Annotated in this window: 52 protein-coding genes (2 of these 52 only partly in view); 19 read left to right on the forward strand and 33 right to left on the reverse strand. The window is 71.0% G+C overall.

The genetic code is table 11. From position 1 onward, the window contains the following. Positions 1-581 carry the start of a hypothetical protein gene (locus AB0G15_RS07770; RefSeq protein WP_362836439.1) on the reverse strand. 955 nt of this gene lie to the left of the window's left edge, so only the first 581 of its 1,536 coding nucleotides appear in the window; the start codon lies at positions 579-581; the stop codon falls past the left edge of the window. Between the two features lie 158 nt (positions 582-739). Beyond that, complete coding sequence (locus AB0G15_RS07775) at positions 740-1,831, reverse strand: site-2 protease family protein (RefSeq protein WP_362836732.1); 1,092 nt, start codon at positions 1,829-1,831, stop codon at positions 740-742. A gap of 168 nt (positions 1,832-1,999) precedes the next feature. Between AB0G15_RS07775 and AB0G15_RS07780 the strand changes: the two genes are divergently transcribed. From AB0G15_RS07780 to AB0G15_RS07790, 3 genes are all read left to right on the forward strand, one after another. Beyond that, positions 2,000-2,878 (forward strand): RecB family exonuclease, encoded by an 879-nt coding sequence (locus tag AB0G15_RS07780; RefSeq protein ID WP_362836441.1) that lies wholly within the window; start codon positions 2,000-2,002, stop codon positions 2,876-2,878. Positions 2,879-3,167: 289 nt separating this feature from the next. Continuing rightward, positions 3,168-4,415, forward strand: a complete 1,248-nt coding sequence (locus tag AB0G15_RS07785) for a sensor histidine kinase (RefSeq protein WP_362836443.1) — start codon at positions 3,168-3,170, stop codon at positions 4,413-4,415. Next, complete coding sequence (locus AB0G15_RS07790) at positions 4,415-5,098, forward strand: response regulator transcription factor (protein WP_350967820.1); 684 nt, start codon at positions 4,415-4,417, stop codon at positions 5,096-5,098. Before AB0G15_RS07785 ends, AB0G15_RS07790 begins: the two co-directional genes overlap by 1 nt. Before the next feature lie 82 nt (positions 5,099-5,180). Here the strand turns inward: AB0G15_RS07790 and AB0G15_RS07795 are convergent, their stop codons facing one another. The 8 genes from AB0G15_RS07795 to metH form a co-directional block, all read right to left on the reverse strand. Further along, complete coding sequence (locus AB0G15_RS07795; protein ID WP_362836445.1) at positions 5,181-6,248, reverse strand: dipeptide ABC transporter ATP-binding protein; 1,068 nt, start codon at positions 6,246-6,248, stop codon at positions 5,181-5,183. Between the two features lie 46 nt (positions 6,249-6,294). Next, positions 6,295-7,338, reverse strand: a complete 1,044-nt coding sequence (locus tag AB0G15_RS07800) for an ABC transporter ATP-binding protein (RefSeq protein ID WP_362686050.1) — start codon at positions 7,336-7,338, stop codon at positions 6,295-6,297. Then, positions 7,335-8,348, reverse strand: coding sequence for an ABC transporter permease (locus AB0G15_RS07805; protein ID WP_362686047.1), 1,014 nt, complete (start codon positions 8,346-8,348; stop codon positions 7,335-7,337). The genes AB0G15_RS07800 and AB0G15_RS07805 overlap by 4 nt, the downstream gene beginning before the upstream one ends. Positions 8,349-8,430: 82 nt before the next feature. Continuing rightward, positions 8,431-10,209, reverse strand: a complete 1,779-nt coding sequence (locus AB0G15_RS07810; protein ID WP_362836447.1) for an ABC transporter substrate-binding protein — start codon at positions 10,207-10,209, stop codon at positions 8,431-8,433. A 58-nt stretch (positions 10,210-10,267) separates the two neighbouring features. Next, entirely contained in the window at positions 10,268-11,278 is a 1,011-nt protein-coding gene (locus tag AB0G15_RS07815; RefSeq protein WP_362836449.1) for an ABC transporter permease, read from the reverse strand. A 265-nt stretch (positions 11,279-11,543) separates the two neighbouring features. Continuing rightward, on the reverse strand, positions 11,544-12,110 hold the full coding sequence (locus AB0G15_RS07820; protein WP_362836451.1) for a cellulose synthase: 567 nt from the start codon (positions 12,108-12,110) through the stop codon (positions 11,544-11,546). A 120-nt stretch (positions 12,111-12,230) separates the two neighbouring features. After that, a complete protein-coding gene (locus AB0G15_RS07825) occupies positions 12,231-12,902 on the reverse strand; it encodes an HAD family phosphatase (protein WP_362836453.1) in 672 nt (223 codons plus the stop codon). A 32-nt stretch (positions 12,903-12,934) separates the two neighbouring features. Then, positions 12,935-16,399, reverse strand: coding sequence for a methionine synthase (metH, locus tag AB0G15_RS07830; RefSeq protein WP_362836455.1), 3,465 nt, complete (start codon positions 16,397-16,399; stop codon positions 12,935-12,937). 491 nt (positions 16,400-16,890) lie between these two features. On the opposite strand from metH, the gene AB0G15_RS07835 reads away from it, so the two are divergent. Together AB0G15_RS07835 and AB0G15_RS07840 are read left to right on the forward strand one after the other, a co-directional pair. Further along, entirely contained in the window at positions 16,891-17,745 is an 855-nt protein-coding gene (locus AB0G15_RS07835) for a PAC2 family protein (protein ID WP_350967829.1), read from the forward strand. 256 nt (positions 17,746-18,001) lie between these two features. After that, positions 18,002-18,634 (forward strand): hypothetical protein, encoded by a 633-nt coding sequence (locus AB0G15_RS07840; protein WP_362836457.1) that lies wholly within the window; start codon positions 18,002-18,004, stop codon positions 18,632-18,634. Positions 18,635-18,646: 12 nt separating this feature from the next. On the opposite strand, the gene AB0G15_RS07845 is transcribed toward AB0G15_RS07840, so the two are convergent. The 5 genes from AB0G15_RS07845 to AB0G15_RS07865 all read right to left on the reverse strand — a co-directional run bounded on the left by AB0G15_RS07845 (position 18,647) and on the right by AB0G15_RS07865 (position 25,161). After that, entirely contained in the window at positions 18,647-19,432 is a 786-nt protein-coding gene (locus AB0G15_RS07845; protein WP_362836459.1) for a sirohydrochlorin chelatase, read from the reverse strand. Then, positions 19,429-20,598, reverse strand: a complete 1,170-nt coding sequence (locus tag AB0G15_RS07850; RefSeq protein ID WP_362836461.1) for a uroporphyrinogen-III synthase — start codon at positions 20,596-20,598, stop codon at positions 19,429-19,431. The genes AB0G15_RS07845 and AB0G15_RS07850 overlap by 4 nt, the downstream gene beginning before the upstream one ends. An 85-nt stretch (positions 20,599-20,683) precedes the next feature. Next, a complete protein-coding gene (nirD, locus tag AB0G15_RS07855) occupies positions 20,684-21,055 on the reverse strand; it encodes a nitrite reductase small subunit NirD (RefSeq protein ID WP_362836463.1) in 372 nt (123 codons plus the stop codon). A 100-nt stretch (positions 21,056-21,155) separates the two neighbouring features. Continuing rightward, positions 21,156-23,603, reverse strand: a complete 2,448-nt coding sequence (gene nirB, locus AB0G15_RS07860) for a nitrite reductase large subunit NirB (protein WP_362836465.1) — start codon at positions 23,601-23,603, stop codon at positions 21,156-21,158. Positions 23,604-23,838: 235 nt separating this feature from the next. After that, entirely contained in the window at positions 23,839-25,161 is a 1,323-nt protein-coding gene (locus AB0G15_RS07865) for an MFS transporter (protein WP_362836467.1), read from the reverse strand. A gap of 651 nt (positions 25,162-25,812) precedes the next feature. Between AB0G15_RS07865 and def the strand changes: the two genes are divergently transcribed. Both def and AB0G15_RS07875 read left to right on the forward strand, forming a co-directional pair. Continuing rightward, positions 25,813-26,289 (forward strand): peptide deformylase, encoded by a 477-nt coding sequence (gene def / locus AB0G15_RS07870; RefSeq protein WP_362836469.1) that lies wholly within the window; start codon positions 25,813-25,815, stop codon positions 26,287-26,289. Between the two features lie 215 nt (positions 26,290-26,504). After that, on the forward strand, positions 26,505-26,708 hold the full coding sequence (locus AB0G15_RS07875) for a cold-shock protein (RefSeq protein WP_344903117.1): 204 nt from the start codon (positions 26,505-26,507) through the stop codon (positions 26,706-26,708). Positions 26,709-26,901: 193 nt separating this feature from the next. Here AB0G15_RS07875 and mshC read toward each other — a convergent pair whose 3' ends face one another. The 5 genes from mshC to AB0G15_RS07900 form a co-directional block, all read right to left on the reverse strand. Then, positions 26,902-28,125, reverse strand: coding sequence for a cysteine--1-D-myo-inosityl 2-amino-2-deoxy-alpha-D-glucopyranoside ligase (mshC, locus tag AB0G15_RS07880; RefSeq protein ID WP_362836471.1), 1,224 nt, complete (start codon positions 28,123-28,125; stop codon positions 26,902-26,904). A gap of 91 nt (positions 28,126-28,216) precedes the next feature. Further along, positions 28,217-28,945 carry an NRDE family protein gene (locus AB0G15_RS07885; protein ID WP_362836473.1) on the reverse strand — a complete coding sequence of 243 codons (729 nt, stop codon included), beginning with the start codon at positions 28,943-28,945 and terminating at the stop codon, positions 28,217-28,219. A 160-nt stretch (positions 28,946-29,105) separates the two neighbouring features. Next, positions 29,106-29,867 carry an SCO1664 family protein gene (locus AB0G15_RS07890; protein WP_362836475.1) on the reverse strand — a complete coding sequence of 254 codons (762 nt, stop codon included), beginning with the start codon at positions 29,865-29,867 and terminating at the stop codon, positions 29,106-29,108. Continuing rightward, on the reverse strand, positions 29,864-30,439 hold the full coding sequence (locus tag AB0G15_RS07895) for a DUF3090 domain-containing protein (protein ID WP_362836477.1): 576 nt from the start codon (positions 30,437-30,439) through the stop codon (positions 29,864-29,866). Before AB0G15_RS07895 ends, AB0G15_RS07890 begins: the two co-directional genes overlap by 4 nt. Before the next feature lie 9 nt (positions 30,440-30,448). Next, on the reverse strand, positions 30,449-31,150 hold the full coding sequence (locus tag AB0G15_RS07900; protein ID WP_362836479.1) for a histidine phosphatase family protein: 702 nt from the start codon (positions 31,148-31,150) through the stop codon (positions 30,449-30,451). 65 nt (positions 31,151-31,215) lie between these two features. Between AB0G15_RS07900 and AB0G15_RS07905 the strand changes: the two genes are divergently transcribed. Then, a complete protein-coding gene (locus tag AB0G15_RS07905; protein WP_362685995.1) occupies positions 31,216-32,160 on the forward strand; it encodes an aldo/keto reductase in 945 nt (314 codons plus the stop codon). A 250-nt stretch (positions 32,161-32,410) separates the two neighbouring features. Then, positions 32,411-33,430 (forward strand): hypothetical protein, encoded by a 1,020-nt coding sequence (locus AB0G15_RS07910; protein WP_362836481.1) that lies wholly within the window; start codon positions 32,411-32,413, stop codon positions 33,428-33,430. 150 nt (positions 33,431-33,580) lie between these two features. Here AB0G15_RS07910 and fabI read toward each other — a convergent pair whose 3' ends face one another. Further along, positions 33,581-34,345, reverse strand: coding sequence for an enoyl-ACP reductase FabI (fabI, locus tag AB0G15_RS07915; protein WP_362685989.1), 765 nt, complete (start codon positions 34,343-34,345; stop codon positions 33,581-33,583). Between the two features lies 1 nt (position 34,346). Beyond that, the gene (locus AB0G15_RS07920; protein WP_362685986.1) at positions 34,347-35,051 is read right to left on the reverse strand and encodes a beta-ketoacyl-ACP reductase; all 705 of its coding nucleotides are present in this window, start codon (positions 35,049-35,051) and stop codon (positions 34,347-34,349) included. A 76-nt stretch (positions 35,052-35,127) separates the two neighbouring features. On the opposite strand from AB0G15_RS07920, the gene AB0G15_RS07925 reads away from it, so the two are divergent. Together AB0G15_RS07925 and AB0G15_RS07930 are read left to right on the forward strand one after the other, a co-directional pair. Next, positions 35,128-36,627: a TldD/PmbA family protein gene (locus tag AB0G15_RS07925; RefSeq protein WP_362836483.1), complete on the forward strand. Its 1,500-nt coding sequence runs from the start codon at positions 35,128-35,130 to the stop codon at positions 36,625-36,627. A 62-nt stretch (positions 36,628-36,689) separates the two neighbouring features. Next, positions 36,690-38,057 (forward strand): metallopeptidase TldD-related protein, encoded by a 1,368-nt coding sequence (locus AB0G15_RS07930; protein WP_362836485.1) that lies wholly within the window; start codon positions 36,690-36,692, stop codon positions 38,055-38,057. Between the two features lie 293 nt (positions 38,058-38,350). Here the strand turns inward: AB0G15_RS07930 and AB0G15_RS07935 are convergent, their stop codons facing one another. Continuing rightward, positions 38,351-38,989 (reverse strand): HD domain-containing protein, encoded by a 639-nt coding sequence (locus AB0G15_RS07935; RefSeq protein ID WP_362836487.1) that lies wholly within the window; start codon positions 38,987-38,989, stop codon positions 38,351-38,353. A 207-nt stretch (positions 38,990-39,196) separates the two neighbouring features. On the opposite strand from AB0G15_RS07935, the gene AB0G15_RS07940 reads away from it, so the two are divergent. Next, positions 39,197-39,328 carry a hypothetical protein gene (locus tag AB0G15_RS07940; RefSeq protein WP_362836489.1) on the forward strand — a complete coding sequence of 44 codons (132 nt, stop codon included), beginning with the start codon at positions 39,197-39,199 and terminating at the stop codon, positions 39,326-39,328. Positions 39,329-39,375: 47 nt separating this feature from the next. Here the strand turns inward: AB0G15_RS07940 and AB0G15_RS07945 are convergent, their stop codons facing one another. Both AB0G15_RS07945 and AB0G15_RS07950 read right to left on the reverse strand, forming a co-directional pair. Next, positions 39,376-40,539 carry a linear amide C-N hydrolase gene (locus tag AB0G15_RS07945; RefSeq protein ID WP_362836491.1) on the reverse strand — a complete coding sequence of 388 codons (1,164 nt, stop codon included), beginning with the start codon at positions 40,537-40,539 and terminating at the stop codon, positions 39,376-39,378. 38 nt (positions 40,540-40,577) lie between these two features. Next, positions 40,578-40,790 (reverse strand): dodecin, encoded by a 213-nt coding sequence (locus AB0G15_RS07950; protein WP_362836493.1) that lies wholly within the window; start codon positions 40,788-40,790, stop codon positions 40,578-40,580. Positions 40,791-40,901: 111 nt separating this feature from the next. Here AB0G15_RS07950 and AB0G15_RS07955 point away from each other — a divergent pair, with 111 nt between their 5' ends. Further along, positions 40,902-41,177, forward strand: coding sequence for a DUF3099 domain-containing protein (locus AB0G15_RS07955; protein WP_362836495.1), 276 nt, complete (start codon positions 40,902-40,904; stop codon positions 41,175-41,177). Between the two features lie 196 nt (positions 41,178-41,373). Here the strand turns inward: AB0G15_RS07955 and AB0G15_RS07960 are convergent, their stop codons facing one another. From AB0G15_RS07960 to moaA, 3 genes are read right to left on the reverse strand one after another with little or no spacing between them, the layout of a single operon-like run. After that, on the reverse strand, positions 41,374-41,631 hold the full coding sequence (locus tag AB0G15_RS07960) for a DUF6457 domain-containing protein (RefSeq protein WP_362836497.1): 258 nt from the start codon (positions 41,629-41,631) through the stop codon (positions 41,374-41,376). Beyond that, positions 41,628-42,362, reverse strand: a complete 735-nt coding sequence (locus AB0G15_RS07965; RefSeq protein WP_362836499.1) for an NTP transferase domain-containing protein — start codon at positions 42,360-42,362, stop codon at positions 41,628-41,630. The genes AB0G15_RS07960 and AB0G15_RS07965 overlap by 4 nt, the downstream gene beginning before the upstream one ends. 30 nt (positions 42,363-42,392) lie before the next feature. Further along, a complete protein-coding gene (gene moaA / locus AB0G15_RS07970) occupies positions 42,393-43,382 on the reverse strand; it encodes a GTP 3',8-cyclase MoaA (RefSeq protein WP_362836501.1) in 990 nt (329 codons plus the stop codon). A 311-nt stretch (positions 43,383-43,693) separates the two neighbouring features. On the opposite strand from moaA, the gene AB0G15_RS07975 reads away from it, so the two are divergent. After that, entirely contained in the window at positions 43,694-44,884 is a 1,191-nt protein-coding gene (locus AB0G15_RS07975) for an RtcB family protein (RefSeq protein WP_362836503.1), read from the forward strand. Between the two features lie 71 nt (positions 44,885-44,955). Here AB0G15_RS07975 and AB0G15_RS07980 read toward each other — a convergent pair whose 3' ends face one another. Both AB0G15_RS07980 and AB0G15_RS07985 read right to left on the reverse strand, forming a co-directional pair. Further along, positions 44,956-46,323, reverse strand: coding sequence for an ATP-binding protein (locus AB0G15_RS07980; protein ID WP_362836505.1), 1,368 nt, complete (start codon positions 46,321-46,323; stop codon positions 44,956-44,958). Then, positions 46,320-47,324, reverse strand: a complete 1,005-nt coding sequence (locus AB0G15_RS07985) for a HAMP domain-containing sensor histidine kinase (RefSeq protein ID WP_362836507.1) — start codon at positions 47,322-47,324, stop codon at positions 46,320-46,322. Before AB0G15_RS07985 ends, AB0G15_RS07980 begins: the two co-directional genes overlap by 4 nt. Before the next feature lie 172 nt (positions 47,325-47,496). Here AB0G15_RS07985 and AB0G15_RS07990 point away from each other — a divergent pair, with 172 nt between their 5' ends. Together AB0G15_RS07990 and AB0G15_RS07995 are read left to right on the forward strand one after the other, a co-directional pair. Further along, entirely contained in the window at positions 47,497-47,679 is a 183-nt protein-coding gene (locus tag AB0G15_RS07990) for a hypothetical protein (RefSeq protein ID WP_362836509.1), read from the forward strand. Positions 47,680-48,509: 830 nt separating this feature from the next. After that, positions 48,510-51,374 (forward strand): AAA family ATPase, encoded by a 2,865-nt coding sequence (locus tag AB0G15_RS07995; protein WP_362836734.1) that lies wholly within the window; start codon positions 48,510-48,512, stop codon positions 51,372-51,374. Positions 51,375-51,461: 87 nt separating this feature from the next. Here the strand turns inward: AB0G15_RS07995 and AB0G15_RS08000 are convergent, their stop codons facing one another. Continuing rightward, entirely contained in the window at positions 51,462-52,193 is a 732-nt protein-coding gene (locus AB0G15_RS08000; RefSeq protein ID WP_362836511.1) for a hypothetical protein, read from the reverse strand. Between the two features lie 273 nt (positions 52,194-52,466). Next, positions 52,467-53,036, reverse strand: coding sequence for a PadR family transcriptional regulator (locus AB0G15_RS08005; protein WP_362836513.1), 570 nt, complete (start codon positions 53,034-53,036; stop codon positions 52,467-52,469). Between the two features lie 53 nt (positions 53,037-53,089). Here AB0G15_RS08005 and AB0G15_RS08010 point away from each other — a divergent pair, with 53 nt between their 5' ends. Continuing rightward, a complete protein-coding gene (locus tag AB0G15_RS08010; protein WP_362836515.1) occupies positions 53,090-54,289 on the forward strand; it encodes an NAD(P)/FAD-dependent oxidoreductase in 1,200 nt (399 codons plus the stop codon). 15 nt (positions 54,290-54,304) lie between these two features. Here the strand turns inward: AB0G15_RS08010 and AB0G15_RS08015 are convergent, their stop codons facing one another. Next, positions 54,305-55,174 carry a UbiA family prenyltransferase gene (locus AB0G15_RS08015; protein ID WP_362836517.1) on the reverse strand — a complete coding sequence of 290 codons (870 nt, stop codon included), beginning with the start codon at positions 55,172-55,174 and terminating at the stop codon, positions 54,305-54,307. 150 nt (positions 55,175-55,324) lie between these two features. Between AB0G15_RS08015 and AB0G15_RS08020 the strand changes: the two genes are divergently transcribed. Together AB0G15_RS08020 and AB0G15_RS08025 are read left to right on the forward strand one after the other, a co-directional pair. Beyond that, on the forward strand, positions 55,325-56,650 hold the full coding sequence (locus AB0G15_RS08020) for a 3-oxoacyl-[acyl-carrier-protein] synthase III C-terminal domain-containing protein (RefSeq protein WP_362836519.1): 1,326 nt from the start codon (positions 55,325-55,327) through the stop codon (positions 56,648-56,650). Positions 56,651-56,657: 7 nt separating this feature from the next. Further along, a protein-coding gene (locus AB0G15_RS08025) for an isoprenylcysteine carboxylmethyltransferase family protein (protein ID WP_362836521.1) crosses the window boundary here: on the forward strand, positions 56,658-56,951 show its beginning. 393 nt of this gene lie beyond the right edge of the window; 294 of the gene's 687 nt are visible here — the first part of the coding sequence; it begins with the start codon at positions 56,658-56,660; its stop codon lies off the right edge, out of view.

The following is a 56,951-nucleotide window of genomic DNA, read 5'->3' on the forward strand; positions in this document are numbered from 1 at the left end:
ATGCGCTTGGTCGGCGCCGCGCCGTCGGGCGGGGTGACCACGGTGAAGTAGCCGCCGCCCGCCCTGCGGCGGATCATCCGCACCTGGCCCTTGACCAGCATGTCCCAGTAGTCGATGCGCTTGGCCTCGCGTTCGAGGTTCTCGAAGACGGTGCCGGCGCGCGGGGTCCAGTAGTCGTTCAGGAGCGGCTCGGTGAGGATCTGCCACAGGTACGACGGTTTCCTCTCCTTCCACGCCTCTTCCAGGGCGTAGGAGGGGAATCCCCACAGGTTGTCCGGGCGGGAGGAGGAGTCGGAGCGGATCCGCTCCCCCCGGGGGATCTGCGAGCACCTGGTGAGGAACTCGTAGGTCTGCCACGGATGGTCGATGTTGGACACCACCCGCATCTGCGAGGTGGGAACGCCGTAGATCCTCAGGTAGTCGAGCGTCACGAAGGACCCCATGCCGCCGCCGACCGTGAGGAAGGGGATGTCGTACATGGGGATGCCCGCGGCCGCGACCATCTGGTCGGTCCATTCGGGGGCGCCGAGAAGATCCGGCGTCAGATCGCCGGCCGGAGCCGGTGTTCGGGGGGGTGCCAATTGACGTCCCTTAAGCTACTTGGCCGGCCGGTTCGCCGGCCAAAACCCTGGTCCTGGTATGTGCCGAAAACGAGGGGACGAACACACCTGATCCTCTCCTGCCGTCCCCGTCATCGGCGAGTATCCAGTGAGACGCATGTGAACCACCTGCGGTTCGCTTAAACCCCGCTGAACACGCGGTTCACGTCCGAGGTCGCGAGCACGCCGAAGATCTCGCCGCCGCGCTCCACCAGGAGATACTCCCCCGCCGGGGACTCGCGCATGGCGTCGATCAGCGGCTCCCCCTCCAGGTCGGCGGCGAGCACCAGCGACGGCTCCAGGCTGCGCGCCAGCGAACCCGCCGTCACCCAGGGGCGGCGGCTCTCGGGGGTGGCCTCCACCGCGACCTCGTTGACGATGCCCGTGGGGTGGCCCTCGTGGTCGACCACCACCATCGCCCCCGCCCGTGCCTCCGCGGCCCGGCGCAGGGCCTCGGCCAGCGGCACGTCTCCGGTCACCGCGATGGCCCGCCTGGCCAGGGCGCGGGCGTTGACGGCGGGGATGCGGGCCCGCACGCGGGCGCCGCGCAGCGCCTGGGTGGCGCCGAACCAGATGAAGGCGGCCAGCAGCATCGACCAGACGAGCGTGATCGTCTCCGGCTCCTGCCCGGCCACCAGCGGCAGGCCGACGGACAGCACAACCAGGGCGACGGCCAGCACCCGGCCCGCCCAGGCGGCCGCGATCGTGCCGGAGACCGGCTTGCGGGTGATCTTCCAGACGCCCGCCCGCAGCATGCGCCCGCCGTCGAGCGGCAGTCCCGGCAGCAGGTTGAAGACCCCGACCAGCAGGTTGGCGAGCCAGAGCTGGAAGACCAGGACGCCGACGATCGTGTCGGGGGAGATCACATAGGAGGCGGCGAAGCCGAGCGCGGCCAGCCCGAGCGAGAGCAGCGGCCCGGCGAAGGCCACCATGAACTCCCTGCCCGGGGTCTCCGGCTCGCGCTCGATCTCCGAGACGCCGCCGAGGAAGTAGAGCGTGATGCGCCGGACCGGCAGGCCGTACATCCTGGCCACCACGCAGTGCGCCAGCTCGTGCAAAAGCACCGAGACGTACAGCAGCACCGCGAAGACGAACGCGACGACGTACGTGAGCGGGATGCTCAGGTCGGGCAGCCGGTAGGCCACCACGCTCTGGAACGAGTAGGTGATGAAGGCCGCCACGATGAACCAGGTCGGCGAGACGTAGATCGGAATGCCGAACGGGCGGCCCATCCGCAGCCCCGGACTGTCCTGGCGTGGGCTGTCGCTGCTCACCGCTGGCTCACCATTCCTCGTTCCCTCCACCCTCAGGCCTCGATGGTACGCGCCATCGGGCCTCCGGCAGACGCCGCGAGGCCGCCCCGGGTCCAAACTGTCGTCACCGTGACCTACAGTGCGGTCATGTCACCGACCGAGCCCACGATCGTCGGAGCCCTCTCGCCGTCGCGCGCGGGTGACTTCATGACGTGCCCGCTGCTCTACCGCTTCCGGGTGATCGACCGGCTTCCCGAGCCGCCGTCGCCCGCCGCGGTGCGCGGCACGATGGTCCACTCGGTGCTGGAGCGCCTGTACGACCTGCCCGCCCCGGAGCGCACGGTCTCCGCGGCCCAGGACCTGCTGGAGCCGCAGTGGCGCAGGCTCCAGGAGGAGGATCCGTCGTACGCGGGGATGTTCACCGGCGACGACGACCGCGCCGAGTGGCTGGCCCAGGCCCGCGCCATGCTGGAGCGTTACTTCACCCTCGAGGACCCCACCTGCCTGGAGCCCGCCGAGCGGGAGCTCTACGTGGAGGCGGTGCTCGGCAGCGGCCTGATGCTGCGGGGCTACATCGACCGGCTGGACGTGGCGCCCACCGGCGAGGTCCGCGTGGTCGACTACAAGACCGGCAGCGCCCCGGGGCCCGCCTTCGAGGCCAAGGCGCTGTTCCAGATGAAGTTCTACGCGCTGGTCCTGTGGCGGTTGCGCGGCTCGGTGCCCCGCATGCTCCAGCTGATGTATCTCGGGGGCGGCGGCGAGGTCCTGCGCTACATCCCCGACGAGGCCGACCTGCTGGCCACCGAGCGCAAGGTCCAGGCCCTGTGGCAGGCCATCGAGCGGGCCCTGGAGACGGGCGAGTGGCGCTCTCGGCCCAGCAGGCTGTGCGGCTGGTGCAGCTACAAGGACCTGTGCCCGGAGTTCGGCGGCACTCCCCCGCCCGTTCCCGAGCGGCAGCCCGGCGACACCGTCCGCAGCAACCGGCGCCCCGCCAGGACCTCGAGGGCGGCCACGGACGAGCTCTGACGCGCTCTCCGGGACGGATGCTCTTCGAAACGGATGCCGGAGCGGCGCGGACGCGTCCGGTGGCGGCCGCGGCGCCGGCACGGCCTCGCGGCGCGCTCCCCGTCCCGGCCCCGGCCCCGGCCCGTTCCCGGCCCGTTCCCGGCGTGGCCCTCACGGAAGCCCCCGGCCCCGTCCAGGGCGTGTCCCCGCGCATTCCCCGCGCATTCCCCGGGCGGATCCTTCGCGGGGATGAGGGCGATATCCACCTCTGGCAGGGTGGCGCCGCAGGAAGGGCGCCTAAATTGATTGTGTGCGCAACACCATCGGCAGCCTTCGGACGTGGTTCCACGGGCATCCGCTGATTCCCGACGCGATCTTCGGTGGAGCGCTGGCCGCCGCCTCGGTTCCCTTCGCCCACGCGGCTCACGTCTTCGGCGACCCCGACCGCCTCAGGACGCCCGACGCGATGGGCCTCGGCCTGATCGTGGCGGGCTGCCTGTCGGTGGCGATGCGCCGCCACCGGCCGTTCCTGGTGCTCTTCCTGGTCTGTGTGGCCGAGGTCGCGCTGGCCGCCACGGGACGCAACCCCTCCCTGCTCTGGCTCGTCACCCTGGTGCTGGTCTACACGATCGCCGCCGGGCGCGGCCTGGCGCTCAGCCTGTGCGCCCCGGCGCTGGCCCTCACCGGCCACGTCCTGTCGTCGGCGGCGGGCGGCGGGCTCGGCGGGTGGAGCGGTCACCTGCTGATGGCCGTGTTCACCGCCTCCCTGTGGATCGCCGGCCGGAGCGTGCGATTGCGCCGGGCCTACCAGGCGGAGCTGCGCGACCGGGCACGGCGCATGGAACGCGCCCGGGAGGCCGACACCCGGGCGGCCAGGGCCGAGGAGCGTTCCCGCATCGCCCGTGAGCTGCACGACGTGGTCGCCCACCACGTGAGCGTGATGACCGTGCAGGCCGCCGCGGCGCGGCGGGTGCTGGCCAGCAACCCCGACGGGGCGAGGGAGGCCCTGTCGGCGATCGAGAAGCTCGGCCGGACCGCGATGTCGGAGATGCGCAGCATGGTGGGCGTGCTCAGGACCGACGGGACCCCCGCCGAGCGCAACCCGCAGCCGGGGGTGCGTGAGATCCCGGCCCTGGTCGACCAGATGCGCGAGGCGGGGTTGCGGACGCAGCTGTGGATCGAGGACGAGCGGGGCACCCCGGGCGCGACAGGAGCCTCAGGTAAGGGGGAAACCGAGGAAACGGGGAGAAAACTGCCCCCCGGTGTCGACCTGGCCGCGTACAGGCTGGTCCAGGAGGCCCTGACCAACAGCCTGCGGCACGCGGGGCCGCAGGCGCGGGCCTGGGTGACGGTACGGCACGAGCCGGGCGAGCTGGCCGTCCAGGTCGAGGACGACGGCCTCGGCCCGGCGGCGCGCGACGCGGACGAGGAGGTGACCGGCCACGGATTGGCGGGCATCCGGGAACGCGTCGCCCTCTATGGTGGACTTCTGAGGATCGGCCCGCGCGACGGGGGCGGATTCGAGGTCAATGCCCGGTTCCCCCTCAAGGACGCGTGATGACGATCAGAGTGCTGCTGGTGGACGACCAGCCGCTGCTGCGCACGGGCTTCCGCCTGATCCTGGAGGCCGAGCCCGATCTCACGGTGGTCGGCGAGGCGGGGGACGGCAAGGCCGCGCAGGACCAGTCGCGGGCGCTGCTGCCCGACGTGGTGCTGATGGACATCCGGATGCCCGGGGTGGACGGCATCGAGGCGACCCGCAGGATCGTGCGGGAGGCCACCGCGGGCGCGCACGTGCCGCGGGTGCTGGTGCTGACGACCTTCGACCTCGACGAGTACATCGTGGAGGCGCTGCGCGCCGGGGCGAGCGGGTTCCTGTTGAAGGACGTGCCGCCCGAGGAGCTGGTGCAGGCGATCCGGGTGGTGGCGGCGGGCGACGCCATCGTCGCGCCGAGCGTCACCAGGCGGCTGCTGGACAAGTTCGGCGCACACCTGCCCTCGGCGCACCAGCAGTCGACCCCCGCGCGCCTGGACCGGCTGACCGAGCGCGAGCTGGAGGTGCTCCGGCTGATCGCCAAGGGCATGTCCAACGCGGAGATCGCCGCCCAGCTGGTGGTGAGCGAGACGACGGTCAAGACCCACGTCGGCAACGTGCTCACCAAGCTGGGCCTGCGCGACCGCGTCCAGGCCGTCGTCCTCGCGTACGAGACCGGCCTGATCACGCCGGGCGCGCTGCCCTGACCCCCCGGACGTGACCTCCCGAACGTGACCCCCGCGCGCCCGCCCGCACGGGCGTTCCGTACGGGCGGGGTGCGGCGAGTGGTCAGCCGGAGACGGGCTGCGGGGAGGCCTGCCCGGCGGGGGCGTTCTCCGGGAAGTGGCAGGCGACCTGGTGACCCGGGGCCAGCGTCGCCAGCGGCGGCTCCACCGTCTTGCAGATCTCCTGGGCCTTCCAGCACCGGGTGTGGAACCGGCAGGCGGGCGGCGGGTTGAGCGGGCTGGGCACGTCGCCCTGGAGGCGGATGCGCTCGCGGTCCCTGCGCCGGGCCGGGTCGGGGACGGGCACCGCGGACATCAGCGCGGTGGTGTACGGGTGCATGGGCGACTCGTACAGGTCCTTGCGGTCGGCCAGCTCGACGATCTTGCCGAGATACATGACCGCGACCCGGTCGCTGATGTGCCGGATGACCGACAGGTCGTGCGCGACGATGACGTAGGTCAGGTCGAGCTCGTTCTGCAGGTCCTCCAGGAGGTTGACCACCTGGGCCTGGATCGACACGTCCAGCGCGGAGACCGGCTCGTCGGCGATGATGAGCTTGGGCTTGAGGGCGAGCGTGCGGGCGATGCCGATGCGCTGGCGCTGGCCGCCGGAGAACTCGTGCGGGTAGCGGTTGTAGTGCTCGGGATTGAGCCCGACCAGCTCCAGGATCTCCTGGACCGCCTTCTTGGTGCCCTGCTCGGTCTGGATCCCCTGGATGCGGTACGGGGCCCCGACGATGGCGCCGACCGTGTGGCGGGGGTTGAGCGACGAGTAGGGATCCTGGAAGATCATCTGCACGTCGCGGCGGAGCGGGCGGATCTTGGCCTGGGACATGTGGGTGATGTCGTGGCCCTCGAAGACGATCTTGCCGCCGGTGGGCTCCAGCAGGCGGGTGATCAGCCGTCCCGTGGTGCTCTTGCCGCAGCCCGACTCGCCCACCAGGCCGAGCGTCTCGCCCTTGCGGACGTCGAAGCTGACCCCGTCGACCGCCTTGACCGCGCCGACCTGCCTGCGCAGCAGTCCCTTGGTCACCGGGAAGTGCTTCTGCAGGCCCTGCACGGACAGCAGCGCGTCGGCGGGGGACCTTTCGGCCGCGCCGCCCTTGTCGTCAACGACGTTGACCGAGGTCACGCGTCCTCCCTAACCCGAGACGTGCTGTGCTGACCGGCTCGCTGGCTCACGTGCTCTCCATCATCGGCTTGATCTCGTTCTCCCAGATGGACCGCCGTTCCGCGCGGGGCATGTGGCAGCGGACCAGGTGGCCGCCGTCGGTCTCCAGCAGCTGCGGCACCTCCGAGGTGGCCTTGCCCTCGGTACGGCCGGCGAAGGCGCAGCGGGGGTTGAAGGCGCAGCCGGACGGCACGTTGATCAGGGAGGGCGGGGAGCCCTTGATCGGGAGCAGCCGCTCGGTGGGCTCACGGTCCAGGCGGGGCATCGATCCCAGCAAACCCCACGTGTAGGGGTGCTCGGGCCGGTAGAAGGTGTCCTCGGCCGTGCCGTACTCGACGCACTTGCCGCCGTACATCACCAGGATGTCGTCCGACAGCTCGGCGACCACGCCGAGGTCGTGGGTGATGACGATCAGCGCGGAGTTGAACTCGCTCTGCAGGTCGCGCATCAGGTCGAGGATCTGCGCCTGGACGGTCACGTCGAGGGCCGTGGTGGGCTCGTCGGCGATGAGGAGCTCGGGGTCGCAGGAGAGCGCCATGGCGATCATCGCGCGCTGGCGCATGCCGCCGGAGAAGTGGTGGGGGTAGTCGTCGACCCGCTTGTCGGGCTGCGGGATCCCCACCCGGCCGAGCATGTCGATCGCGTGCTTGCGGGCGACGGCCTTGCTGACCTTGTGGTGGATCCGGTACGCCTCGATGATCTGGGCGCCCACGCTGTAGTACGGGTGCATGGCGGACAGCGGATCCTGGAAGATCATCGCCATCTTCTTGCCGCGCAGGGTCCGCACGTGGTCGGGGCTCGCGCCGACGAGCTCCTCGCCGTCCAGCCAGATCTCACCGGAGATCTTGGCCCGGCCACCCTTGTGCAGGCCCAGGATGCCGAGGCTGGTCACGCTCTTGCCCGAGCCCGACTCGCCCACGATGCCCAGGGTCTTGCCCCGCTCGAGCTTGAACGACAGGCCGTCGACGGACTTGACCAGGCCGTCCTCGGTCGGGAAGTGGATGCGCAGGTCGCGCAGTTCCAGGAAGGACTCCGGTGCGGGAGTCGTCATGAGAGCCTCACCCTCGGGTCGACCACCGCGTACAGGACGTCCACGATGAGATTGGCCACGACGATGAAGATCGCCGCGAACAGGGTCACGCCCAGGACGACGGGCAGGTCGTTGCTCCGGATCGCGTCGATGACCAGCTTCCCGATGCCGGGGATGGAGAAGGTGCTCTCGGTGAGCACCGCGCCGCCCAGCAGCAGGCCGAGGTCCAGTCCGAAGATGGTGAGGATCGGGGTCAGCGTGGCCCGCAGCGCGTGCTTGGTCACGACCGTCCGCTCCTTGAGGCCCTTGGCGCGGGCCGTGCGGATGTAGTCCTCGCCCATGGTCTCCAGCATGCCCGCCCGGGTGAGCCGGGCGTACAGGGCGGCGTACAGGAACGCCAGGGTGATCCACGGCAGGACGAGCGCCTGGAACCACATGACCGGATTCTCGGTGAACGCCGTGTAGCTGCCACCGCCCGGGAAGATCCCCAGCGTGTACGCGAACAGCGACAACGACACCAGGCCGGTGAAGTAGATGGGGAGCGACACTCCGGCCAGGGCGATCGTCATGGCCGTCCGGTCCATGGCGGTGCCGCGTTTCAGCGCGGAGATGACGCCCACGCTGACGCCGACGACGACCCAGGTGACCGCGGCGCCCAGGGCGAGGGAGATCGTCGCGGGGAGCCGGTCGAGCAGCGTCGGCCAGACCGGCTGGTTGTTGTTGAAGGAGAAGCCAAAGCACGGGGCCGGGCACTCGGCCTTGCGCGGGCCGAGCGAGTAGTCCTGACCGGCGACGATGCCCTGCGCGAACCGGCCGTACTGCACCAGGAGCGGATCGTCCAGATGCAGCCGCTTGACGGCGCCCTGGATCGCCTCAGGGGTGGCGTCTCGCCCGACGTAACGCGACGCCATGCCCTCGGGGGTCTGCCCCAGGGCACGCGGGATGAGAAAGAAGATCGCGAAGGTGGCCATGCTGACAATGGCGAGCATCAGCACGGCGGCGATCACGCGGCGGACGATGAAAGCGACCACGATCGTTCGGCCGGTGGTGCCCGGGAGGGTCGCTCCCGGGCACCGTCAGGCCTTCACCTGCCTTTGGCTAACTAGGGAAGGGCTACTGCTGGACGCCGAGCCACGTGTAGTCGTACATGCCGTAGGCCGGGTGCACGTACACGTTGGTCAGGGTCGACGGGCGGAAGATCAGGGTCTTCTCGTAGACGAAGGGCATGAAGGCGGCAGACTCCATGACCTTCTGGTCGACCTGCGCCCAGATCTCGTTGCGGGCCGCGGCGTCGGTGGTCTGGATGCCCTTGTCCAGCAGCTCGTTCACCGACTTGTCGTTGAGCTCCATCATGTTGTAGTTGCCGGAGTCCTTGATGAAGCGACCGTCGACGATCTGCGACAGGAATCCGAAGCCGGACGGCCAGTCGGAACCCCAACCGGCGATCATGATGCCCAGCTTGTTGGCGTGCACGAACTCCGGCTTGCCGGCGTACTGCGCGCTCCAGTCACCCGAGGGGTACTTCTTGATGGTGGCCTTGATGCCGACCCGGTCGAGGGAGGCCTGGAGGGCCTCGGCGACCTGGACTTCCTTGGTGCGGTCACCGCGGACCGCGATGTTGGTCTCGAAGCCGTTCGGCTGGCCGCAGGCCGCCAGGTGCTCCTTGGCCTTGGCCAGGTCACCCTTGTGGTCGGCGCCGTTGGGGTAGAGGTCGAACTGCTTGTAGCCGACCGTGGTCGGGGTCATCGCGGTGGTGCCGATCTCGCCGCCGAGCGGGCCGCCCCAGGGAGCCTGGGTGGCGGTCTTGTCGGTGGCGTACTGCACGGCCTTGCGGCACTCGATGTTGTCGAACGGCTTCACCGCGGTCGACATCATCGCGTAGCGGTTGAACGGCGTGAAGGGGTTGTCCGTGGAGTCCTTCAGCTTGGCGTCCGCGACGATCTGGGCGCGGGCCGCCGGCTGCACGCCGGTGCCGCCGAGGTCGACGTGGACCTGGCCGCTCATGAGGCGCTTGTCGATGTCCTCGGCGTTCTGCTTCAGCTGGACCTCGATGCGGTCGGGCAGCTGCTTGCGGGTGGTGTCGGTGGCCGGGTCCCAGTTCTCGTTCTTGACGAGGTTGAACTGCTTGCCGATCTCGTAGCTCTCGATCTTGTAGGGACCGGTCGAGGCGACGGTCTTCTCGTAGTCGAGGCCGGTGTCCTTGGCCTGCGGCACCGGGGCGGACTGCGGGTTGGCGACGAGGAAGTCGAACTCCGCGAACGGCGCCTTCAGCTTGAAGACGACCGTGTAGTCGTCGGGGGTCTCGATGCCCTTGAAGTCGTCGAGGTTCTTGTCCTTGTAGGGACCCTTGTAGTCACCGGCGTCGAGGTACTGGGCGAAGTACTTCGGACCGTCGGTGAGCTCGGAGGTGAAGTTGCTGCGGGCGATGGCGTACTTGACGTCCGCGGCCTTGACCTCGGTGCCGTCGTCGTACTTGATGCCCTTCTTGATCTTGTACGTCCAGGAGAGGCCGTCCGCGGCCATCTCGCCGGGGCCCTCGGCCAGGTCCGGGACCAGCTTCAGGCCGGCGTCCCCGGGGGCGGGGGCGTAGGTCATCAGCGGGCGGGCGTACAGCCGGGTGAAGTTCCAGTTGAACGCGTAGTACGTGTTGCCCGGGTCCATCGAGTCGGGCTCGTCGGAGTAGGCGAACTTGAGCGTGCCGCCCTTGGTGTCCGAGGCGTTGACGACCTTGGTGTAGCCGTCGTTGTGCTTGGCCGCGGAGGCCGCGGCGCCGGTCCCCTGACTTCCCGAGGACGTGTTGCCACCGCCACCGGCTGTTCCGCCACAGGCGGCCAGTCCCATGGTCAGCGCGGTACCCAGCGCACCGAGCGCCAGTACGTTGATCTTCCTCATCGTGGTGGTATACCCCTTGTCATGAGTGACGGTGATATAGAGGACGGTCGCTTGTTCGCTACCGGGCTCGCGGGTCGAGGGCGTCCCGGAGCCCGTCGCCCAGCAGGTTGAACGCCATGACGGTGATGAAGATCGCCAGGCCCGGGACGATCATGAAGAGCGGGGCGGTCTGGTAGTAGTCGACCGCCCTGGTGAGCATGCCGCCCCAGGAGGCCTGGGGCTCGTTCACGCCGACACCGAGGAACGACAGAGCCGCCTCGAACAGGATGTTCGTGGGGATGAGCAGGGTGGCGTAGACGAGGATCGGCGCCACGAGGTTCGGGAACATCTCACGGAAGATGATGTAGCCGTTGCCCGCGCCCAGGGAGCGGGAGGCGTCGACGAACTCACGCTCGCGCAGCGACAGCGTCTGGCCGCGCACGATGCGCGCGATGTAGGGCCAGTTGAAGAAGCCGATGATGAACACGATCACCGCGATCCGCAGGCCGTTGCCCTGCAGCCCGAGCGCCCGGTCGGGGACGGCGCCGACGATGGCGATCGCGAACAGCAGCAGGGGGAAGGCGAGGAAGACGTCCATCGCCCGGCTGATGAGGGTGTCGACCCAGCCGCCGAAGAAGCCCGCGAGCACGCCCAGCAGCGAGCCGAGCACCACCGAGAGCAGCGTGGCCAGGAAGGCGACCAGCAGCGAGATCTGGGCGCCGGAGAGGATCCGGGCGAAGATGTCACGGCCGTTGACCGGCTCCAGCCCGAACGGGTGCTCAAGGCTGATCCCGCCCCAGGCGCCCAGCGGGGCGCTCGTCATGGGGTCGATGAGGTCGTTGTTGGGAATGTTCGGAGAGTCCCCGAACAGCGCGATGATCCCGCCGAACGGACGCTCCGCGAAGATCGCGATCAGCGTCAGGAAGACCACGACGAAAGCGCCGATGATCGCGGCCTTGTCGCGCTTCAGGCGCAGCCAAGCGATCTGGCCGAGAGAACGGCCTTCGATGGCTTTTCCGCCCACCCCTTCGAGAACGGCCTCCGGCTGGGCCTCCATGGCCGTGCCGGGGACATCGAGCGGTGCGGTCATACAGTGGCCCCCTGGATCCCAGACGACGTTGTCCGTCAACGCGTCCCCCGGGTCGGGGTAGCGCGCCGTAAGTCTACGGGCCGTTATTAGTGGTCCCGTGCGCAGAATCTATGGGCTGAACTGCGCTGACCAGTCCCCTGAGGCGCTATGTGGCTCAACTGTGATTCACGTGAAATTCATTTGTTTTGATCTTGAAGGCAATGTCCGGAAGCCGTTCCGCTTCTGTCTCGGATTCGTGACATGGGAACGGGGCGATGACGTAGCGTCACCCGATTCCCCGGCGCTTCAGGATGTCCTCGATATCGGAGAAGTCGTCGTCGGCCGCCGGCTTCGCCGCGGGCTTGGACCCGGCGGCCCTGGAGACGGGCGAGGGCGCGGGCGTGCGCTTGGGCAGCGGCTGCGTGACGGCGGTCGCCCCGGGCGCGCCCTGCGCCCCCGGTGTCACGGCCCTGTTCCGCCCCGAGGCGGCCGGAGCGCTCGCGACGGGCGCGGGGGAGGCCCCGGACGCCGAGGACGCGGCGGCCCTGAGGCGGCGGCCGCGCAGGAAGCCGGAGACCAGGAAGAGCAGCGCGGAGAGCCCGGCCACCCCCACCCCGGCCCACACCATGGGATTGAGCGCCAGGCCGGTGACGAACCCGACGATCGCCGTGCCGATCTGCCACAGGGTCGGCAGCGCGCCGGTCAGGTAGGCGGCCACGGGCAGCAGCGACCAGGCCGCGGCACGCAACCCCGCCGCGGCCCCCCGGCGCCGCATCAGCAGGAAACTCAGCACCAGCCCCACGCCGGTGACCCCGGCGCAGAGCGGCAACCACGCGATCTGTGTGAACGACATAGCGGACCGCCCCTCGTATCGGCTTACCCGATCTCCATCCTGGCACGTGGAACCGGGACGGGCCCTCCTTCCTGAGGAGGGATCACCCCTTAGGGGATACGGGGCGGTTCGCGAGAAAGATCAGGGACGATCCCCGGCCTCGGACGGCTCGCCGGAGGACAGCGAACGCAGGATCGCCACGTCGACCTCCAGCAGCGAGCCGACGACGAGGCGGCCGGGCGCGGCGGGAATCGGCAGCACGCTCGGCACCGCCACCACCCGGCAGCCCGCGGCGGTGGCCGACGTCACCCCATTCGGGGAGTCCTCCAGGGCGACGCAGCGGGCCGGATCGACCCCCAGCAGCCGGGCGGCCGTCAGGTAGGGCTCGGGGTGGGGCTTGGTCCTGGTGACGTGGTCACCGGTGACCACGTGGTCGAAGTTGTGGTCGCCGATGCTCCGCAGGCACGCCTCGGCGATCGGCCGGACCGACGAGGTGACCAGGGAGGTGGCCAGGCCGTGACCGCGCACCTCGGCCAGCAGCTCGGCGGCGCCGGGCATCATCTCCACCCCGCCCGCGAGCCTGGCGGTCATGCCCTCCAGCATCCAGGTCTCCACCTCGGCGGGGGTGGCGCCCCCGCCGGAGATCCTGAGCATGTAGGCCACGGTGGCCGGCATGGAGCCGCCCACCAGATTCTCCTGGTGGGCCTCCCCCCATTCTCCGCCGAGCCGTTCCATCACCTCGGTCTCGACCTGAAACCAGATCTTCTCGCTGTCGACGAGAAGCCCGTCCATGTCGAAGAGAACCGCTTCCATTCCCGGTGAACCCCCTGCCGATCACACGCCGGTCATACGTTGAAGTAATTGGCCTCAGGGTGATGGACGATCAGCGCGGACGTCGACTGCTCGGGGTGGAGCTGGAACTCCTCCGACAGCTCGACGCCGATCCTGGCCGGATCGAGCAGTTCCATCAGTTGCACCTGATCCTCCAGGTTGGGGCAGGCCGGGTAACCGAAGGAGTAGCGGCAGCCGGCGACGTTGACCTTGAGCATGTCCTCCAGGGACTCGTCGCCGCCGATGCCGAGCTCGGAGCGCACGCGCGCGTGCCAGTACTCGGCCAGGGCCTCGGTCAGCTGCACCGACAGGCCGTGCAGCTCCAGGTAGTCGCGGTAGGCGTCCTTGGCGAACAGCTCGGCCGCGGCCTCGGAGACCCGGTTGCCCATCGTCGCGACCTGGAAGGCGACGACGTCGACCTCGCCGGAGTCCTTGGAGCGGAAGAAGTCGGACAGGCACAGGTGCCGGTCGCGCCGCTGGCGCGGGAAGGTGAAGCGGGTGCGCTCGTCGCCCCCCTCGTCCAGGACGATCAGCGAGTCGCCGTCGCTGACGCACGGGAAGTAGCCGTAGACGACCGCCGCCTCCAGCAGCCCGTCGGTCTGCATCCGCTCCAGCCACATCCGCAGGCGCGGGCGGCCCTCGGTCTCGACCAGCTCCTCGTACGAGGGCCCGTCGCCGCCGCGCGCGGCCTTGAGGCCCCACTGGCCCATGAACGTCGCCCGCTCGTCCAGGAACGCGGCGTACTCGGCGAGCGGCACGCCCTTGATGACGCGCTCGCCGAGGAAGGGCGCCGTCGGCACCGGGTTGTCGGCGGCCACGTCGGAGCGGGCGGGCAGCTCCTCCACCGGGGTCCTGACCAGCGTGGCGCCGCCCTTGACCCGGCGCTCGCGCAGCGGCGGCAGGCTCGCGCCCTTCTCCCCGCGCTTGACCGCCATGAAGGCGTCCATCAGGCGCAGTCCCTCGAAGGCGTCGCGAGCGTAGCGGACCTGGCCCTGGAAGAGCTCCGCGAGGTCCTGCTCGACGTAGGCGCGGGTCAGCGCCGCCCCGCCGAGCAGCACGGGGAACTTCTCGGAGATGCCCCGGGAGTTCATCTCCTCCAGGTTCTCCTTCATGATGACCGTTGACTTCACCAGCAGCCCGGACATGCCGATGACGTCGGCCTTCTTCTCCTCGGCGGCCTCCAGGATGACCGACACCGGCTGCTTGATGCCGAGGTTGACGACCTCGTAGCCGTTGTTGGAGAGGATGATGTCGACCAGGTTCTTGCCGATGTCGTGCACGTCGCCCTTGACGGTGGCGAGCACGATGCGGCCCTTGATCTCGCCCTCGACCCGCTCCATGTGCGGCTCCAGGTAGGCGACCGAGGTCTTCATCACCTCGGCCGACTGGAGCACGAACGGCAGCTGCATCTGGCCGGAGCCGAACAGCTCGCCGACGGTCTTCATCCCGTCCAGCAGCACGTCGTTGACGATCTCCAGGGCGGGGCGCCGGGCGAGGCCCTCGTCGAGGTCGGCCTCCAGGCCCTTGCGCTCGCCGTCGACGATGCGGCGCTTGAGCCGCTCCCACAGCGGCAGCGCGGCGAGCTCCTCGGCCTTGCTCTCCTTGAGGGCGGCCGCGTCGACGCCCTCGAACAGCTCCATGAACCGCTGCAGCGGGTCGTAGCCCTCCCTGCGCCGGTCGTAGACCATGTCCAGGGCGACCTCGCGCTGCTCCTCGGGGATGCGCGCCATCGGCAGGATCTTGGAGGCGTGCACGATCGCCGCGTCGAGGCCGGCGTTGACGCACTCGTTGAGGAAGACCGAGTTGAGCACGATGCGGGCGGCCGGGTTGAGGCCGAACGACACGTTCGACAGGCCCAGGACCGTCTGCACCCCGGGGTGGAGCCGCTTGATCTCCTTGATCGCCTCGATCGTCTCCAGCGCGTCGCGCCGGGTCTCCTCCTGGCCGGTGGCGATGGGGAAGGTGAGCATGTCGACGAGGATGTCCTCGATGTTCATGCCCCAGTCGCCCGTCAGGTCCTCGATGAGGCGGACCGCGATCTGGACCTTCCGGCCGGCGGTACGGGCCTGGCCCTCCTCGTCGATGGTGAGGGCGACCACGGCGGCGCCGTGCTCGCGGACCAGGGTCATGTTCCGGTGGAAGCGCGTCTCGGGGCCGTCGCCCTCCTCGTAGTTGACCGAGTTGACGACCGCGCGCCCGCCGAGCATCTGCAGCCCGGCCTCGAGGACGGCGGGCTCGGTGGAGTCGAGGACGACCGGCAGCGTGGAGGCGGTGGCGAAGCGGAAGGCCAGCTCCTTCATGTCGGCCACGCCGTCGCGGCCCACGTAGTCGACGCAGAGGTCGAGCATGTGCGCGCCGTCGCGGGCCTGCCCCCGCGCGATCTCCACGCACTCCTCCCAGTCCTGGGCGAGCATCGCCTCGCGGAAGATCTTGGAGCCGACGGCGTTGGTGCGCTCGCCGATGGCCATGTACGAGATGTCCTGGCGGAAGGGGACGCTCTGGTAGAGGGAGGAGGCGCCGGCCTCGGGGCGGGGGCGGCGCGGGGCCGTCTCCCGCCCGCGGACCCTCTCGACGACCTGGCGCAGGTGCTCGGGGGTCGTGCCGCAGCAGCCGCCGACCAGGGAGAGCCCGTAGTCGCGGGTGAAGTTCTCGTGCGCCGAGGCCAGCTCCTCGGGGCTCAGCGGGTAGTAGGCGCCGTCGGAGGTCAGCACGGGCAGCCCGGCGTTGGGCATGCACGACAGGCGGACCCGGGCGTGGCGGGCCAGGTAGCGCAGGTGCTCGCTCATCTCGGCGGGGCCGGTCGCGCAGTTGAGGCCGATCACGTCGACGCCGAGCGGCTCGATCGCGGTCAGGGCCGCGCCGATCTCCGAGCCCAGCAGCATCGCGCCGTTGGTCTCGATGGTCACCTGGGCGATCACCGGCACGTCACGGCCGGAGTCGGCGATGGCCCGGCGGGCGCCGATCACCGCCGCCTTGACCTGGAGCAGGTCCTGGGAGGTCTCGATGATCAGCGCGTCGGCGCCGCCGCCGACCAGGCCGGCGGCGTTGTCGTAGTAGGCGTCGCGCAGCTCGGCGTACGGCTTGTGCCCGAGGGTGGGGAGCTTGGTGCCCGGGCCGATGGAGCCGAGCACGAAGCGCGGGCGGTCGGGGGTGGACCAGGCGTCGGCGGCCTCGCGCGCGACGCGGGCACCGGCCTCGGAGTACTCGAAGACGCGCTCGGGGATGTCGTATTCGCCGAGAGCTGAAAGGTTGGCTCCGAAGGTGTTGGTCTCGACGCAGTCGACCCCCACCTCGAAGTAGGCCTCGTGCACGGCGCGGACGATGTCGGGACGGGTGACGTTGAGCACTTCGTTGCAGCCCTCATGGTCCTGGAAGTCATCCATGGTGACGTCGTGGGCCTGAAGCATCGTCCCCATAGCCCCGTCGGCGACCATCACGCGCTCGGCCAGGACTTCACGGAAAGACGGAGTGCTTGTCATGGGACAAGAGTACTGGGAGCCGTCCGGGCACCCCGGTGCTCGGCGGCGATCTCGACGGCGATTGGATCTTTTGCCCACCTGACCCGGCGATCACCCCTGCCACCGCCCCTGTCGCCGCGCCGGAACACCGTCGCAGCACCACCGCAGCACCACCGCCGGAGCGCCGCGGCACCACCGCCGGAGCACCGCGGCACCGTCGCAGCACCACCGCCGCAGCATCACCGCGGCACCGCCGATGGCCGGTCGCGCCGTCCTCATCGGTACCGGCGATCCACCGGTCCACCGGCGGGCGCGGGGGCGGCCTCCCGTGGCCGCCGGGCCGGAGGCTCACCGGCCCCCGGGGCGGCCGCGAGGCCCGGCGCCGCCCGGCGTGTGGCGGCGCGCGGGTCGCGACGTCCCGATCGCCCGCACCATGTCGGGAAGGTGACGTGAAGGCCCCCTCACCGCATAGGCTTAGCCGGATAGGACGAGAGGTGAGAAGGAGGGGGCGCGTGATCGAGATCGAAGGCCTGCCCGAGCTCGTCGACCCGGTGATGATCGCCGCGTTCGAGGGGTGGAACGACGCGGGTGAGGCCTCGAGCGGAGTGATCGCGCACCTCGAGGAGGAGTGGAAGGCGACCCCGCTGGTCTCCCTGGACCCGGAGGAATACTACGACTTCCAGGTGACCCGCCCGATCGTCGAGATGGGCGAGGGGCTGACGCGGTCCATCACCTGGCCGACCACCAAGCTGTCGGTGGCCAGGCCCCCGGGCGTCGACCGCGACGTGGTGCTGCTGCGCGGCATCGAGCCCAACATGCGCTGGCGCGCGTTCTGCGAGGAGATCGTGCTGGTCTGCCGCGAGCTGGGGGTCGAGCTGGCGGTCCTGCTCGGCGCGCTGCTCAACGACTCGCCGCACACCCGCCCGGTGCCGATCGTCGGGTCGGCGACCGACGAGGGCCTGGCCAGGGCGATCAACCTGGAGCTGAGCCGCTACGAGGGGCCGACCGGCATCGTCGGCGTCCTGCAGCACTCCCTGGGCGCCGCCGGGCTGCACGCCGTGTCGCTGTGGGCCTCGGTGCCGCACTACGTGGCCCAGCCGCCCAACCCGAAGGCCACCATGGCGCTGCTCAGCCGGATGGAGGACCTGCTCGACATCCCGATGCCGCTGGGCGAGCTGGCCGAGGAGTCCCGGGCCTGGGAGCACGGCGTCGACGAGCTGGCCTCCCAGGACAGCGAGGTCGCCGAGTACGTCAAGGAGCTCGAGGAGCGCAAGGACGCCGCGGAGCTGCCCGAGGCGAGCGGCGACGCCATCGCCGCCGAGTTCGAGCGCTATCTGCGCCGGCGCGACCGTGACTCCGACGGCTGAACTCACGGCGTACGGTTACCACCGGACGCTCTTTTTCGCCTAGGTTGAAACCAGGTCGAGCCCGGGGCCGGGCCCGGGCCGACAGGCACTGATCGGGCACGCCCCGCCCCTCCGGGTGCGCGCCGAGCGGAAAACCGGACGTCGGCGGCTCCACGGCCAGCAAGAACCCAGCAAGAACACGGCCCCGTGGACACCGGCGGACGACGCATCACCGTTACGACCATCTGTCCATGTGACTGCGCACGTTAGGGCGACCATGGCGACTCCCTATATCGACCCGTACCAGATCGACCCGTACCAGCACGCCGTCGACCCGCACCGGAACGCGCAGGAGGCGCGGCGCCGCGTCCTCGAGCTGGCCGCGTTCATGAAGCGCGAGGAGGCCGACGACGCCGCGCACCCGCGCTCGCGGGGCACCGCGTCCGGGCACGCCGTCGACATGTTCCTGGCCCTGCTGCAGGACCGGCTCCCGGTCTGGCGGCGCGTCCTCGACGACCTGATGTACCTGGTCGGCAAGGGCCGGGTGAGCGAGAACCTGCTGCCCATCGCGCGAGCGGGCATCGACTACTACTGCGAGGTCCAGGCGGCGGCGCTGCCCGCCTTCACCTCCCCCTCGGTCACCGTCCGCTTCCGCGAGGCGATGCGCGACAGCGACATCGGTCCGATGTCGGAGATCGTGCCGCTCACCGCGTACCTGGCGGCCGAGCAGCGGGCGGGGCGTGTCTCCCCCGGGGTCGTCCCGGTCGCCAGCGCCCGGCTGCTGCTCGCCGGGTGCTTCCGCCACGCCTACTACGAGACGCTTCTGGGCGCCGACGACTTCCTGCCCTCGCGGGACGAGGTCGCCGAGGAGATCGTCCGGGAGCTGAGGCTGGAGCCCCGGCCGGCCTGATCACTCCCGCGATCACCGGTGCCGGGCGGGCCACGCCGGGGTCCGGGCGCTCGAAGGCCCTGCGACCCGGTCGAGCCCGGCCTCCACCGGCCCCGGACGGGCCGGGCCGCCGGCCGTGGCCGCCGACGCCAGGCGGGCCTGGTCGAACCGTGCCCACACCAGCGCGGCCAGGTCCGCGTCCACTCCCAGGGGGGCGGAGACCAGGTCGGCGCCGGACGCCTCCAGGCGGTCCTGGAAGAAGCCGGGGGCCAGGAGGTAGGAGGCCAGCGCGATCCGCGGCGCGGGTCCCGAGCGCAGCCGCTCCAGGGCCTCGGCGACCGACGGGGTGCCCGTCGCGGCGAAGGCCGCGGTGACCGGGCGGGAGAGCCTGACCGACAGCAGCCGGGCCGCCGCCCGCACGTCGGCCAGCGCGGCCGGATCGGACGAGCCCGCCGCTCCCAGGACCACCGAGTCGGCGCCCCTCAGCCCCGCGGCGGAGAGCCGCCTGGCCAGGACGGCGGTGAGCAGCGGGTGCGGTCCCAGCGGGGCCGCCAGCACGGCGTCCGGCCTGGCCGCGGCGACCACGGAGGGCAGGTCGATGTGGACGTGGTAGCCGCCCGCCAGCAGCAGCGGGACCACCACGACGGGGCCGGGCAGACCGGGCAGCACGTCGGCCAGCAGCGGCGAGCTGATCTCCAGGAACGCCTGCTCGACCCGCGTCCCCCGGCGGCCCCCGCGCACCAGGTCCCGCAGTCCGGCCAGGGTCTCCTCGCCCCTCGCGCTGCGCGTCCCGTGCCCGGCCAGGACCAGCGTCGTCACAGGCCTTCACCCCGGTCGCAGGCCAGGCGGTAGCCGCGTTTGACGACTGTCTCGACGATCCCCGCGGGACCGAGGGCACGGCGCAGGCGGGTGATGGCCATCTCGACCGCGTGCTCGGCCGAGTCGCGCGAGGGACCGCCGGGGAGCACGGTCCGCAGGTCGGAGCGGGCCACCACGTGTCCGGGCTTGTCGGCCAGGCGCTTGAGGACCGCCATCGGCGCCGGCGGCAGCGGCTTCAGCTCGCCTTCCACCGCGACGGCGTGGCCGCGGATCTCCAGCCGGTGGCCGCCCGCGACCAGGCGGGTGACGCTGTGCTCTGGCAGGTGCCTGGCGAGGGTACGGGCCAGCGTGCCCAGGCGGGAACGCTCGGGCTGCACGGTGGGCACCCCGCGCGCCTCCAGCGGCGCGGCGGTGACCGGTCCCACGCAGGCGGCGACGACCGGCCCGGCGAAGGCCGAGACCAGCGCGTCCTCCAAGCCGTCCGCGCGGGCGGAGTTGAGCATGGCCAGCACGGCCGGGGCGCTGGTGAAGGCGACCGCGTCCACGCCGCCGGAGATCGCCTGGCTGACCAGGCGCCGCAGCGGCGACACGTCGCGGTAGGGCAGCCACCGGTAGACCGGCACCTCGATGACCTCCGCGCCCGCCTCGCGCAGCGCGGCCACGAAACCGGTCAGCGGTTCCCCGTGCAGCTGCACGGCGATGCGGCGCCCGCGCAGGTCCTGGGCGAGCAGGTGCTGCTTGACCTCCTCGCACGACTCCGTGGGCGGGGTCCAGTGGTCGGTCAGGCCCGCCGCCCTGACCGCGCCGCGCGCCTTGGGCCCGCGGGTCAGCAGCCGGGCGGCGGTCAGGTGCTCGGCGAGGTCGCCGGAGAGCCCCCAGCCCTCGGCCGCCGCCATCCATCCGCGGAAACCGACGCCGGTGGTGACCACCACGTCGTCGATCGGGGCGGTCAGGCTGGCGCGGGTCGCGGCCAGCAGGTCGGCGTCCTCGGCCAGGGGCACCAGCCGGATCGCCGGGGCGCGCACCACCCTGGCGCCCCTGCGTTCCAGCAGCGCGCAGAACTCCTCGCGCCGCCGGGTGGCGGTGACCCCGATCGTGAACCCGGCCAGCGCGTCGGGCGCGGTCTCGGGAGAGCCGACGGGACCGTCCGGAACGGCGGTGCTCATCTGTCGTTCACCACTCCTCGCTCGATGTTTCCTCGGTATCCGGGGTGTCCGGCCGCCCGCGGCCCCACCCCGTGCCCACCCGTGCTCACCCGGGGCCCACCTCCACCGTTCCGCCGGCGACGCGGATCGGGTAGGTCGGCACGGCCACCGCGGGATCGTCCAGGCACACCCCCGTCGCGAGGGAGAACACCTGCTTGTGCATCGGGGAGGCCACCACGGGCTCGCCCGCCCTGGTGCCCATGATCCCCCGGGACATGACGTGGGCACCGCTGAACGGGTCGCGGTTGCCGATCGCGAACAGGGAGCCGTCGAAGGCGCGGAACAGCGCGATCTGCCTGCCGCCGACGAGCGCGCACGCTCCGCGCTCGGGCAGCAGGTCGGCGTAGGAACAGACCGCCGTCCAGGCGATCGTCTCCAGGTCTTCTCCCAGCTCCAGGTCTTCTCTCAGCGCGGTCATCGGTGAAGGCCTCCTCTCTTCGGGTCCTCAGGTCCTCGGGTTCTCGGTGTGCGACGACGGCGATCCGGCACGGCCGGCGCGGGACACGGATCAGGCCGGATCAGGAGCGGACCACCTCCAGCGGGATCAGGACCGGTTTCACCTGGTCGCGCTCGGGCTCGAAGGCGATCGACGGGTCCGGGGTCCCGGGGGCGTTGACGAAGGAGACGAAGCGCCGCAGCTTCTCCGGGTCCTCGATCGCGGCCCGCCACTCGTCGGTGTAACCGGCCACGTGCCGCTCCATCTGGGCCTCCAGGTCTGCGCAGATCCCCAGGGAGTCGTCCAGCACGACCTCCTTGACGTAGGCCAGGCCCTGGGCCTCCAGCCAGGTGGAGGTGCGCTGCAGGCGGTCGGCGGTGCGGACGTAGAACATCAGGAACCGGTCGATGACGCGGACCAGCTCCTCGGTGCTCAGGTCGGAGGCGAACAGATCGGCGTGGCGCGGGGTGAAGCCTCCGTTGCCTCCCACGTAGAGGTTCCAGCCCTGCTCGGTGGCGATGACGCCGAAGTCCTTGCCGCGGGCCTCGGCGCACTCGCGGGCGCAGCCGGAGACGGCCGACTTCAGCTTGTGCGGCGAGCGCAGGCCCCGGTAGCGCAGCTCCAGCGCGATGGCCAGGCCGACGGCGTCCTGCACCCCGTACCGGCACCAGGTCGAGCCCACGCAGGACTTCACCGTGCGCAGCGCCTTGCCGTACGCCTGACCGGACTCGAAGCCCGCGTCCACCAGCCGCTTCCAGATCAGCGGGAGCTGCTCCACCCGGGCCCCGAACAGGTCGATCCGCTGCCCGCCGGTGATCTTGGTGTAGAGGCCGAAGTCGCGCGCCACCTCGCCGATCACGATGAGCTTGTCCGGGGTGATCTCCCCGCCGGGGATGCGCGGCACCACCGAGTAGGTGCCGTTGCGCTGGATGTTGGCCAGGAAGTGGTCGTTGGTGTCCTGCAGGGCGGCCTGCTCGCCGTCGAGGATGTGGCCGTTGCCGAGCGAGGCGAGGATCGAGGCGACGACGGGCTTGCACACGTCGCAGCCGCGCCCGGTGCCGTGCTCGGCGATGATCTGCGAGAACGTGGTGAGGCCGCGAACCCGGACGATGTCGAACAGCTCCGCCCTGCTCTGCGCGAAGTGCTCGCACAGGGCCTTGGAGACCTCGACGCCCGAGGAGACGAGGATCCGCTTGAGCGTCGGGACGCAACTGCCGCAGGTGGTGCCCGCGCGGGTGCACGCCTTGATGCCGGGGACGTCGGTGAGGCCGTGCTCGGCGATGGCCGCGCACACCTGGCCCTTGGTGACGTTGTTGCAGGAGCAGACCTGCGCGTCGTCGGGGAGATCCGTGCTCGCCGGCCCGCCGGTGAACAACAGCTCGCTCGGCGAACCCGGCAGGTCACGGCCGACGAAGGGCTTGAGGGTGTTGTACGGGGTGGCGTCGCCGACGCAGATCCCGCCGAGCAGGGTGCGGGCGTCGTCGCTGACGAACAGCTTCTGGTAGACCCCGCCCACCGGGTCCATGAAGGTCACGTCCAGCGCGCCCTCCATGGCGCCGAACTGGGCGACCTCCACGCCGAGCAGCTTGAGCTTGGTCGACAGGTCCGCGCGGGTGAAGACCGCCTCGCCTCCGAGGATGCGGTCGGCGGCGACCTCGGCCATCGTGAAGCACGGGCCCACCAGCCCGTAGACCATGCCCTCGTGCAGGGCGCACTCGCCGATCGCGTAGATCGCCGGGTCACTGGTGCGCATCCCGTCGTCCACGGCGATCCCGCCGCGCCCGCCGACCTCGAGACCGGCCTGCCTGGCCAGCTCGTCGCGGGGCCGCACGCCCGCGGAGAAGACCACGATCTGCGCCTCGACGGTCTCGCCGTCCGGCTTGACCAGGCCCGCCACCCGCCCGTCCGGGCCCGCGACGATCTCCTTGGCCCCCGCCTCGGTGTGCACGCTCAGGCCGAGCGCCTCCACGTGGCCGCGCAGGACGGCGCCGCCGCCCTCGTCGACCTGCCGGGGCATGAGCCAGCCGCCCATCTCCACGACGTGCGTCGCCAGGCCCAGGCCGCGCAGCGCGTCGGCGGCCTCCAGCCCCAGCAGCCCGCCGCCGATCACGACGCCGCTCGTGGCGCCCGAGGCGGCCGCCCTGATCGCGTCGAGGTCGTCGATCGTGCGGTAGACGAAGCAGCCGTCCAGTTCCCTGCCCGGCACCGGCGGCACGAACGGGCTGGAGCCGGTGGCCAGCACCAGCACGTCGTACGGCTCGCGGTGGCCGTCGGCGGTGACGGCCTCGCGCGCCCGCCTGTCGATCTCCACGACCCTGGACGACAGCCGCAGCACGACCCCTTCCGGCGTCGGATAGGTGAGGTCCTCGACGCTCCTGCCCGTCAGGTAGGAGGTGAGTGCCACCCGGTCGTACGCCGGCCGGGGCTCCTCCCCCAGTACCGTGATCCTTCCTGTGAAGCCCTTGGCGACCAGCGCCTCGACCAACCGGTGCGATGTCGGTCCGTGTCCTACCACGACGAGCCGTGACATGGGGTGTGTTTCCCTTCTCGTCCGATCCGCCCCAGCCTTCACATGCGTCTGGGGGGGAAGTGAGACCGGCATGGAACCGATGGTGCTTTCAGGCGGTTTCACCGCGAGGTCTCCCCTGTTACCGATGTGCTACAAGCCGCTAACCGCGTTCACATTCACGATGAGGCGGATGTGATCTGTCCGTCGGCCGGGCCGGTGCCGCATGTGAGCCGGACGGGCACCCGGCAGGCCGGGGTCACACGCGCGCCGCCGCCAGGCTCGGCACGGATCCCGCGGTCCGCAGGTAACAGGCCCAGGTGATGGCCGCGCACACCAGGTAGAAAACGGCGAAGGAGGCCAGCGCGGCGCCCGCTCCCCCGGTCGCGGCGATGGAGCTGCCGAATCCACGGTTGATGAAGAACCCGCCGAAGGCGCCGATCGCGGAGATGATCCCGATCGCGGCGGAGGCGTCCCGCTTCCCGACGGCCACGGCGGCCTCGTGGGCGTCCGTACCGGGGGCGACGCCCGCCACGGCCTTCGCCCGGAAGATCGCCGGGATCATCCGGTAGGTGGAGCCGTTGCCGATGCCGGTGGTGGCGACCAGGAGCATGTAGGCGCAGAAGAACAGCGCGAAGGCGTGCTGGGACAGTCCCTGCCAGACCAGCGCCGCCGCGCCCGCCATCGCGGCGAAGTTGACGAGCGTCACCCGCGCCCCGCCGAGCCGGTCCGACAGCCACCCCCCGACCGGGCGGATCAGCGAGCCGAGCAGCGGGCCGATGAAGGCCAGCCCCACCAGGGAGGCCTGCTCGGGGAACTGGCTCTTGATGAGCAGCGGGAACGCGGTGGCGTAGCCGATGAAGGAGCCGAAGGTGCCGATGTACAGGACCGACATGATCCAGGTCTGGGCCCGGCCGGCGACCTTCAGCTGGTCGGCGGGACTGGCCTTGGCGGAGGTCAGGTTGTCCATGAAGAAGTAGGCGCCGATCGCGGCGGCCAGGATGAACGGGATCCAGAACAGCCCGGCGGCGGCCAGGCCGAACGCCCCGATCACCAGGGGCATGACGAGCTGGACGGAGCTGACCCCGATGTTGCCGCCCGCCGCGTTGAGCCCGAGCGCCGACCCCTGCCTGTCCTGGGGGTAGAAGTAGGTGATGTTGGCCATGCTGGAGGCGAAGTTGCCGCCGCCCAGGCCCGCCGTGGCCGCGATGACCAGGAACACCCAGTAGGGGGTGGCCGGGTTTCCGACCGCGATGGCCAGCAGCACCGCGGGCACGAGCAGGAGCAGGGCGCTGACCACGGTGAAGTTCCGGCCGCCGAATCTGGCCGGGGCGAAGGTGTACGGGATGCGCAGCGCCGAGCCGATCAGGTTGGGCAGGGCGACGATCCAGAAGAGCTGGTCGGTGGAGAACTCGTAGGAGCCGAGTTGCACGGTCACGATGCTCCACACGGTCCACAGCGTGAATCCGAGGTGTTCGGCGAAGATGGAGAAGATCAGGTTCCTGCGGGCCACCTTCCTGCCGTGCCCCTGCCAGAAGGCGGGGTCGTCGGGCCGCCAGTCGCTGATCCAGGGCTTGGCCATCTTTCCTCCTGCGGTTTCGGGCTGCTTCGATCCCGAAATCTAAGAGGACGGCATTACGCACATTTACTATCTGTGATGGTGCGCCGGTTACGTGTGACTAACCGCGGAAATACGCAATGCACACGTCGCACAGCGGCAACATTCCGGAAACACGAGGGGTTGGAAGCAGTTGATGGTTGAGCGTATATCAGGACGTGTGAGTGATCATGAAAGGGTGGGTTAAGGCGCAGGGTGTCCACCCGATCACCGCTTACCGGTGGTTATCGGGAAGGCGCTCTGCCCGTGCCCGCTCGTAAGGTCGAACGGCTGATCCTGGTCGCAGACGTCGATCCCCGCGCCTCGCACGGCGCAACCACCGTGCCCTGGGGCGGGACCTCAATGCCGCGCTCAATCTGGCCGCGCTCGCGGCCGACGTCGCCCGGAGTCGCGGGGAGACGCAAAACGCCCGTGGAGGAGTGGTAGGACCCGGTACCCGTTCCGGGCGCGCACCGGCGAAACGGGAACCCCGGAAACGGGGAACGCTCCGGCGCAAGCCGGAAGCCGCCTGAGAGCGCGCTTACCACAGCACACTCGCAAACAACGGTAACGGTTGAGTCAGCGCGACAATGGGAATCGTCTCCGGTGCCCATTCGTTCGCTTCGGGGAGTGCGCGTGGCCGTCCAGCCGATCCGTCTGTTCACCGATCCCGTGCTTCGCACGGTGTCCGAGCCGGTGACCACCTTCGACCGCGCGCTGCGCGTCCTGGTCAAATCGCTCCAGGCCACGATGCGGGCCGGGAGGGACCGCGCGGGACTGGCCGCGCCGCAGATCGGCGTCCCCTTGAGGGTCGTCGTCTACGAGCTGGACGGCAGGTCCGGCCACCTGGTCAACCCGCGCCTGGAGCTGTCCGAACGGAAGATCGTGGCCGACGAGGCCTGCCTGTCCGCGCCCGGCCGCTGGTGGCCGCTGGAACGCTCCTACATGGTCACCGCCCGTGGTCGCGACATGTTCGGCAAGCCCGTCACCGTCCGCGCCCTGGGCATGCTCGCCCGCGTCCTGCAGCACGAGGCCGACCACCTCGACGGCACCCTCTTCGTCGACCATCTCCCCGAGGAGGATCGCGAGCGATTCCTCGCCTCGATTTCGTGACTTGCGCATCGCGGTGACATCGGATACCATCGTCTGGTTGCAGTCGTAGTTCTCAGCTTAGCCTTATCATCTCAAGTGCTTATGAGAAGTCCGCCGACAGCGGACGTTACACAGTTTCTCCGGATGGTTTCCGCGGGTGCATGGTAGGGTCCGCAACGCAGCCCCGTGCCGCCGACCTGGTGGTTCGGTGAGGCTCCCAATGAGGAGAAGTAGTTTTGTCTGAGGGCACCGTTAAGTGGTTCAACGCCGAAAAGGGCTTCGGATTCATCGCACCGGATGACGGCACCGCCGATGTCTTCGTGCACTACTCGGCTATCAACTCCGGCGGCTACCGCAGCCTGGAGGAGAACCAGCGTGTCAGCTTCGTCACCACGCAGGGCCAGAAGGGCCCGCAGGCCGACCAGGTTCAGGTCATCTGACCTGGTTTGACCTCAAAGGCTTCAGGCTGAGCCCGCACCGCGCAAGCGGTGCGGGCTCCGTCGTTTCCGGGGCCGTTTCGTCGTTTCCAGGGTCGTTTCCCGGCCCCGCCGGTGGCACCCCCGGAGCCGGGCGCCGCCGCGCTCCGGGGAGCGGCACCGCCCGGATCCCGGGGCCCTGGAGATCCCCGGGCCCCTAGAGCGCGACCCCGAGCAGCGCGTCCACGGTCTCCCTGACGAGGACCGGCGCGTCCGGGTCGCTGCCCCCCTCGGACAGGGCTCGCTCGGCCCAGTCGTCGACGACCGCGAGGGCACCGGGGGCGTCCAGGTCGTCGGCCATCCGGGCGCGCACCCTTTCGAGCACGACACCGGCGTCGGGGCCGGTCTGCAGCCCCGCCGCCGAACGCCAGCGCGCCAGCCGTACCTCCGCCGAGCCCAGCTGCTCGGAGGTCCACTCCCAGTCGGAGCGGTAGTGGTGCGCCAGCAGGGCGAGCCGGATGGCCATCGGGTCGGTCTCCTTGCGCAGGCGGGAGACGAAGACCAGGTTGCCCTTCGACTTGGACATCTTCTCGCCGTCCAGGGCGACCATGCCCGCGTGCACGTAGGCCCTCGCGAAGGGCCACTCCCCGCACGCCACGTGGCCCTCGTGGGCGCCGCACTCGTGGTGGGGGAAGATCAGGTCGGAGCCCCCGCCCGCGACGTCGAAACCGCTGGACAGCTTCGCCAGGGCGATGGCGGTGCACTCGATGTGCCAGCCGGGCCGGCCCTGGCCGAACGGCGAGGGCCAGGACGGCTCCCCCGGGCGCTCCGCGCGCCAGAGCAGCCAGTCGAGCGGATGCTTCTTGCCCGGCCGGTCCGGATCTCCCCCGCGCTCGCCGAACAGGGCGAGCATGCGCTCCTCCGGGTAACCGGAGACGGCCCCGAACTTGGGGGCCGCGGCCACGTCGAAGTAGACGTCGCCGTCGAGGACGTAGGTGGCGCCCTTGTCGCGCAGCGACACGATCAGGTCGGCGACCTGGTCGATCGCCTCGGTCACGGCGACGTAGTCACGCGGTGGCAGGATGCGCAGCGCCTCCATGTCGGTCCGGAACAGCTCGATCTCACGCTCGGCCAGCTCGCGCCAGTCGACGCCGGTCTGCCCGGCACGTTCCAGCAGGGGGTCGTCGACGTCCGTGGCGTTCTGGGTGAAGTGCACCTCGTGACCGGCGTCGCGCCAGGCCCGGTTGACCAGGTCGAAGGCGAGGTAGGTGTTGGCGTGGCCCAGATGGGTGGCGTCGTAGGGCGTGATGCCGCAGACGTACATCCGCGCCGTACGGCCCGGGCTGGTGGGGCCGACCTCTCGCGCGGCGGTGTCGAACAGCCGCAGCGGGGCACCGGCACCGGGAAGCCGAGGAACCTTCGGCTCAGACCACGATCTCATAAAATGAAGCCTATCCAGCGGTTAGACCACCCCGGTCGGCTCGGGATGGTGGATGTACGGGCACTCACCTCAACTCCGGGAGGCGGCCGGATCATTCCGGGCGGACCTCCCGGAAGGCGCCCGGATCACGGGGGTCGGCGGTGAAGTCGTAGCGGACACCGCCGGGCGCCAGGGCCAGCAGGGTGACGGAACCCGAGGCGAAGGTCCGCCCGTCGGGCAGCTCGTGCTGGACGATCATCGTCCGGGGGTCCTCGGAGGGAATCCCCGCCCCGGTGGCGAGCTCCCGCCACTCCTGCCAGGGGCCGTCGAGCTCCGTGGGACGGCCCGCCTTGGCGAACAGGGGGCGGAAGAACGCCACCCGCTCGTTCTCCGTACCGCGCTCCCAGCCACTGTTGACGATCATGTGGGTTCCCGGGGGAAGGTCGTCCCGCTCCAGGGTGATCCCGTCCCAGTGCCACAGGCGGGCTCCGGCGGGATCGGCCCGTAGCAGGTGGAAGGGGTCGTAGTGCCCAAGATCGCCTTCCACGGGGCCGCCTCCGGCCGCCGCCAGGAGCGGCAGGTCGCCCCGCGAGCGGCGGCCCTCCTCGGGGGCGAGCACGCCGAGCCCGTTGAGGAGGGCTCCGACCCGCCTGGCCCCGGGATCGACGGCGAGCCAGGTGCCGCCCGCCTGAAGGTCACGCCCGCCGATCAGGCCGGGCCCGCTCTCCGGCCAGTGCGCGGCCGGCGGAACCCAGGGGCGGCCGACGAACTCGTCGCGCACCCCGACCACGATCAGGGGGATCTCGGCGCTCGGATCGATGCTGACGACAACCGTGCACATGCCCGGAGGCTACGCCCCCACGGGAGGCGGGCGCGGACCGGGGCCCTCCGCCGGAAGGAAGACCGAGGTCACGGAAGCCACCGCGAGGACACCCCGGCTCGCCGGTCCCGCTCCCGCGGGACGCCCGGTGACCGGGGCGGGAGACCCCCGCGCGAGGGCCTCAGATCGGCGGCCAGGGGATGGCGGGCCAGTCCTTGGAGGGAAGGGGGTGCAGACCGGTGTCGAGCAGCCTGCGGACCCGCGACCAGGTGGCCTCGACCTCGTGGAGGGTGAGGAGCTCGCGGAGGCGGCGGCCGAGGCGGCCCCGCTCCAGGTCGGCCTCGAGGCGGGTCAGGACGTTCATGGCCTCGCGGGACAGCGGCTTGCCGCGCCACTGCCACAGCACGGTGCGGAGCTTGTCCTCGGCCGAGAAGGAGACCCCGTGGTCGACGCCGTAGACGTGACCGTCGGCGAGCGGCAGCAGGTGACCGCCCTTGCGGTCGGCGTTGTTGACGATGGCGTCGAAGACGGCCATCCGCCGCAGCGAGGGCTGGCGGCTGCGGATCAGCACCATCAGGTCGGTGTCGGGGTCGGTGTCGATCCACAGCTGGCACATTCCCGGCCCGAAGGGGCCGTCGCGGTAGACGGTGGGCGGCACGATCCGCCAGCCGATCGCCGCGGAGACCTCGTAGGCGGCGACCTCGCGGGCCGCCAGGGTGCCGTCGGGGAAGTCCCACAGGGGGCGTTCGCCCCGTACCGGCTTGTACACGCAGGCCGCCGCGAGCCCGCCGAGCCGGACCGAGCAGTAGAGCGTCATGTTGGTCGCCTCGACCAGGCGGCCCGCCACGTCCAGTTGGCCGTCACGGAGCAGACGCGTCGCGGTCTCGTCGTCCAGCCCCGCGGCCGGCGCCGCACTCAGCGTCGGCTCGCTCTCAGCACTCATTCGCCTCCTCCAGCAGATGAAGCGCTACTACCCCGGTAACCGTTGAGCCGCACACAAATATGCCCCTCGGGATCGAGAGGCTGGGCGCAGAGCGGGCAGGGCGGGCGGCCGGCCGCGACGAGCGCCATGGCCCGCTTGGTGAAGGCCCTCGCGGCGCCGGCACTGATGTGCACGCGCAGCACCGTGGGCTCGACGAGCGGGGACGGCTCGAACTCCTCGTCCTCGGGGACGGCCTCCTTGGCCTCGATGACCACCTGCGCGGCCTCGGGGTCCCAGGCCAGGGCCATGACGCCGACGCGGAAGTCCTCGCTGATCGGCACGTCGAGGGGGGCGTTGTCCGCCAGCGCGGCCGGGGCGACGGCGGGCACGGGAACGTTGCCCTCACCGCGTCGCAACACCTCGTCGAGCAGTTCGTCGAGGCGGTCGGCCAGCGCCGCGACCTGGAACTTCTCCAGGGCCACGGTGGTCAGCCTGCCCTGGCCCCGCGCCTGCAGGAAGAAGGTTCGTGATCCCGGTTGCCCCACGGCACCGGCCACGAACCTCTCGGGTGGATCGTAGTCGAAGACCGGCATAGCCCGACCTTACGTGGTTCCGGATCCGCCGCCGACTGCGGCATCGCTCCCGGTGGGATTTTCTCCCCCGTCCTCGCCCTCCGAACCCTCCCTGAGGCGCAATCCGGCCACATCTCCGCCCAGGTCGTTGAGCCTGAGCACGAAGGGGCGCAAGGGGGTGTAGCGAATGGCGGTGAGCGACGCCGGATCAGCCGTTATCCGCTGGAACTGGTCCAGGTGGAGTCCCATGGCGTCGGCCACGATGGCCTTGATCACGTCTCCGTGGCTGCAGACGAGATAGACCGCCTTCGGGCCCAGGCGCTCGTTCCACTCCCTGACGGCCGTCACGGCGCGGTGCTGCACGGCGGACAGGGACTCTCCCCCGGGGAACGTCACCGCGCTCGGATGGGCCTGCACGACCGGCCAGAGAGGGTCCTTGGCGAGCTCGGCGATCGGGCGGCCCGTCCAGTCGCCGTAGCGGCACTCGCCGAAGCGCTCGTCGGTCAGCACCTCCGCCCCCTGCCGTCCCGCGGCGACCGCCTGCGCGGTCTCCTGGCAGCGTTCCAGCGGGCTGGAGACGATCGCGTCGAGTTCCAGGGTGGTCAGCCGCGCGGCGAGCGCCTCCGCCTGGGCCCGTCCCGCGTCACTGAGGTGCACATCCGGGGTCCAGCCCGCGAGGACCGGACCGGTGAGGTGGGTAAGGCCGTGTCTGGCCAGCAACAAGGTCGTCACGCGGGCAAGTCTTGCAGCCTTCACTCCACTACTTTTAAGTGGCCGGGCGGTAACCTGGCCGGATCATGGAGCAGCGCTATGTGGGCCGGAGCGGCCTGTCGGTGTCCCGCCTGGGACTGGGGACGATGACATGGGGACGTGACACCGGCGCCGAGGAGGCCGCGGCGCAGCTCCGCACGTTCGCCGAGGCCGGCGGCACGCTCATCGACACCGCCGACGTCTACACCGGCGGCGACGCCGAACGGCTGCTCGGGCGGCTGCTGCGCGACTCCGTGCCGCGTTCGGAGCTGGTGCTGTCCACCAAGGCCGTGCTCACCCCCGCCGGGCGCAGGCCCCGCGACGCCTCCAGGAAACACCTGGTCGCCGCGATCGACGCCTCCCTGACCCGCCTGGGCGTCAACGAGGTCGACCTGTGGCAGCTGCACGCCTTCGACCCCGACGTTCCGCTGGAGGAGACCCTGGCCGCCGTGGACGCCATCGTGTCCTCGGGGCGGGCCGCGTACGCCGGGGTGTGCGACTACGCGGGCTGGCAGCTGGCGACCGCCGCCGTGGGGCAGCGGGCGGTCCCCGGCAGGGTGCCGATCGTCGCGGCCCAGGTCGAGTACTCGCTCCTGGCCAGGGAGGCCGAGCGCGAGCTGATCCCGGCCGCCGAGCACGTCGGCGCGGGGGTGCTCGCCTGGTCGCCGCTCGGGCGTGGCGTCCTGACCGGGAAGTACCGGACGGGCATCCCCGCGGACTCCCGGGCCGCGACCCCGCACTTCGCCGACTTCGTCACCCCCTACCTCGACGAGCGGTGCCGCCGGGTCGTGGAGTCGGTGACGACCGCCGCCGAGGGGCTCGGCGTCTCACCGCTGTCGGTGGCCCTGTCGTGGGTACGCGACCAGCCGGGGGTGTCCTCCGCCATCGTCGGCGCCCGCACCCACGCGCAGCTGTCCGGGGTGCTCCAGGCCGAGGACCTGACGTTGCCCGTGGAGATCAGGGAGGCGCTCGACGACGTGTCCGCGGACTGAGAGGCGGTGCCGGAGAGGCTCCGGCGCGAACGGCCTCCCGGGAACACCTCCCGGGAAAAGGAACGGCGCTCCAGGAGAACGAACGAGAAACCGAACGAGAATTCGTCTCGCGTATCACTAGTCGATACCAAATGACAACTTTCCATGGAAAAAACGGGCCTCCCTACAAAACTGTCAAACAGGTGGCAGGGGGACACCTGGATGTCGGCGAGATTCACGGCCGATGTCCGGCCCGGGGCGAAGGAGACGAGTGCGAACTGCGATGGCGGCAGGCGTTCTGGCGCTGGCGCTGGGGGGTGGGGTCCCGACGGTCGCCGTCGCGTCCGCGGGCGCCGCACGGGCGAGTGCCGTCGCGGGACTGGACGACTGCGATCACGGAGGGCTGCTGGGCACCGTGACGGGCCGGGTCTGCCAGGCCGTGGACGGCGTCGTGCACGGCCTCACGGAGGGCGTCTCCCCGCCCGCCCCCTCGTCGGCGCCCTCCGCCGGAGGCGCCGAGGACAACCCCGGGAACGGCAGAGGGAACAACCCCGGGAACGGCACAGGAAACGGCAGAGGGAACAACGCCGAGACGCCCGCCGGCGTCCAGGAGGCGCCCGCCGAGGCGGAGAGCCCGGCACCGGCCCCCTCCTCCGCCAAGACCTCGTCGGGCAACAGGCCGTCCACCGCGAAGGAGGAGGAGAGCTCCTCCGGCGGCACGCAGGCGTCCCGGACTCAGGCCCCCGCCGACGCCTGCGGGGCCACGGCCTCCGCCAAGTGCGCGAACTCGCCGGTGGCCCCCCTCGCCGAGGAGCCGCAGGAGCCCGCCGTCTCCGAGACTCCCCGGCCCAGGGCGTCGCCGAGCCCCAGCCCGTCGCCGACCCCCTCGGCGAGCCCCTCGGGGGACCGGGACGCCGCTCCGGCCAGGAAGAGACCGATTCCGGTGCCGACGGACCGGCCGCCGTTTCCCCAGACGCCGCTCCCGGACACCAGGACGCTCACGACCGAGGTGGGTGAGCCTGCGGCTCCCAGGCCGTCGCCCGTGGTCGACGCCGAGGCGCCCCGGGTGGAGTTGCTGTGGCCCGCCCCGCTGATGCAGGAGCTCCAGCGGCAGATGCGGGACGGGCAGCCGGTGACCCCCAGCCGGTCGTCCGACACGGCGAGCACCGTGCTCACCACGGCGGTGCTCGTCTCGGCCATCCTCGCGGTCCGCCTGCTGTACAGCAGGCGGAGGGTCAGGGAGTCGATACCGTTCGAGCCGGCTCCGCCGGGGCACCACCGGGTGGCCTGACCGCACCGGCCCGGCCCGCGTTCCCCGGCCCGGCCGATCCGCGGTCGCCACGGCCTCGCCGCCACCGCGGTACGGCATCGGCCACGGTCTCGCCGCCGCCTCGGTACGGCACCGGCCCGGCCGATCACCACCCGCCGGGCCGGAGACCGCTCAGGCTCCGATGGCGTGGACGCCGCCGTCGACGTGGACGATCTCACCGGTCGTGGCGGGGAACCAGTCGGACAGCAGGGCGACACACGCCTTGGCCGCGGGGATCGGGTCGTTGATGTCCCAGCCGATCGGGGCCTTGGCGGGCCAGCTCTCCTCGAACTCGACGAAGCCGGGAATGCTCCTGGCGGCCATGGTCCTGATCGGGCCCGCGGCGACGAGGTTGACCCGGATGCCGTGCTTGCCGAGATCGCGGGCCAGGTAACGGGAGCAGGACTCCAGGCCGGCCTTGGCCACGCCCATCCAGTCGTACACCGGCCAGGCCTTCGTGGCGTCGAAGTCGAGGCCGACGATCGCGCCGCCCTCCTTCATGAGCGGGAGCGCGGCCACCGCGAGCGACTTGAACGAGTACGTGGAGACCTGGACGGCGGTCGCCACGTCCTCCCACGAGGTGTTCAGGAAGTTGCCGCCCAGGGCGGTCTGCGGCGCGAAGCCGATGGCGTGCACCACCCCGTCCAGACCGCCGAGGTGCTCGCCGACCCGGTCGGCCAGGGAGTCGAGGTGCTCGGTGTTGGTCACGTCGAGCTCCAGCACGGGGGGCGGCTCCGGCAGGCGCTTGGCGATGCGCTCGACCAGGCTGAGCCGGCCGAATCCGGTGAGCACGATCTGCGCGCCCTCCTCCTGGGCCAGCTTGGCCACCGAGAAGGCGATGGAGGCGTCGGTGAGCACCCCGGTCACGAGGAGCCGCTTGCCTTCGAGAATTCCCACGTCAGTGCCCCATTCCAAGGCCGCCGTCGACGGGGATGACGGCCCCCGTGATGTAGGCGGCGTCCTCGCCGGCCAGGAACCTGACCACGCGCGCGATCTCCTCCGGGGCGGCGTAGCGGCCCAGCGGGATGTTCTTCCGGATCTGCTCCTGGTAGGCCGCGTCCAGCTCGGCCGTCATCTCGGTCTCCACGAAGCCGGGGGCGACCACGTTGACGGTGATGTTGCGCGAGCCCAGCTCCCTGGCGGCCGACCGGGCGAAGCCGATCATGCCGGCCTTGGAGGCGGCGTAGTTGCTCTGCCCGGCCGAGCCGAGCATGGCGACCACCGAGGAGATCAGCACGATGCGCCCGCGCTTGAGCCGCAGCATGCCGCGGGTGGCCCGCTTGGCGACCCGGTAGGCGCCGGTCAGGTTGGCGTCGATGACGTCGGTGAAGGTCTCCTCCTTCATCATCGGCAGCAGCGTGTCCCTGGTGATGCCCGCGTTGGCGACCAGCACCTCGACCGGGCCGAACTCGGCCTCGACCTTCGCGAAGGCGGCGTCCACATCGGCCGTGCTGGTGACGTCGCAGCGCACGCCGAACAGGCCCTCGGGGGGCTGGCCGGAACGGTAGGTGACGGCGACGTCGTCGCCTGCCTGAGCGAGTTCGCGGGCGATCGCGAGGCCGATGCCGCGATTGCCGCCGGTTACGAGAACAGATCGAGCCATGGTCAGACGGTATCGGCTACCGGAGGGTAACCACCTTGTCCGGGAGGGACAAGATCACAGGGCTAGGATCGTTGACATGCGCCAGATCGACTCCGACTTCCTCGCCCTGCCTCTGCGCCGGCTGGCGGACGCGGCCCTGCAGCGCGCCCGGGACCTGGGTGCCGAGCACGCCGACTTCCGGCTGGAGCGCATCCGCGGGGAGACCCTGCGCCTCTCCGACGCCGCGCTGGAAGGTTCCATCGACGCCGACACCCTCGGTTACGCCGTACGGGTCGTCAAGGACGGCACCTGGGGTTTCGCCGCGGGCATCGAGCTCACCCCCGAGGCGGCCGTCAGGGTCGCCGAGCAGGCGGTGGAGGTGGCGGTCGTCTCCGCGGCGGTCAACCGCGAGCCCGTCGAGCTGGCCCCCGAGGCGGTGCACTCCGACGTCACCTGGATCTCCTCCTACGAGGTCGACCCGTTCGAGGTGCCGATGCGCGACAAGGCGGCGCTGCTCGCCGACTGGTCGGGCGGCCTGCTGAGGGATCCCGGGGTGGACCACGTCCAGGCGTCGCTGATGCAGGTCAAGGAGCAGAAGTTCTACGCCGACACGGCCGGGACCGTCACCACCCAGCAGCGGGTGCGCGTCCATCCCCGGCTGAACGCGACGAGGGTGCTGGACGGCCGCTTCGACTCGATGCGGACGCTCGCCCCGCCCGTCGGCCGGGGGTACGAATACCTCACCGGTACCGGCTGGGACTTCCCCAAGGAGCTGGCGCGCATCCCCGAGCTGCTGGAGGAGAAGCTCCGGGCCCCCTCCGTCGAGGCGGGGCTGTACGACCTGGTGGTCGACCCGTCGAACCTGTGGCTGACGATCCACGAGTCGATCGGGCACGCCACCGAGCTCGACCGCGCCCTCGGCTACGAGGCCGCGTACGCCGGGACGAGTTTCGCCACCTTCGACCAGCTCGGCAAGCTGGTGTACGGCTCGCAGGCGATGAACGTGACCGGTGACCGCACCGTCGAGCACGGCCTGTCCACGATCGGCTACGACGACGAGGGGGTGGCGACCAGGGAGTTCGACATCGTCTCCGACGGCGTCCTGGTCGGCTACCAGCTCGACCGGCGGATGGCGCTGCTGAAGGGCCTGGGCGCCTCCAACGGCTGCGCCTTCGCCGACTCCCCCGGCCATACCCCGATCCAGCGGATGGCCAACGTGTCGCTGCGCCCGGCGCCCGACGGTCCCACCACCGAGGAGCTGATCTCCGGCGTCGACCGGGGCATCTACGTGGTCGGCGACAAGAGCTGGTCCATCGACATGCAGAGGTACAACTTCCAGTTCACCGGCGAGCGGTTCTATCTGATCGAGAACGGCAGGCTCACCGGGCAGCTGCGCGACGTCGCCTACCAGGCCACGACGACCGACTTCTGGCGGTCGATGGCGGCGGTCGGCGGACCGCAGACGTACGTGCTGGGCGGGGCGTTCAACTGCGGCAAGGGACAGCCGGGCCAGGTCGCGCCGGTCAGCCACGGCTGCCCGTCGGCGCTCTTCCGCGGGGTGCGCATCCTCAACACCGTCCAGGAGAGTGGCAGTTGAGCACGCGCGGCGAACGGGTGGAGGAAGGCGCCGGCCAGGCGGTCCGGCGGGAGAGGAACGGGATGACCCCCCAGGAAATGATCGAGAAGGTTCTCGAACTCTCCACGGCCGACGACAACGTCGTGATCGTGGACGAGACCTCGAGCGCCAACCTGCGCTTCGCGGGCAACACCCTCACCACCAACGGCGTGTCCCGTTCCGCGCAGCTGACCGTGATCTCCATCGTGGGCCGCGGCGTGGGCGTGGTGTCGCGGGCGGCGGTCCGCCCCGACCAGCTCGACGACGTCGTGGCCGCCGCCGACCACGCCGCCGAGGACGCGCGGCCGTCCGAGGACGCCCGGCCGCTGCTGGAGGGCACCCGCGCCGGCGACTGGGACGCCCCCGCGGGGACGACCTCGATCGGGGTGTTCGGCTCCTTCGCCCCCGCCCTGGGCGAGACCTTCGCCACGGCCGAGGCCGGCGGGCGCAGGCTGTACGGGTTCGCCGAGCACACCGTCACGACGACCTTCGTGGGCACCTCGACCGGCACCCGGCTGCGGCACACCCAGCCCACCGGCCGCCTGGAGCTGAACGCCAAGTCGCCCGACATGAGGCGCTCGGCGTGGACCGGCGTGTCCACCCGCGACTTCTCGGACGTCGACGTGGCGGCGCTGGACGCCTCGCTGGCCCGGCGCCTGGAGTGGGCGAGGAACCGCGTCGAGCTGCCCGCGGGCCGGTACGAGACGCTGCTGCCGCCGACGGCCGTGGCCGACCTGATGACGTACCTGTACTGGACGACCGGAGCGCGCGACGCCCTGGAGGGACGCACGGTCTTCTCCAGGCCCGGTGGCGGCACCCGCGTCGGCGACGTCCTGTCCGAGCTGCCGGTCCGCCTGTACGGCGACCCCTCGGCGCCGGGCGTCGAGTGCACGCCGTTCGTGGTGGCGCACACCTCCGGCAGGGAGAACTCGGTGTTCGACAACGGGCTGCCGCTGGAGCCCACCGACTGGATCTCCGGTGGCAGGCTGGCCAACCTGCTGCAGACCCGGCACTCGGCCGAGCTGACGGGCCTGCCGGTGACCCCGGCCGTCGACAACCTGATCATGCGGGGGCCCGAGGGCGGGCGGTCGCTGGAGGAGATGATCGCCTCCACCGAGCGCGGCCTGCTGCTCACCTGCCTGTGGTACATCCGCGAGGTCGACCCGCAGACGCTGCTGCTGACCGGGCTGACCCGCGACGGCGTCTACCTGGTGGAGAACGGCGAGGTCGTGGGCGAGGTGAACAACTTCCGCTTCAACGAGAGCCCGGTGGACCTGCTGCGCCGCCTCACCGAGATCGGCGCCTCCGAGCAGACCCTGCCGCGCGAGTGGAGCGACTACTTCAACCGCGCGATCATGCCCCCGATCCGGGTGCCCGACTTCAACATGTCGACGGTGAGCCAGGCCAGCTAGGGCCTGTACGGACCTCGGATCCTCGGATGGGCCGAAGGCTTCCGATCCACACGACGGCTCCCCGGTGCCGGACTCGCTCAGCGAGACCGGCACCGGGCCCATCCGATCCACGGGTGCCGGCGGTGGTCCCGCATCGCGCGGCTCCACGACCGGACCGCTCCGGCTGCGGTGGCCGGCCGGCTCCGCACGCCGCCGTGGCCGGGGTTCGTACTCGACGACGTACCCCGAGGCGCCGACGGCGGGGGTGGGCCGTCCGGCCCGGAGGCGCCGGGCGCCGGGCGTGTGCTGCCCGGTCAGCTCGGCCAGGGCGAGCCGACGATGCGCTCGACCGTCGTCGTGCGGCGGAAACCGGGGACGAAGTGCTCGAGCACGTCGGAGTTCACGGTGCCGTTCGTGGTTTCCGGGCGGTTCTTGAGCCCGTCGACGTAGGCTCGCAGAAACTCGATCTTGAAGTCCCCTCGCGGGTGGACGGCGAGGATTTCGCCCAGCTGATCGTGTTCCAGCCCGTCCAGGCCGAAGCCGAGCACGTCGGTCAGGACGCCAAGGTAGGTGGTCGCGATTTCCGGGGCCATCCGGTCGGGGATGCCCGGCGTGGTGTGCAGCGCGATCGCCGTCCAGACGGTCTCGGCGGCGGCCGTGGAGAAGCCCCGGTCCAGGAGGAACCTGCGCGCGTGGTCGGCGCCATCGACTTCGAAGCGCTGCTCGACGCCGGAGAAGGGGGTCAGGAGACCGGCGTCGTGGAACATGGCCGCCACGTAGAGCAGCTCCGGGTCCGGTTTCACGCCGAGCCTGTGAGCGTGGATCAGGCCGAAGAAGAAGACCCGCCGGGAGTGGTGGTAGATGAGAGGGCTGGTGGTCTCCCGGATGAGCCTGGTCGCCTCGGCGACCGCCGCTGTCTCAGGAATCTCCAACCCCGCGATGACTTCTGACATGACCTCTGACTTTTCAGGAAGCGTGTCGGATCTAGACCTTTTTGTCCGATCTCCATCCTGCTCGCCGATCGGCGGGCGGCGCCGCCCTCTCCCGGTCAGAAATCCCTTATATCTGGACAGGGCGAGATCGCAGCCGTGTGCTCCATCACGTGGCGCGACCGGATCCGGCGCGTGGCCCGCGGCTTCGCGCCGTCCGTCACAGCCGACATGTTCCAGAGTTTTGAGGACAACCGGGTGCACACCGGCATCGCCGCGCTGCACGCGCAGTTCCCGGAGGTGGGCCGGCACTCCAACCTCGACCGGGCACAGGTGCTCGCCCAGCAGCCCGGCCGGGCCTGAATCCCCTCGACGAGACGACGCCCTTGCCTGCGTCCGTGTCCGTCCGTTCAGCGCTGGACGAGCGGGATGGTGTGCACCGTCTCCCAGCGCTGCCCCGCCACCACGCGGGCGGTGGCGTCGGTGAGGTCGTAGACGACCGACCAGCGGGTGTGCGGCTGGGCCACCCGCCGGAGCAGGCCCATCGCGTCGCGCCAGTCCCGGGTGGCGGGCAGCCCCTCGGCGAGCGTGCGGTAGCGGTGGTCGGCCCGGCGCTGGGCGGCGGACGTGCCGGCCATGCCGAAGTTGGTGAGCATGCGGTCGTCGATGACGTTGAGCCTGCCTCCGGCGTACTCCACGACGGCCGACCTGCCCGCCGCGTCGGCGATGAGGTAGTGGATCTGCGGCCCGATCGTGAAGTCGACGTCGTAGCGGCGCATGATCGCCAATGCCTCGTCCACGGTCGCCGCCTGGTCGAGCATCATCCGGATGACGCGCACGCTGGTGATGTCGGGGCGGTCGGGAGAGCGGGCGGGCAGCCCGCCCTCGGGCGACGTGGCCATGCCGATCGCCAGGCCCTTCTCGTTGACCCCGTCGTAGGGGGCGAGCACCGCGTGGGCCATCCTGCGGCGGTCGGGCGCGGCGGACAGGTCCGGCGGGGTGGACCCTCCGATCAGGTGGAACAGGTCGACGACGGAGACCGAGGCGTAGCCGTCGGGCGGGTCGGCGTGCACGATCAGCGCCGGGTTGGGATCCCAGTCGAAGTTGCGGCCGAACAGCGGCCGGTCGCCGCCGAGGGCGAACAGGGAGCAGGCCCAGCCGTCGGCGCGCCCCGCCAGTTCCTCCTCCCCCAGGGGTGCCTCGACGTCGTACGACCCGTGGTAGGTCATCTCGTACAGCGGCAGGTCGTCGATCTTGCGGAGACTGTCTATCGTCCGCGCGACGTCGGCGGCGCCCTGGCGCAGCAGCGGTTCCTTGCGCGTTCGGGCTCGCGAGCCGGCGTCGGTGGCGGTGGCCCGCGGCGCGGTGGCCGTGGGAGCGGTGGTGGGCGTGGTTCGCGGGACGGCCCCGGTGGCGGCGGGCACGGGGGCGGGGGCGGACACGGCGGGCGCGCCGCCCGCCGGGGTGGCGCAGCCGGCCGGGAGGATCACCGCCGCGGCCAGCGCGGCCCGTGCCACCGCCCCCGCCGCCGCGCCGGGCGGCCTTCCCGCCCTCCGACCCCGGGTCTCCTTCATCCCCGTAGTCTGCGTCACCGGGCACCCGCCGTACAGGCTCAGTCGTCCTCCAGGCGGAATCCGATCTTCATGCCGACCTGGAAGTGGCCGATCTCCCCCTCCTCGATGTGTCCTCTGATCTCGGTCACCTCGAACCAGTCGAGATGGCGCAGGGTCCGGGAGGCGCGGCGGACCCCGTTGCGGACGGCGGCCTCGATACTCTCCCCCGAAGTGCCGACTATCTCGGTCACCCGATACGTTCGATCTGTCATCCCCTGCTTCTTCCCGGAAAGCCACGATTACATGACCGTTCGCACCCAGCCGATATGAGGCCTAGATTGGGAATCGTGAGGGGATGGCGCAGGCGCCCGGTGGTTCATCAGGTGACGGACGCCCAGCCTTCCCTGAGCGCCGACATCGGCAAGCGCGAGAAGAGCTACTTCATCAAGATGGGGATCCGGCTGATCTGCCTGGTCCTCGCCTTCACGGTGCCCGCTCCGATGCCCGTGCGGCTGTTACTCTTCGCCGGGGCGATCTTTTTACCATACGTTGCCGTGATCGGGGCCAACGCGCCACCGCGCGGGGTTCCGCATGTCCCTGACGTGGAAGATTCCGGACAAAGCGAGATTCCACGCCACCGACGCGAGATCGGGTCGTGACTAAGTCTTGACGCACCCCAAGGGTAGTAGGTGTACGCTTTAGCCAAGTGCCCTGGTCCCCCGTCGGGGCACTGTTGCCGGCGTTCCGGGCCCCCGTCGGAACGCCGATGAAGCGACGCCGGGTGGTTTGCCCCCGTAACCACCCGGCGTCGCCCTTTTCTCAGACTTTTACATTAAAGCGCCTCGGCTTTTGGCACTATTTGTCGCCCAGCGTCTCGGTCGTCGCCTGTTCCCAGTTGCGCGCCAGCGTGGTCAGCCTCTCCACGACGTCCGGCGGCGCCGTGCCCGCCCCCTGGGCCAGGCCGAGCAGGTAGGCCGTCAGCGGCGCGGCCGGCCTGGCCACCCCGTGCGCGACCTCCTTGGTCAGGTCCAGCACCTCGTCGCGGTCCATCGCCGCGGGATCGATGCCCAGCTCCCGGCAGACCAGCGCGGTCCACTCCGTCAGCACGTTCACATCTCGCTCCTTGTCCGCGGTCGCGCCCGTCCCGCGCCGTCACCGCTCTCGCGGCCCTCGCCGGAACCCACGCCTCCGCCGTCGGAGCCCGGCTCCACCGTCCGGGCCCGCTGTAGGTCGTCCATGGTGTCGCAATCGAACCACGGCTGCCCGGCGAGATGAAGCGTGACCGGGGCGAGCGGGGCGAGCAGCCCGTGCAGCGAGCGCCCCTCGTAGCGGGCGAGCGCCCGCGCCAGGCTCCGCGCGTGCCACACGCCGGCGAGCCACTGCTCGCGCCCGCCGTCGTCGAGGAGCACCGCCCCCGCCCGGGACCCGCCGGCCTGCGCGGCGCGCGTCCCGGCCCCGCCCGGAGAGGGCCCCGTTCCCGCGTACGGCGCCGTGTCCCGCCCGTCCCCCGCCCCGGCGGCGTCCAGCAGCGCGTTCACGTGTGCGGCGGTCAGGAACGGGAGATCGGCGGCGAGCAGCGCCACCCACGGCGCGGTCACCTCGGCCAGGCCCGCCCGCAGCGCCGGGACGGGGCCGCCTCCTGGCGGGTCCTCACGCCGGAAGATCGCACGCGGCAGCCCGGGGCGGGGCGGCCCGACGACGATCAGCCGTGCCGCGCCGGGCGCGGCGGCGGCCACCGACTCGACCAGCGGGCGGCCGGAGACGTGCAGGCCGGGCTTGTCCCGCCCGCCGAGCCTTCGCGCGAGACCGCCCGCCAGGATGCAGGCGTCGTGGCGGGCGGTCATCGGACACCTCCGGGTCTCCGGGCGGGGACGTCAGCCGCCGATGGCGGACATCGGGCGGGACGGCTGCAGGAAGGTCGGGTCGTCGATGCCGTGACCGGCCTTCTTGATCCGGACCGCGGATCGCCAGCGCTCGGCGATCTCGTCGTCGTCGGCGCCCGCGCGCATCGCGGCCCTCAGGTCGGACTCGTCGGTGGCGAACAGGCAGTTGCGGATCTGGCCGTCGGCGGTGAGCCGTACCCGGTCGCACGCGCCGCAGAACGGCCGGGTGACCGAGCCGATGACCCCCACCCTGGCCGGTCCGCCCTCGACGAGGAACAGCTCGGCCGGGGCGCTGCCGCGCTCCGCCGAGTCGGCGTCGACCAGGTCGAAGTCGGCCTTGAGCATGGCGAGGATCTCGTCAGCCGTGATCATGTTCTCCCGGCGCCAGCCGTGCTGGGCGTCCAGCGGCATCTGCTCGATGAACCGGAGCTCGTAGCCCCGCTCCAGGCAGTAGCGGAGCAGCGGCACGGCCTCGTGGTCGTTGATCCCGCGCATCAGCACCGTGTTGACCTTGACCGGGCGCAGTCCGGCGGCGTCGGCCGCCTCCAGCCCGGCGAGGACGTCGGCCAGGCGGTCGCGGTGGGCGAGCCTCTTGAAGGTCTCGCGATCGAGGGTGTCGAGGGAGACGTTGACCCGGTGCAGACCGGCTGCGGCCAGGGCGTCCGCCATCCGGCTCAGCCCGATCCCGTTGGTGGTCAGCGAGACCTGCGGGACGGGGTCGAGCGCGGTGGTGCGGGTCACGATGTCGACGAGCTCGCGGCGCAGCAGGGGCTCGCCGCCGGTGTAGCGGACCTCGGTGATGCCGAGCCGCTCCACCCCGATGGTGACCAGCCGGACGATCTCGTCGGCGGTCAGCAGCTCGGGTTTCGGCAACCATTCGAGGCCCTCGGGCGGCATGCAGTAGGAGCAGCGCAGGTTGCAGCGATCGGTGAGGGACACCCGCAGATCAGTCGCCACGCGACCGAACGAGTCCTGCAGCACGGAACGCCACCTCCCAGTCGATCACCTGTTGGGACAGGGGGCCAGCCTACGGCCAGCCCCCCGCCCGGCCCTAAAGCAGGCCCTTAACGTTTCAACATCACCACGAGATGGTTGATTCCTGATGCGATGACCTCGTACGTCCCGGCCTGATCGGCCTGCCCTTTGACACGGACCGGTTGCCGCAGATGGGCGACGGTCCCGGCCAGGCCGGCCCGCGTCGCCACGACCGGCCGGATGTCCTCGTACCCGCGGCATGCCGAGCGGTCACGACCCACGGCGCCCGATAAAATGAGTGGGATCTCATGTGGAACGTGGGCAAACTGGATCTCGCAACCAAGGAGATCATGATGCCGAACCAGCCCGCACCGAACCTGGTGTCGTGGGCCAGCGAGATCGACGAGGGTACGATCACGCAGGCCGCGCGCGCCGCCCGCCTGCCGTTCGTCTCCGGACACGTCGCCCTCATGCCCGACGCGCACATCGGCATCGGCGCGACGGTCGGATCGGTGATCCCGACCGAAGGGGCGATCATCCCGGCCGCCGTCGGCGTCGACATCGGCTGCGGCATGGTCGCGACCGAGACCACGCTCACCGCCGCCGACCTCCCGGACACCCTTTCGGCCCTGATGCCGCTGGTCGAGAGGCGGATTCCGGCCGGCGTCGGCAAGGGCCACGACGACCCGTCCACGGACCGCGCGCTCGGCGACCTCGGCCGCCCGCACACCGCCCTGACCCCTCACCAGGAGAAGAAGGTGTCGCTGCAGTTCGGCACCCTCGGATCCGGCAACCACTTCGTCGAGGTCTGCCTCGACGAGCGTGACCGGGTCTGGACGGTGCTGCACTCGGGCTCGCGCGGCATCGGCAACCTGCTCGCCACCAAGCACATCGTCGACGCCAAGAAGATGATGAAGAGGCAGGCGATCGGCCTGGAGGACCCGGACCTGGCCTACCTGGTGCAGAACACTCCGGAGTTCACCGCCTACATCGAGGACATGCTGTGGTCGCAGGCCTACGCCATGGCCTCGCGCGCCCGGATGGACAAGGTGCTGAGCAACGCCCTGTTCCGGGTCGTCGGCAAGGGGCAGCGGCTCCGGACGATCAACTGTCACCACAACTTCACCCAGCAGGAGACGCACGACGGCAAGGATCTGTGGATCACCCGCAAGGGGGCCATCAAGGCCGACACGGGCGACGAGGGCGTGATCCCGGGCTCGATGGGCACGCGCTCGTACATCGTGCGCGGGCTCGGCAACCCGATGTCGTACAACTCCTGCTCCCACGGAGCCGGCCGCAGGATGTCGCGCACCCGGGCGAAGCGGGAGCTGACCGCCGCGTCCCTCACCGAGGCGATGCGCGGCCGCACCTGGAACGCGGACCGCGCCGCCGCCCTGGTGGACGAGCACCCGCAGGCCTACAAGCCGATCGACCAGGTGATGGCGGACCAGAAGGACCTGGTCGCGGTCCAGCACACGCTGCGCCAGGTGTTCAACTACAAGGGCTGAGCCCGCGCCCCGTCGCCCCGGCGCCTCGGCGTCCACGCCTGCCCGGGGCCGTCGACGGCCCCGGGCAGGCGTTACGGGGACAACGGGAGACGGACGACGAAGCGCGTGCCCTGGGCGCTGTCCCGGATGGTGAGCGTGCCGCCGTGGCTCTCGGCGATCTGCCGGGCGATGGGGAGACCGAGTCCGACGCCTCCCGCGTTTCCGCTCCGGGCGGTGTCCAGCCGGGTGAACCGCTGGGACACCGTCTCTCGCCGCTCGGCGACGACTCCCGCGCCGTCGTCGAGCACCTCCAGTTCCGCGGCGTTCTCCGGGAATCGTGGGCCGCCGTCCGCGCGCCGTACGGTGATCGTGACCGTGGAGGAGGCGTGTCGCTGGGCATTCCAGATCAGATTGCTGATCAACTGGCCCAGCCGCGACCGGTCACCGCTGACCGTCACGCCCGTTGCCAGGTGCCGGACGATCTCCCTGCCCATCTTGTGGCTCCTCAGCTCCGTGGTGACGAGTTCGGCAAGATCCACGGTTTGCCGCTCATCCGGTACGCCCGCGTTCAGGCGGGTGAGCGTCAGCAGGTCGGCGGCGATCGACTGGAGCCGTTCCACGCTCGGGAGTACGGCGTCGCACAACTCGGCCGTGTCGACCTCCTGCGGCGCCAGAAGGGCGACCTCCATCTGGACGCGGATGGCGGTGATCGGGCTGCGCAGCTCGTGGGAGGCGTCGGAGCAGAACCGGCGCTGCTGCTCCAGCACGTCCTCCAGCCGGTCAAGTATCTGGTTGACGCTGCAGGCCAGCCGGTGGATCTCGTCCCTGGCCGTGGGGATCGGGACCCGGCGGCCCAGATCGGTGCTCTGGATGTGGTCGAGCTGGGCCCGGATGGCCTCCACTGGTTTCAGCGAGCGGGTGACGGTGTGCCGCGCCCCGCAGGCCACCGCGATCGTGAAGACGACCGTTCCCGCGGCCAGCAGGGCCGTCACCCACGGATAGACGGCGAACGGCGGCATCGGCGCGGCACTGTAAACGGTCCAGTCGCCGTTGCGGAACACCTGCTGCGCGACGACGATGTGGCAACGGCCTGACGCGAAGACGGAGTGGCAGATGACCGCGCTGGCCACCCGGTGCGGGGACTTCGGGGTGAAACGCGCCATGGCCGGCTGGTTCCGCAGGTCTCTGGTCGCCGCGACCACCCTTCCTTGAGGATCGACCACCTGGACGGGGCGGATCAGGTTCTGCGAGATGGGCGGAAGCGGATCGACGAGTTTTCCACGGTCGACGTAGTAGGCGGTCACCTCCCCGACAGCGCTCACCTCCTTGGCGAGTTCGCCGGTGGCCGTCCTGTTGATGACGAACAACAGGACGGTGGAGAACACGATGCAGAGCGAACCCACCACCACGCCGGTGAACAGCGCCAGGCGGCCTCTGATCGTGCGGCGTTCAAACCTCACGACGACCCCCGTTCACGGGACGGGACCCGGGGCAGCCGAAGGACGAAACACGCACCGCCGGTGGTGCTCTCCTCGACGTCCAGGGTTCCGTGATGCGCGTGGGCGATGTCACGGGCGATGGCGAGGCCGAGGCCGGTGCCGTTGCGGTCGAGCCGGCGGGCGTCGTCCAGCCGGGTGAGACGGTGGAACACGCGCTCCCTGTCGCCGGGCGCGATTCCCGGCCCGTCGTCGCTGACCGCGAGCTCGACCACGGCGTGGGTGGCGTGCACATCGACGCACACCTGGTGCGCGCAGTGCCTCTGGGCGTTGTCCAGCAGGTTGGCGAGCAGCCGGCCGAGCTGGGTGGGCACCGCGCTGACGACGCCGCCGGGCGCGAGGTGGAGCCGCACCGGACGCCGATCCGACCGTTGGGAGATCTCGGTCCGGACGAGTGCCGCGAGATCCAGCCGCTGTTGTTCGGCGGCCGCGCCGGTCCCCACGCGGGCCAGGAACAGCAGGTCGTCGGTGATCGCCTGGAGCCGCTCCACCTGGCCCAGCATCGTCTCGACCAGGTCAGGCAGCCGAACCCCGCCGAGATCCTGTTGCGCCTCCTCCAGCTGCGCGCGCAGCCCGGCGATGGGAGTACGCAGCTCGTGGGAGACGTCCGAGGCGAACCGCCGATGGGAGATCTCCAACGACTGCAGCTCTTCCTTGCCCTCGTCCAGGCGCTGCAGCGCATTGTTGATCGTCCGGCACAGACGGGCCATCTCCCGCGCGTTGGCCGGTTCGGAGATGCGGGTGTGCAGGTCGCCGAAGCCGATCACTGCGAGTTCGGAACGCGCCACGTCCACCGGGCGCAACACCCGGCCGGTCACCTTCCAGGTGGCACACGTGGCCAGGGAGATCAGCGCGAGAGCCTCGATCACCAGGATCAGGTGACGGGAGTCCGACGACGGGAAACCCGCGGCCCGCGGCCCGGTGGCGTAGACCGGCGAGGCGACCGGATGGTGGCCGTGTGCCACGGTCCGGGTCCGGCCGGGGCCGGTGTCATGCGACCGCAACCGGCCGGTTGCCGTTCCGGGGCGGATCCCATCGGCGGCGGGCACGGCCCGCTGAGGGGCTTCCTGCCGTGGAGCGGTGCGTGCGTGGTCCATCGAGTACATCCCCGCCCCCGAGACGAGGAGGGTGAGGAGGGTGAGGACGGCCACGGCGGCGGTCAGCAGGGTGATCTGCCCCCGGACCGATCCCGGCCTGCACCGGGCGGCCCGGCTCGGCGACCTCGTCAGGGCCGGCTCCTGCCTCCGGCCCGTACGCGTCAGGCGCAGGTGGCGCCTGCGGATACTCGTGCGACCGGTCGAACCGGACGACCGCTCCTGAACAGGGTCGCCGCCCCCCTGCGGGGAACGGGTGCGGGGCCGGTCGGCGGGATCGATCGCCGAGGGCGCACGAGGCGAGCAGCAGGACTTCGGCAGACGGTGAGGCGGATCCTTCGCCCCGTGACGCCAACGGCCGTCATCACCGGTCTCCCCGCGCGTGGGCCTCCTGAAGAGCGACGTCTCCGGGGACGGGAGACCGGCCCGCCGTTCCCATGACCTGTCGGTCAGCAGACGCACGAGGCCCGTGGCGATCACCATCCACGTGAGCAGGGTGATCAGGGGCCACATGAGTATCATCCAGTTGTCGTACGGGTCCGCCATCGCCATCCTTTTAGGGAACGGAGTCAAGTGGGATGCCAGGGTTGCGAGGGGGTCGGGAGCCACTGCCGGCGGGTCGCCAACGCCGCCACTCCCTCACGCGCCTGAGTCCAGGGGTCCTTTCGCGCCACTTCACCCGGGGATGGGTGAACGGTACGAGTTTGGCCTGCGGTCAAAGGCCGCCGTATCGCACATTTATGCATGTTTGTACCTCTGTGCTCCGTGCGTGCGACCACCGGCTTGAGGCTGGATCGGCGTGAACGTGGTCCCGGTTTTACTGATACCTAAGATCGGGTTTTCACCTCCGCGGCCATGTCGCACGACAAAAAGCGCGGGAAGGATGAAGCCGGGCGAACGCCTTGCGCGCCTGAGCGGGTAACGGCTTTCTTCGTGAAAGTGGCATCACGGAGGCCGAGGAACCCCGGGAAACGCCGGAGAATCCGGAGGACATCGCGGGCCTCCCCCTCCGGCCCCCTACTTGACATGGCTGACATCTGGGCGGTTCATGGATCTATGGGTCATTCATCCAGGCATGACCATGAAACTGCCCATGAGCCCGATCTCTTTCGGTCATCGTGGCCTGGTTGGCGCGGCCGCGCGCGGGAGTGGCAGCTTGTCGTCGGATTGCTGCAGGCGGCCAAGATCGGCCGAGGCGGGACCATACTGATCGAGGGCCGGTCGGGCGTCGGCAAGAGTCGCATGCTCGACATGGCCGTCACCGCGGCGGCGAGGGCGGGGTTGGAGACCGCCCAGGGCGCGGCGGACGAACTGACCCAGCTGATACCGCTGGCCCCGCTGACGGCGGCGCTCAGGGAATCGGGCTGCGCGCCTCCCCCGGGCGACCCCATGGCCGTCTCCGGTCCGGCCGATCAGCGGTTGCTGTTGGTGGAGCGACTGCAGGGACCGCTGGAGCAGCGGGTAGCCCGGGGACCGATGCTCCTCACCTTGGACGACATGCATTGGGCCGACCCGCTGACCTTGCTGGCGCTGCGGTCGATGACCAGAGATCTCGCCTCCTACCCGCTCGCCTGGATGCTGAGCCGTACGAGCGGCAGCGGCGACGTTCCCCGCCTCGACCGCCTGTTCGACGTGCTGGAACACGATGGTGCGAACCGGATCACGTTGGAGGCGTTGGACAGGCGAGCGGTGGAGGACGTCATCACCGACGTCCTCGGGGCAGCGCCGGAGCCGGACTTACTGGCCCTGGCAGACATCGTGGACGGCAACCCCTTCCTGCTCGTCGATCGTCTGGAGAAACTCAAAAGCGAGGGTGCCTTCCAGATCGCCGACGGTCACGCGCGGATGGTCTCGGCACGGCTGCCGTGTGCTCAGGCGGTCACGCAGGAACGCCTGGAAGAGTTGTCCACACGGACCAGGCATACGCTTCAGTGCGCCGGAATCCTGGGCCGTTCGTTCTTGGTGAGGGATCTGACCGAGATGCTCGGCGAATCGACCGGTGCTCTGTTGCCGGTGCTGGAGGAGGCGATGTCGGCCGGCATCGTCGAACCCGCCGGGGACGAGTTCACCTTCCGGCACGACCTGCTGTGGCAGGCGGTGGTCGAAACCATTCCCTCCCCGGTACGCCGGGCCCTGCACCAAGACGCGGCAGAGATGCTGCTCAACCGAGGCGGGTCGGCCGTTCCCGCCGCCGCGCACCTCATTCGCAGCGCCGGTCGCGGTGACGTGTCCGCGCTCCTCGGACTGGACCAGGCGGCGCGAGAGGTGCTGCGGTCCTCGCCCCAGACCGCCGCCGACCTCGCCACACGGGCGCTCGAACTCAGCGACCCCGCCGACCCCGATTGGTTCGGCCGTGCCGCCACGGCGGTCGACGCCCTGACGGTCATCGGACGGCTGCCCGAGGCAGCCGATCTTGCTCGTGCCGCGCTCAGCAGGGCCTCGCCCTCACAGACCCCTCGCCTGCGATGCGCGCTGGCGTACATCCTGCTGCTGAGCGGCCGGCCGGAAGATTCGGTGTCCGAGGCCGAAAGCCTGCTCACCCGGCAGGACATCCCAGACGACCTTCGCGGCCTCGCCGAATGGGCGATGTTCTGGGGACTCATCTCGCTGAACGACTTCCGGAAAGGACGGCGACGGGCGCAGACCGTTCTCGCCGACCGTGAGCAGCACACCGATGCCGCCGTTGTCGGAGCCCTCCTGCTGCTCGCCCGGTTCGCCATGGTCGACGGGCGGGTCGCCGACTCTTTCGCGCACCTCCGCGAAGCCCTGCGAATCACGGACAGCGGCACCGTGGAAGCCATCCAGCGCCCGTACACGCGCCTGCTGCTGAGCCTCAACCACAGAGCCATGCGTCAGTTCGATGCGGCCGACATCGCCATCCAGGCCGCCGAGGAGGAGATCAAAGATCTCGGGCTGACCGTGCTCGCCGCACAACCCGCGCTGTTCCGCTCCGTTCTGAAGCTGGCCGCCGGCCGGCTCGACGACGCCGCCGCCGAGGCCCAGGCCGGGAGAACGATCGCCGAAGAGCTGGGCACGCACGGGTTCATCCGCGTCGGATTGTCCATGCTCGCTCTTGTCGCCATGCGGCGGGGCGACATCGACGCCGCGGTCCGGCATATCCAGCGATACCAGTCCATAGATGCCGCGCCCGGGATGTTGTTCGGGTCGGTGTGGGAAAGGTGGGTGAGGGCGGCGGTGGCCGAGGCCCAGGGTGATCCCCAACAGGCGATCGACATACTCCGCAGCATCTACACCGACAAGGAGGAGCGGCGCTGGGCACTCCTCACGACGCCCCTCACGGCCGCCTGGATGATCCGGCTGGCGCTGGCCACGGCGAACCGTCCTTACGCGCAGGCCATCGTCGACACGACCGAGTACCTGGCCCAGAACAACCCGGACTTCCCCGCCTTCGCCACCACGTTCGCCCACGCCCGCGGCATTTTCCACAAGGACCCCGGCGCGTTGGCCTCCGCCGCCGCCGATCAGCCCGAACCGTGGGCACGCGCCTCGGCCGCCGAAGACCTCGGCGTCCTGCTGTTCGCCACTTCCGGCGCCGCCGTCTCCGAGAAGGCCGTCGAGCGCCTGGATGAGGCCCTCGACGGCTACGAGCGCATCGGTGCGCTCTGGGACGCGGCCCGGGTGCGAGCCCGGCTGCGGGCACTCGGCGTACGGCGCCGCCACTGGGCCCAGTCCCAGCGGCCGGCTTTCGGATGGGACAGCCTCACCGACACGGAACGCGCGGTGGCCGACCTGATCGCCCGGGGGATGACCAACCGCCAGGCCGCCGAGCGGATGTTCCTCTCCCCCCACACGGTGTCCACCCACCTTCGCCGGATATTCGGCAAGCTCGACATCGCATCCCGTGCCGAGCTGGCCCGCATCGTCGCCGAGGAACGCTCTGACCTCCGCAAGGGCGCTTAGGCCGCCGGCTGGGACCACGGTGTCGAGAGGCCGGCGCGCCCGTCGGCGATGACCGGCGAGGGGGACGGCAGAGCGCGCCGGGAGGGCTCAGAGCCCGAGCTTGGACAGTTCGTCGCCGGTGAAGGTGAGCTTCACGACGGGGGAGGTCTCGTCGCTCATGAAGGCGTAGAAATCGAGGTCCCAGAAGGGGTTGGGAGGCTCACCCGGAACGGCGTCCTTGACCCCCTGGACGCCGGGTGTGCCGCTCTTGTGGCGGGCGTACCACTGGTCGACGAAGAAGCAGTCGGGGCCGTAGGTCCTGATGTCGCCCACATCACCCTCGGCGCGTCCCACGACGACGTAGGCGTGCCCGGCGCCCCCGGTGGTGTCGCGGAAGTTGACCAACTCCACCTTGACGCCCGAGCCGAGCAGCTTGGGCTGGTCGGCGAGCATCCCGATGACGCAACAGGCGAAGAGCGTGCAGTTGGCGCTGGCGAGCCCGCGGTAGTTGGCCCGCCCGGTCGCGACGTACCCGCTCCTGAGCTTCTCGCGGGCCTCGGCGAACGTGGACTGGGTCACCGGCCCGCCGAGCCCCGCCTCCCTGCCGATCGCCGGCAGGCGTACGGGCTTGAGGTCGGAGAACTGCTGCCCGTCGGGAATGATTTCCGGAACGTTCCCACCGCCGGCCGCGATTTGCAGCTTCTTGATGACGACGTCGTCGTCCAGCAGCTGCGGCCAGGGGTTCCACAGCTTGGCCGTGGTCATCTTCGTCTTGGTGATCGCCGCCTGTACGGCCGCCATCCGTGCCTGCTTGGGGGTCGCGTGCGTGGACTGACTCATGGTGATCTCCCAATTACTTTTCCGGAGGAACCATGACACTTCCACCGCGTTTCCCCGGCGGCAACGGGATGGCCTTTTGTGGCCAGGACAGAGGCGTCCGCGAGGATCCGGGCGGGGTCCGCCCGGCCACGCCCACGCCTTGCGGACGGGGCCGAGAGTGCCGCGAGGGCGGCGGGCCGGGCTTCGGCGGACCGTCCGGGTGAGTGTCACGATGCCGGGGCGCGCCCGCGGCGGCCCGGCATCGTGGAGGCGGGTGGACCTCACGGGTGGACCTCAGAGGCGGTAGTCCCAGTCGAGCAGGCCCGCGCGCAGGTCGCCGGCGAGGCCGCGGACGTAGTCGAGTTCGGCCCTGAGGACGGCCCGCTGGTACTCGGACTCCACCAGGAAGACGCGGGGCAGGAACCTCCCGCCCTCGGTCAGGCCGGTGTCCAGCTCCGACAGCCGCGCCTCCAGCGAGGTCAGGCGCTCCTCGAGCGCGGCACGGACCTCGTCGGGCGGCAATACGGGCATGAAGGCGAGCGCGGCGGGGAACTCGGGGAACTCGCGGGCCCGCGCGGAGAGCATCGTCCGCATCCACTGCCGCAGCGTGTCGCGGCCCGCGTCGGTGGGCTCGTAGACGGTCCGCTCCGGGCGGTTCTCCTCGCGCGAGGTCTCGCGGACCGCGATGAGCCCGTCGCGCAGCAGCCGGTCGATGGTCTGGTACACGCTGTTGCGCTGCGCGACGTTGACCACCTCGTCCTTGTGCCGCTCCCTGATCAGCCGCTGCATCCGGTACGCGTGCATCGGCGCCTCGGCGACCAGCGAGAGCAACGCCATGGCCAGGGGAGACCGCCTCGTCGACATGGCGAACATCGTAGGGCTCGCCGCTTGATAGTCATTCTATGTATAGTCATTTTATGACCAAAAAAGCACTGATCATCGGCGGAGGCATCGCGGGCCCGGTGACGGCCATGGCCCTGCGGCGCGCGGGCGTGGACTGCGAGATCTTCGAGGCGTACGACCGCGGGTCGGAGGGCGTGGGCGTCTTCCTCACGCTCGCGGTCAACGGGATCGAGGCACTGCGCCTCCTCGACCTGCACGATCTCGTGCGCGACCTGGGCATGGACTCCTCGCGAATGCTGATGCTCAACGGCCGGGGCAGGCCGCTCGCCTCCATCCGGCAGCCCAGCCGGACGCTGAAGCGCGCCGACCTCTACCTGGCGCTGCGCGACGAGGCCGTGCGGCGCGGGGTGCGGATCCACTACGGCAGGCGCCTCACCGACGCCTCGATCACCGCGGACGGGGTACGTGCGGTCTTCGCCGACGGCGGCACGGCCGAGGGCGACCTGCTGGTCGGCGCCGACGGGCTCCGCTCGCGCACGCGCACGATCATCGACCCCGGCGCGCCGCGCGCCCGGCACGTCGGGCTGCTGAACACGGGCGGTTTCGCGGACGGCGTGGAGGTGCCGGGCGAGCCGGGGACGTACCACTTCGTCTTCGGCAAGCGGGCCTTCTTCGGCTACCTGGTCCATCCGGACGGGCAGGTGTGGTGGTTCGCCAACCCGCCGAGCCCGAGGGAGCCGACCCCGGAGGAGCTCGCGGCGGTCACCTCGGAGGAATGGCGCGCCACGCTGATGGAACTGTTCAGGGACGACACCGGGCCGATGCTCGACATCATCCGCGCGACCGGCAGCATCCCCGCCGGATGGAACACCTACGACTTCCCGACCGTGCCGAAGTGGTTCAACGAGCGCATGGTGATCCTGGGCGACGCCGCGCACGCGACCTCGCCCTCGTCGGGCCAGGGGGCGTCCATGGCGATCGAGGACGCGGTGGTGCTGGCCAAGTGCCTGCGTGACGTCCCCGGCACCCTCGACGCGTTCGCCGCCTTCGAGAGACTGCGGCGGGGCCGGGTGGAGCGCATCGTGGCGCACGGCAGACGCAGCGGAAGCGGCAAGGCTCCCGGAGCCGTCGGCGCCTTCCTGCGCGACCTCACGCTCCCCGCCGTCATGCGGCAGGTGGACAGGAGGAACGCGCTGGCCTGGATACACGACCACCGGATCTCCTGGGACGACCCGGTGCCCGCGACGTCCGCGACGTCCGCGACGTCTCGCTGAGACGCGGCCGGCCGGTCAGGGGGCGGTGATGGCGGTGCCGCGGGCGAGGAGCAGGACGACGTCGACCGCGGCGACGGCGATCGCCATGGCGAAGGGGACGCGCGACGAGCCCCGGCCCAGTGCCAGCCCTCCGGCGGTGAAGGCCCCCGCCACCGCCAGGGCGGCCCAGCTTCCCGCGCCCGGCGGCTCCGGGGGACCGAGGACGAGCAGGACCGTCGCGGCCAGCAGGGGCAGCGGGATCAGGAGGCGGACACGGGCGGTGCCGAGCCGCTGCGGCCAGCCGCGGACCCCGCCCGCGAGGTCCGCGGGGATGTCGGGAAGCACGTTGGCCAGGTGTGCCCCGCAGCCGAGCAGCGCCGCGGCCGTCACCGCCCACCAGGCGGGCCACGGGTGTCCCGGCAGGCCCAGGGTCACGAACCCCGGCAGCGAGCCGAACCCCACCGCGTACGGCAGCCAGGACAGCGCGGTCGCCTTGAGCCCGAGGTCGTAGGCCCACGCCGCGGCGACGCCGGCCAGGTGGACGGCCCCGGCGGCGGGACCGGAGGCCAGCGAGAGCGGCACGCACAGCGCCAGGGCCGCGAGCGCGGCGACCCACACCGTGCGCACGCCCACCGCTCCGGAGGCGGCGGGCTTGCCGGTGCGGCCCGCGGCGGCGTCCCGCGCGGCGTCCACCGCGTCGTTGCACCAGCCGATCGAGAGCTGTCCCGCCAGCACGGCCGCGGCCACCAGGGCGCACCCGGCCGCGTCGCGCCCGCTCGCGACGGCCAGCGCGGTCACCAGGGCGGTGACCGCCGCGGTCGGTCCCGGGTGACAGGCCAGCAGTAATCCCCGTACGGCCCCGGGCGACGGCCCGGGGCCCAGGCGCGATGGCCGACTCCTCGTCACGGGTCGATCGTAGGCGGGAACCTCACGGAGGGGACTCTCCCGCGGGCCGGAACCTCGCGGAAGGCGGGCACGGAGGGCTTCGTGACGCATGCCACACGCACAGGTGGGCAAAAGGGAGTTGTCCGCTGTTCGCGAGCCGGGAGTTACCAGATGACGCGAATCGTCGCTGTCCGCGGCGCACTCCCGCCGAACCGTCACTCCCAGGCAGAGATCACCGACGCGTTCGCGCGAGCGTGCCTTCCCGAGGGTGCCAGCCGCCTGTTGCTCGACAGGCTGCACGCCTCCGCGCGGGTGGAGTCACGGCATCTGACGCTGCCGCTCGAACGGTACGCCAAGCTGGACGGCTTCGGCGCGGCCAACGACGCCTTCGTGGAGACGGCCGTGGAGCTGGGCGCCGAGGCGGTGGGCGGGGCGCTGCGGGACGCGGGGGTCCTCCCCGAGGACGTGGACATGATCCTCTTCACCTCGGTGACCGGTGTCGCGGCGCCCTCGGTGGACGCCAGGCTGGCCGGGCGGCTCGGGCTGCGCCCGGACGTCAAGCGGATACCGGTCTTCGGCCTGGGCTGTGTCGCGGGGGCGGCCGGGATCGCCCGCCTCCACGACTACCTGCGCGGCTGGCCGGACCATCTCGCGGTGCTGCTCTCGGTCGAGCTGTGCTCCCTCACCCTGCAGCGCGGTGACGCCTCCGTCGCCAACATGGTCGCGAGCGCCCTGTTCGGCGACGGGGCGACGGCGGTGGTGGCCTGCGGCGACGAGTGGCGGCCGCGGCGTACCGGATCCTCCGCGGCCTCCCGTGCCGCCGGGGCGAACGGCGCGTCCGCGACCACGCGGCCCGCGGGACCCGCGGGGTCCTCCCCGCCGAACAGCGCGCCCGCCGCGCACCACCGGTTCCCCCTCTCCGGAGCCTCCGCGTCCTCTTCGTCCCCGGCGCCCTCCGGGTTCGCGCGGTCCTCCCCCGCGACCGGCGCGCCCGTGACGCAGCGGCCGCCCTCCGAACCGGCGGGGACGTACGAGCTCCCGGAGCCGCCGGTCGCGATGACGGGGCCGGTGGTGGTGGCCTCGCGCAGCCACCTGTATCCGGAGTCCGAGCACGTGATGGGCTGGCACGTCGGCGACACCGGCTTCCGCGTGGTGCTCGACGCGAGCGTCCCCGAGGTGGTGCGCACCTATCTGGCGGACGACGTGCACGGCTTCCTCGGCGACCACGGCCTGAGGGTCGAGGACGTGACGGCGTGGGTCTGCCACCCGGGCGGCCCGAAGGTCCTGGAGGCGGTGGCGGAGACGCTGCGGCTTCCCGAGGGCGCGCTGGACCTCACCTGGCGCTCGCTCGCCGCGATCGGGAACCTGTCCTCGTCCTCCGTCCTGCACGTCCTGCGGGATACGCTCACCCTGCGGCCACCACCGCCGGGCACGCCGGGACTCCTCCTCGCGATGGGGCCGGGCTTCTGCTCCGAACTCGTACTGCTGCGCTGGTAGGAGCCCGATGTCCTGGCATCTGTCGTCCTGGTACCTGCTGCTCGTGCTGCTCGTCGGGCTGGAGCGCGTCGCCGAGCTGGTCGTCGCGCGCCGCAACGCGCGCTGGAGCATGGCGCGCGGCGGGGTGCTGTCCGGGCAGGGCCACTACCCGTGGATGGTCGCCCTGCACACCGGCCTGCTCGCCGGATGCCTGTTCGAGGCGGGCCTGGCCGACCGGCCCTTCGTGCCCGCGCTCGGCTGGCCGATGCTCGTCCTGGTGGTCGCCGCGCAGGGTCTGCGCTGGTGGTGCATCACCACGCTG

The sequence above is a fragment of the Streptosporangium sp. NPDC023825 genome (assembly GCF_040639575.1).
In the GTDB taxonomy this organism is placed as follows: domain Bacteria; phylum Actinomycetota; class Actinomycetes; order Streptosporangiales; family Streptosporangiaceae; genus Streptosporangium.

Coding starts and splice junctions, on each gene's coding strand:
- AB0G15_RS07930 (WP_362836485.1), top strand. CDS start 36,690: ATGACCCCCCAGGAAATGATCGAGAAGGTTCTCGAACTCTCCACGGCC.
- AB0G15_RS07820 (WP_362836451.1), bottom strand. CDS start 12,110: ATGTCGTTCACACAGATCGCGTGGTTGCCGCTCTGCGCCGGGGTCACC.
- AB0G15_RS07935 (WP_362836487.1), bottom strand. CDS start 38,989: ATGTCAGAAGTCATCGCGGGGTTGGAGATTCCTGAGACAGCGGCGGTC.
- AB0G15_RS07920 (WP_362685986.1), bottom strand. CDS start 35,051: ATGGCTCGATCTGTTCTCGTAACCGGCGGCAATCGCGGCATCGGCCTC.
- AB0G15_RS07895 (WP_362836477.1), bottom strand. CDS start 30,439: ATGCCGGTCTTCGACTACGATCCACCCGAGAGGTTCGTGGCCGGTGCC.
- AB0G15_RS07810 (WP_362836447.1), bottom strand. CDS start 10,209: ATGAGGAAGATCAACGTACTGGCGCTCGGTGCGCTGGGTACCGCGCTG.
- AB0G15_RS07890 (WP_362836475.1), bottom strand. CDS start 29,867: ATGAGTGCTGAGAGCGAGCCGACGCTGAGTGCGGCGCCGGCCGCGGGG.
- AB0G15_RS08000 (WP_362836511.1), bottom strand. CDS start 52,193: ATGAGTCAGTCCACGCACGCGACCCCCAAGCAGGCACGGATGGCGGCC.
- AB0G15_RS07925 (WP_362836483.1), top strand. CDS start 35,128: ATGCGCCAGATCGACTCCGACTTCCTCGCCCTGCCTCTGCGCCGGCTG.
- AB0G15_RS08010 (WP_362836515.1), top strand. CDS start 53,090: ATGACCAAAAAAGCACTGATCATCGGCGGAGGCATCGCGGGCCCGGTG.
- AB0G15_RS07780 (WP_362836441.1), top strand. CDS start 2,000: ATGTCACCGACCGAGCCCACGATCGTCGGAGCCCTCTCGCCGTCGCGC.
- AB0G15_RS08005 (WP_362836513.1), bottom strand. CDS start 53,036: ATGTCGACGAGGCGGTCTCCCCTGGCCATGGCGTTGCTCTCGCTGGTC.
- AB0G15_RS07790 (WP_350967820.1), top strand. CDS start 4,415: ATGACGATCAGAGTGCTGCTGGTGGACGACCAGCCGCTGCTGCGCACG.
- AB0G15_RS07800 (WP_362686050.1), bottom strand. CDS start 7,338: ATGACGACTCCCGCACCGGAGTCCTTCCTGGAACTGCGCGACCTGCGC.
- AB0G15_RS07850 (WP_362836461.1), bottom strand. CDS start 20,598: ATGAGCACCGCCGTTCCGGACGGTCCCGTCGGCTCTCCCGAGACCGCG.
- AB0G15_RS08020 (WP_362836519.1), top strand. CDS start 55,325: ATGACGCGAATCGTCGCTGTCCGCGGCGCACTCCCGCCGAACCGTCAC.
- nirB (WP_362836465.1), bottom strand. CDS start 23,603: ATGTCACGGCTCGTCGTGGTAGGACACGGACCGACATCGCACCGGTTG.
- AB0G15_RS07885 (WP_362836473.1), bottom strand. CDS start 28,945: ATGTGCACGGTTGTCGTCAGCATCGATCCGAGCGCCGAGATCCCCCTG.
- nirD (WP_362836463.1), bottom strand. CDS start 21,055: ATGACCGCGCTGAGAGAAGACCTGGAGCTGGGAGAAGACCTGGAGACG.
- metH (WP_362836455.1), bottom strand. CDS start 16,399: ATGACAAGCACTCCGTCTTTCCGTGAAGTCCTGGCCGAGCGCGTGATG.
- AB0G15_RS07775 (WP_362836732.1), bottom strand. CDS start 1,831: ATGGGCCGCCCGTTCGGCATTCCGATCTACGTCTCGCCGACCTGGTTC.
- AB0G15_RS07840 (WP_362836457.1), top strand. CDS start 18,002: ATGGCGACTCCCTATATCGACCCGTACCAGATCGACCCGTACCAGCAC.
- AB0G15_RS07905 (WP_362685995.1), top strand. CDS start 31,216: ATGGAGCAGCGCTATGTGGGCCGGAGCGGCCTGTCGGTGTCCCGCCTG.
- AB0G15_RS07995 (WP_362836734.1), top strand. CDS start 48,510: ATGGGTCATTCATCCAGGCATGACCATGAAACTGCCCATGAGCCCGAT.
- AB0G15_RS07825 (WP_362836453.1), bottom strand. CDS start 12,902: ATGGAAGCGGTTCTCTTCGACATGGACGGGCTTCTCGTCGACAGCGAG.
- AB0G15_RS07815 (WP_362836449.1), bottom strand. CDS start 11,278: ATGACCGCACCGCTCGATGTCCCCGGCACGGCCATGGAGGCCCAGCCG.
- AB0G15_RS07940 (WP_362836489.1), top strand. CDS start 39,197: ATGTTCCAGAGTTTTGAGGACAACCGGGTGCACACCGGCATCGCCGCG.
- AB0G15_RS07950 (WP_362836493.1), bottom strand. CDS start 40,790: ATGACAGATCGAACGTATCGGGTGACCGAGATAGTCGGCACTTCGGGG.
- AB0G15_RS07865 (WP_362836467.1), bottom strand. CDS start 25,161: ATGGCCAAGCCCTGGATCAGCGACTGGCGGCCCGACGACCCCGCCTTC.
- AB0G15_RS07945 (WP_362836491.1), bottom strand. CDS start 40,539: ATGAAGGAGACCCGGGGTCGGAGGGCGGGAAGGCCGCCCGGCGCGGCG.
- mshC (WP_362836471.1), bottom strand. CDS start 28,125: ATGAGATCGTGGTCTGAGCCGAAGGTTCCTCGGCTTCCCGGTGCCGGT.
- AB0G15_RS07965 (WP_362836499.1), bottom strand. CDS start 42,362: ATGACCGCCCGCCACGACGCCTGCATCCTGGCGGGCGGTCTCGCGCGA.